At 72.1% G+C, this 57,480-nt stretch carries 43 protein-coding genes and 2 pseudogenes (1 of these 45 cut by a window edge); 20 read left to right on the top strand and 25 right to left on the bottom strand.

Annotation, left to right across the window (positions count from 1 at the left end; translation table 11 throughout):
* Positions 1–241 precede the first annotated feature (241 nt).
* Positions 242–1,066: a tetratricopeptide repeat protein gene (locus NQZ70_RS40190; RefSeq protein ID WP_272826548.1), complete on the top strand. Its 825-nt coding sequence runs from the start codon at positions 242–244 to the stop codon at positions 1,064–1,066.
* Positions 1,067–1,157: 91 nt separating this feature from the next.
* Here the strand turns inward: NQZ70_RS40190 and NQZ70_RS40185 are convergent, their stop codons facing one another.
* From NQZ70_RS40185 to NQZ70_RS40170, 4 genes are all read right to left on the bottom strand, one after another.
* Positions 1,158–2,414: a hypothetical protein gene (locus tag NQZ70_RS40185; RefSeq protein ID WP_129578945.1), complete on the bottom strand. Its 1,257-nt coding sequence runs from the start codon at positions 2,412–2,414 to the stop codon at positions 1,158–1,160.
* A 148-nt stretch (positions 2,415–2,562) separates the two neighbouring features.
* Positions 2,563–3,801: a cytochrome P450 gene (locus tag NQZ70_RS40180; protein WP_129581858.1), complete on the bottom strand. Its 1,239-nt coding sequence runs from the start codon at positions 3,799–3,801 to the stop codon at positions 2,563–2,565.
* 41 nt (positions 3,802–3,842) lie between these two features.
* Entirely contained in the window at positions 3,843–5,816 is a 1,974-nt protein-coding gene (locus NQZ70_RS40175) for a carbamoyltransferase C-terminal domain-containing protein (RefSeq protein ID WP_129578944.1), read from the bottom strand.
* Between the two features lie 44 nt (positions 5,817–5,860).
* Positions 5,861–13,438, bottom strand: coding sequence for a non-ribosomal peptide synthetase (locus tag NQZ70_RS40170; RefSeq protein ID WP_165374405.1), 7,578 nt, complete (start codon positions 13,436–13,438; stop codon positions 5,861–5,863).
* A gap of 560 nt (positions 13,439–13,998) precedes the next feature.
* Here NQZ70_RS40170 and NQZ70_RS40165 point away from each other — a divergent pair.
* Both NQZ70_RS40165 and NQZ70_RS40160 read left to right on the top strand, forming a co-directional pair.
* The gene (locus tag NQZ70_RS40165) at positions 13,999–15,450 is read left to right on the top strand and encodes an SUMF1/EgtB/PvdO family nonheme iron enzyme (protein ID WP_272826544.1); all 1,452 of its coding nucleotides are present in this window, start codon (positions 13,999–14,001) and stop codon (positions 15,448–15,450) included.
* A 20-nt stretch (positions 15,451–15,470) separates the two neighbouring features.
* Positions 15,471–18,452: a glycosyltransferase gene (locus NQZ70_RS40160; protein ID WP_129578942.1), complete on the top strand. Its 2,982-nt coding sequence runs from the start codon at positions 15,471–15,473 to the stop codon at positions 18,450–18,452.
* Between the two features lie 75 nt (positions 18,453–18,527).
* Here NQZ70_RS40160 and NQZ70_RS40155 read toward each other — a convergent pair whose 3' ends face one another.
* Both NQZ70_RS40155 and NQZ70_RS40150 read right to left on the bottom strand, forming a co-directional pair.
* A complete protein-coding gene (locus NQZ70_RS40155) occupies positions 18,528–20,180 on the bottom strand; it encodes a hypothetical protein (protein WP_129578941.1) in 1,653 nt (550 codons plus the stop codon).
* A gap of 454 nt (positions 20,181–20,634) precedes the next feature.
* Positions 20,635–21,615: a phosphotransferase family protein gene (locus NQZ70_RS40150; protein ID WP_165374404.1), complete on the bottom strand. Its 981-nt coding sequence runs from the start codon at positions 21,613–21,615 to the stop codon at positions 20,635–20,637.
* A 133-nt stretch (positions 21,616–21,748) separates the two neighbouring features.
* On the opposite strand from NQZ70_RS40150, the gene NQZ70_RS40145 reads away from it, so the two are divergent.
* Genes NQZ70_RS40145 through NQZ70_RS40135 form a run of 3 tightly spaced genes read left to right on the top strand, consistent with a single transcriptional unit; the run spans position 21,749 to position 24,373 of the window.
* Positions 21,749–22,738, top strand: coding sequence for an ATP-binding cassette domain-containing protein (locus tag NQZ70_RS40145; RefSeq protein ID WP_129578939.1), 990 nt, complete (start codon positions 21,749–21,751; stop codon positions 22,736–22,738).
* Positions 22,735–23,544: an ABC-2 family transporter protein gene (locus NQZ70_RS40140; RefSeq protein ID WP_129578938.1), complete on the top strand. Its 810-nt coding sequence runs from the start codon at positions 22,735–22,737 to the stop codon at positions 23,542–23,544. Before NQZ70_RS40145 ends, NQZ70_RS40140 begins: the two co-directional genes overlap by 4 nt.
* Before the next feature lie 22 nt (positions 23,545–23,566).
* Positions 23,567–24,373 carry an ABC transporter permease gene (locus tag NQZ70_RS40135; protein WP_129578937.1) on the top strand — a complete coding sequence of 269 codons (807 nt, stop codon included), beginning with the start codon at positions 23,567–23,569 and terminating at the stop codon, positions 24,371–24,373.
* A 67-nt stretch (positions 24,374–24,440) separates the two neighbouring features.
* Here the strand turns inward: NQZ70_RS40135 and NQZ70_RS40130 are convergent, their stop codons facing one another.
* Both NQZ70_RS40130 and NQZ70_RS40125 read right to left on the bottom strand, forming a co-directional pair.
* On the bottom strand, positions 24,441–25,352 hold the full coding sequence (locus NQZ70_RS40130; RefSeq protein ID WP_237244476.1) for a lipase family protein: 912 nt from the start codon (positions 25,350–25,352) through the stop codon (positions 24,441–24,443).
* A 312-nt stretch (positions 25,353–25,664) separates the two neighbouring features.
* Positions 25,665–26,810: a lipase family protein gene (locus NQZ70_RS40125; RefSeq protein WP_272826539.1), complete on the bottom strand. Its 1,146-nt coding sequence runs from the start codon at positions 26,808–26,810 to the stop codon at positions 25,665–25,667.
* Between the two features lie 182 nt (positions 26,811–26,992).
* On the opposite strand from NQZ70_RS40125, the pseudogene NQZ70_RS53580 reads away from it, so the two are divergent.
* Positions 26,993–27,085, top strand: a pseudogene (locus NQZ70_RS53580) (hypothetical protein); the annotation flags it as partial.
* Between the two features lie 123 nt (positions 27,086–27,208).
* On the opposite strand, the gene NQZ70_RS40120 reads toward NQZ70_RS53580, so the two are convergent.
* Entirely contained in the window at positions 27,209–28,717 is a 1,509-nt protein-coding gene (locus NQZ70_RS40120) for a serine/threonine-protein kinase (RefSeq protein WP_129578934.1), read from the bottom strand.
* A gap of 750 nt (positions 28,718–29,467) precedes the next feature.
* Positions 29,468–30,820: an IS1380 family transposase gene (locus NQZ70_RS40115; protein WP_237244475.1), complete on the bottom strand. Its 1,353-nt coding sequence runs from the start codon at positions 30,818–30,820 to the stop codon at positions 29,468–29,470.
* 686 nt (positions 30,821–31,506) lie between these two features.
* Between NQZ70_RS40115 and NQZ70_RS40110 the strand changes: the two genes are divergently transcribed.
* On the top strand, positions 31,507–32,448 hold the full coding sequence (locus NQZ70_RS40110; protein ID WP_129578933.1) for a hypothetical protein: 942 nt from the start codon (positions 31,507–31,509) through the stop codon (positions 32,446–32,448).
* Positions 32,449–32,470: 22 nt separating this feature from the next.
* Here NQZ70_RS40110 and NQZ70_RS40105 read toward each other — a convergent pair whose 3' ends face one another.
* The 7 genes from NQZ70_RS40105 to NQZ70_RS40075 all read right to left on the bottom strand — a co-directional run bounded on the left by NQZ70_RS40105 (position 32,471) and on the right by NQZ70_RS40075 (position 37,270).
* Positions 32,471–32,821, bottom strand: a complete 351-nt coding sequence (locus tag NQZ70_RS40105; protein WP_129578932.1) for a 4Fe-4S binding protein — start codon at positions 32,819–32,821, stop codon at positions 32,471–32,473.
* A gap of 38 nt (positions 32,822–32,859) precedes the next feature.
* Complete coding sequence (locus tag NQZ70_RS40100) at positions 32,860–33,450, bottom strand: hypothetical protein (protein WP_129578931.1); 591 nt, start codon at positions 33,448–33,450, stop codon at positions 32,860–32,862.
* A 190-nt stretch (positions 33,451–33,640) separates the two neighbouring features.
* The gene (locus NQZ70_RS40095; RefSeq protein WP_129578930.1) at positions 33,641–34,135 is read right to left on the bottom strand and encodes a cupin domain-containing protein; all 495 of its coding nucleotides are present in this window, start codon (positions 34,133–34,135) and stop codon (positions 33,641–33,643) included.
* Positions 34,136–34,312: 177 nt separating this feature from the next.
* The gene (locus NQZ70_RS40090; protein ID WP_237244474.1) at positions 34,313–35,392 is read right to left on the bottom strand and encodes an STAS domain-containing protein; all 1,080 of its coding nucleotides are present in this window, start codon (positions 35,390–35,392) and stop codon (positions 34,313–34,315) included.
* A gap of 645 nt (positions 35,393–36,037) precedes the next feature.
* Complete coding sequence (locus tag NQZ70_RS40085; RefSeq protein ID WP_272826535.1) at positions 36,038–36,247, bottom strand: hypothetical protein; 210 nt, start codon at positions 36,245–36,247, stop codon at positions 36,038–36,040.
* Positions 36,248–36,490: 243 nt separating this feature from the next.
* Positions 36,491–36,658 (bottom strand): hypothetical protein, encoded by a 168-nt coding sequence (locus NQZ70_RS40080; protein WP_272826533.1) that lies wholly within the window; start codon positions 36,656–36,658, stop codon positions 36,491–36,493.
* A 36-nt stretch (positions 36,659–36,694) separates the two neighbouring features.
* A complete protein-coding gene (locus NQZ70_RS40075) occupies positions 36,695–37,270 on the bottom strand; it encodes a hypothetical protein (protein WP_272826531.1) in 576 nt (191 codons plus the stop codon).
* A gap of 470 nt (positions 37,271–37,740) precedes the next feature.
* Here NQZ70_RS40075 and NQZ70_RS40070 point away from each other — a divergent pair, with 470 nt between their 5' ends.
* Positions 37,741–38,151: a hypothetical protein gene (locus tag NQZ70_RS40070; RefSeq protein ID WP_272826529.1), complete on the top strand. Its 411-nt coding sequence runs from the start codon at positions 37,741–37,743 to the stop codon at positions 38,149–38,151.
* 303 nt (positions 38,152–38,454) lie between these two features.
* On the opposite strand, the gene NQZ70_RS40065 is transcribed toward NQZ70_RS40070, so the two are convergent.
* A complete protein-coding gene (locus NQZ70_RS40065; protein WP_129578928.1) occupies positions 38,455–39,081 on the bottom strand; it encodes a Mut7-C RNAse domain-containing protein in 627 nt (208 codons plus the stop codon).
* Positions 39,082–39,202: 121 nt separating this feature from the next.
* On the opposite strand from NQZ70_RS40065, the gene NQZ70_RS40060 reads away from it, so the two are divergent.
* Positions 39,203–40,195 (top strand): matrixin family metalloprotease, encoded by a 993-nt coding sequence (locus NQZ70_RS40060; protein ID WP_129578927.1) that lies wholly within the window; start codon positions 39,203–39,205, stop codon positions 40,193–40,195.
* 21 nt (positions 40,196–40,216) lie between these two features.
* Here the strand turns inward: NQZ70_RS40060 and NQZ70_RS40055 are convergent, their stop codons facing one another.
* The 4 genes from NQZ70_RS40055 to NQZ70_RS40040 all read right to left on the bottom strand — a co-directional run bounded on the left by NQZ70_RS40055 (position 40,217) and on the right by NQZ70_RS40040 (position 45,541).
* Entirely contained in the window at positions 40,217–41,533 is a 1,317-nt protein-coding gene (locus NQZ70_RS40055) for a PAS domain-containing protein (protein WP_129578926.1), read from the bottom strand.
* Positions 41,534–41,548: 15 nt separating this feature from the next.
* Positions 41,549–42,376, bottom strand: a complete 828-nt coding sequence (locus tag NQZ70_RS40050) for a hypothetical protein (protein WP_129578925.1) — start codon at positions 42,374–42,376, stop codon at positions 41,549–41,551.
* Positions 42,377–42,569: 193 nt separating this feature from the next.
* Positions 42,570–44,453 (bottom strand): hypothetical protein, encoded by a 1,884-nt coding sequence (locus NQZ70_RS40045; RefSeq protein ID WP_129578924.1) that lies wholly within the window; start codon positions 44,451–44,453, stop codon positions 42,570–42,572.
* Positions 44,454–44,806: 353 nt separating this feature from the next.
* The gene (locus NQZ70_RS40040) at positions 44,807–45,541 is read right to left on the bottom strand and encodes a TVP38/TMEM64 family protein (protein ID WP_129578923.1); all 735 of its coding nucleotides are present in this window, start codon (positions 45,539–45,541) and stop codon (positions 44,807–44,809) included.
* Between the two features lie 176 nt (positions 45,542–45,717).
* Between NQZ70_RS40040 and NQZ70_RS40035 the strand changes: the two genes are divergently transcribed.
* From NQZ70_RS40035 to NQZ70_RS40025, 3 genes are all read left to right on the top strand, one after another.
* Positions 45,718–46,971, top strand: coding sequence for a cytochrome P450 (locus NQZ70_RS40035; RefSeq protein WP_129578922.1), 1,254 nt, complete (start codon positions 45,718–45,720; stop codon positions 46,969–46,971).
* 90 nt (positions 46,972–47,061) lie between these two features.
* Positions 47,062–47,724: a hypothetical protein gene (locus tag NQZ70_RS40030; protein WP_165374403.1), complete on the top strand. Its 663-nt coding sequence runs from the start codon at positions 47,062–47,064 to the stop codon at positions 47,722–47,724.
* A 50-nt stretch (positions 47,725–47,774) separates the two neighbouring features.
* On the top strand, positions 47,775–48,821 hold the full coding sequence (locus NQZ70_RS40025; RefSeq protein WP_129578921.1) for a kelch motif-containing protein: 1,047 nt from the start codon (positions 47,775–47,777) through the stop codon (positions 48,819–48,821).
* Between the two features lie 2 nt (positions 48,822–48,823).
* Here NQZ70_RS40025 and NQZ70_RS40020 read toward each other — a convergent pair whose 3' ends face one another.
* Both NQZ70_RS40020 and NQZ70_RS53575 read right to left on the bottom strand, forming a co-directional pair.
* Positions 48,824–49,897, bottom strand: coding sequence for an NAD-dependent epimerase/dehydratase family protein (locus NQZ70_RS40020; RefSeq protein WP_207217606.1), 1,074 nt, complete (start codon positions 49,895–49,897; stop codon positions 48,824–48,826).
* A 158-nt stretch (positions 49,898–50,055) separates the two neighbouring features.
* Positions 50,056–50,136 (bottom strand): annotated as a pseudogene (locus NQZ70_RS53575) (hypothetical protein); the annotation flags it as partial.
* A gap of 347 nt (positions 50,137–50,483) precedes the next feature.
* Between NQZ70_RS53575 and NQZ70_RS40010 the strand changes: the two are divergent.
* The 7 genes from NQZ70_RS40010 (at position 50,484) to NQZ70_RS39980 (ending at position 57,276) form a co-directional block, all read left to right on the top strand.
* Positions 50,484–51,713 carry an efflux RND transporter periplasmic adaptor subunit gene (locus NQZ70_RS40010; protein WP_129578920.1) on the top strand — a complete coding sequence of 410 codons (1,230 nt, stop codon included), beginning with the start codon at positions 50,484–50,486 and terminating at the stop codon, positions 51,711–51,713.
* Positions 51,710–52,408 (top strand): ABC transporter ATP-binding protein, encoded by a 699-nt coding sequence (locus tag NQZ70_RS40005; protein WP_129578919.1) that lies wholly within the window; start codon positions 51,710–51,712, stop codon positions 52,406–52,408. The genes NQZ70_RS40010 and NQZ70_RS40005 overlap by 4 nt, the downstream gene beginning before the upstream one ends.
* A complete protein-coding gene (locus NQZ70_RS40000; protein ID WP_129578918.1) occupies positions 52,405–53,571 on the top strand; it encodes an ABC transporter permease in 1,167 nt (388 codons plus the stop codon). Before NQZ70_RS40005 ends, NQZ70_RS40000 begins: the two co-directional genes overlap by 4 nt.
* A 52-nt stretch (positions 53,572–53,623) precedes the next feature.
* The gene (locus tag NQZ70_RS39995; RefSeq protein ID WP_129578917.1) at positions 53,624–54,790 is read left to right on the top strand and encodes an ABC transporter permease; all 1,167 of its coding nucleotides are present in this window, start codon (positions 53,624–53,626) and stop codon (positions 54,788–54,790) included.
* A gap of 247 nt (positions 54,791–55,037) precedes the next feature.
* The gene (locus NQZ70_RS39990) at positions 55,038–55,928 is read left to right on the top strand and encodes a putative glycoside hydrolase (protein ID WP_129578916.1); all 891 of its coding nucleotides are present in this window, start codon (positions 55,038–55,040) and stop codon (positions 55,926–55,928) included.
* Positions 55,929–56,392: 464 nt separating this feature from the next.
* Complete coding sequence (locus tag NQZ70_RS39985; RefSeq protein WP_129578915.1) at positions 56,393–56,836, top strand: helix-turn-helix transcriptional regulator; 444 nt, start codon at positions 56,393–56,395, stop codon at positions 56,834–56,836.
* Between the two features lie 53 nt (positions 56,837–56,889).
* On the top strand, positions 56,890–57,276 hold the full coding sequence (locus NQZ70_RS39980; RefSeq protein ID WP_129578914.1) for a VOC family protein: 387 nt from the start codon (positions 56,890–56,892) through the stop codon (positions 57,274–57,276).
* A gap of 67 nt (positions 57,277–57,343) precedes the next feature.
* Here NQZ70_RS39980 and NQZ70_RS39975 read toward each other — a convergent pair whose 3' ends face one another.
* Positions 57,344–57,480: the 3' portion of a hypothetical protein gene (locus tag NQZ70_RS39975; RefSeq protein WP_272826527.1), read on the bottom strand. 55 nt of this gene lie beyond the right edge of the window; 137 of the gene's 192 nt are visible here — the last part of the coding sequence; the start codon falls outside the window, past its right edge; it ends in the stop codon at positions 57,344–57,346.

The following is a 57,480-nucleotide window of genomic DNA, read 5'->3' as shown; positions in this document are numbered from 1 at the left end:
CGGCGCGCCGGTCCTGACCGCCGCGTCACGGCGCCGCGACGCCGCGGTGACCTCGCCGGGCCGGACCACCGGCGCGCCGGGATCCGCGCGGATCGCGGCCTGGACGTCCGTGTCATCGCTGGACGATGGCGCGCGGTTCCCCTTAATGTGTCCGCCGCGCCGGCGAGCTTCGTGGGCGGGCGCGCAGGGCCGCGCCGCGGGCAACCCGTGGGGCGTTCACTTCTGCTTCCGACGAATTCCGATGAAACGAACGACGATGCTCTCGACCTGTCTTCGCCGGTGCGCGTTCGCGGTGACGTTGCTGGCCGCGGCGCCGGCGCTCGCGGCGAAGCCGCCGGAGGGCGCCTCGGCCGAGGCGCAGCAGCTCGCCCGGACGAAGGCGCACGAGGGGCTCAAGCTCTACGGCGCGGACCGCTGGCAGGAGGCGTTCGAGGTCTTCAAGGAGGCGGACGGGCTCTATCATGCGCCGACGCTCGTGCTCTACATGGCGCGGTGCCAGCGCAAGCTCGGCCGGCTGGAGGATGCGCGCGGCCTGTACGAGCAGGTCCTCGCCGAGCCGCTCCCGGAGGACCCGCCGGCGGCGTTCCTCGACGCGCGGAGGGACGCGGAGACCGAGCTCGCGGCCGTGCGTGCGGCGCTGGAGGCGCCCGCGGCTCCGGCGCCGGCGCCGGCCGCGCCGGCCCCGGGCGGCGCGGAGGGGGGGCGCGGCTCGCTGCTGCCGGCGGGGCTCGCGTTCGGGCTCGGGGCGGTGGGTCTCGGCGTCGGCGCCGCGACCGGGCTCGTGTCGCTCTCGAAGGTGTCCGACATCGAGTCGCGCTGCGACGGCAAGCGCTGCCCGGCCGAGCTGAAGGGCGACGCCGACGCCGCGACCACGCTGGGCCATGTGTCCACCGTGAGCTTCATCGTGGGCGCCGCCTCGGCCGCGGCGGGGGTCGTGCTGCTCGTGGTCCGGCCCGGTGGCGACGCGGCGCCCGACGCCGCGGGCGCGGCGCCGCAAGCCCGGCGCGGCGTGGTCTGGCGCGCCGGGGTGGGCCTCGGGCGGGTCGAGATCCAGGGGACGTTCTGAGGAGCGGCGCCGCGGCGCAGGGCGGCGCCGAGGCACAGAGCAGCGCCGCGCGGCGGGCGAGAGCCGCCCCGCGGCGCCGCGCCCGTTCAGGTCAGTCGCACGTGGCGGCCTCGCAGGCCTCCATCTCGGGGGTGCACGCCGCGAGGATGCACGTGTTGCACACCTCCCTGTCCCCGCCGCGGCAATCCTCGTCGCACGCGCCGAAGGCCCCGCTGGTCTGGCAATTGAGCGTCTCCGAGAGCTGAGGCCCGACCTTCTCGCAGGTGTTCACGATGCAGCCATAGAACGCGGCATCGTCGCCGGCGCTGTTGATGCACGCGAACGCCTCGGCGCACGTGGACTTCCCGGAGCCGAACCACGTCGAGGCGTCGAAGCCCTCGCTGTTCCGGCAGTTCTCGTAGGCCTTGGACCGCGGGAAGTACGGCCCGATCAGCATGCACATCTCGTCCTTCGTGGTCAGGCCCTGCGCGATGTCGCGATCCTCGGTGTTCTTGAAATCGCAGCGGTAGTCCAGGGCCTCTCCCGCCTTGACCTCGAGGAACGGCGAGAACTCCTGCGACGGGACCCCCTCCCACCTGTCGTGGGCGTACAGCTCCGTCATCTCGCCGTCGAGGTCGACCTTGTTGGCGACGTAGCCGACGCCGCGGCGGTGCATGTGCGACTGGATCCTCACGACCGAGATGTCCTCATCGGTGGTGCAGCGCATCCGCGCCGAGGACTCCCCGTGCGACGGCACGCTGATGAACGGGTTGTAGTGGAAGAGCATGCCCGCCTCGACCTTCACCTCCTCGTCCGGGATCGTGTAGAGGTTGATGCGCGCGTCGGTCTCGAGCGGCGCGCTCGAGGCGTTCAGGTAATGGGTGTTCATGAGGAGCACCGTGCCCGGGGCGACCTTGAGCGCCACGCCCTCCGGGAGCTCGCCGAGGAAGGAGTTGCCGTCGGGGGACTGGGAGCCCGCGACAACGCCGGTGACGTCCCAGTCGGCCTGGGGGCCGTCGCTGCAGTCGTGGACCTGGGTCGCATCGAGGGTGACGCCGCGCTGCGTCTCGGTCGGGATCTCGGTGTACGGCGTTGCGTAGAGGAGGACGTGGTGGCTCCCGCGCGAGAACCGCACCACCTCCTTGTTGACGTTGAGCCCCTCCGGCGGCGCGACGAAGAGCTGGCAGCGCTCGACCTCCTGCCCCGGCTCGATCGTGGAGGTCATCCGATACTGCACGCCGGCGCCCTGGGCCGGCGGCTCCAGCATCTGGTCCTCCGGTGTCTCCTTCTCGGGGCCGGTTTCCGAGGAGGAACAGCCGAAGAGCGCGACGGCGCCGAGGAGAGCGATGAGCGAGGTACTTGTGCGCATGAGTCGATCCCTGCTGTGTGGTGGTCTCACATCCTGCGCGCGCAGGTGAACGAGCGCGCGCATTGTTCCCGGGTCGCGGCGGCGTCGCGCTCGCCCAGGGAAATCGGTCGACGCCGGCTGGCCGGCGCCGGAGTGTCCGCGTTCGCCCTCATGCACGGGCGGGGCGGAGGCGGACGGGTAACGAGGTCATCTTCCGGATCGAGGGGTGCGGAGCGAACACCGCCGGCCCCACGAGCTCCATCTCGGGGAAACGGCTGATGAGCGTCTCGATGGCGATCCGCCCCTCGAGGCGAGCCAGCGTCGCCCCGATGCAATAGTGGGCGCCGCCCCCGAAGGCAACTCCCGCGTCGGCGCCTCGCCGCAGATCGAACATCGAGGCGCGGGGATAGGCCGCCTCGTCGCGCAGCGCGCTGCTCAGCATGGCCATGACCATCTGTCCCTTCCGGATCCGCGCCCCCCGGAGATCGACGTCCTCGAGCGCATACCGCGGGATCCCCAGCTTGCCGAAGTTGTCGTACCGGAGCGTCTCCTCGACGACGTTCTTCACGAGCGTGGGCTCGCGCCTGACCGCGGCCAGCGCCTCGGGCGATCTCAGGAGGTCGTGCATCGCGAAGCAGATGAGGTGAACCGTGGTCTCCGTGCCGCCCACCAGCACCGCGGCGACCAGGGCGACCAGCTCGTCCTTGCTCAGCCGGTCGCCCTGCTCCTCGGCCTGGATCAGCAGCGTCAAAACGTCATTGTCCAGGGGCCTCCTCCGGCGCTCCTCGACGGTATCGCTCACCACCTCGATCCCTACGTCGAGCGCCGCCTCGAGCTTCCCAATTTCTTCCGGCGAGAGCTGCCCCGCCATCGACAGGCGATGAATCGCATCCGTGAAGCGGAGAAATGACGCGTCGTGTCGTCTCGGGATCTTGAACATCGAGGCGATCCCGCGGATCGGGATGGCCTCGGCGTAGTCGCGCGCCACGTCGAGGGGATCCCGGCCGCCGGCCGCGGCGAGGGTCTCGTCGACGATGCGCTGGATCTCGGGCGCGAGGCGATCGATCTCGCGGGACGTGAACGCCGGGCCGATCAGCTTGCGCATCCGCACGTGATCGTGCCGGGAGAGCGAGAACAGGCTGTGCTTGCTCAGCCGCTCGAACCTGCTGTTCAAGGAGAGGAGCGGGTCGCTCGCGGCGAATTCCCACGCTGCCCGATCGGTCGTGAATCGGCCATCGCGCAGCAAGGACACGACGTCCTCGTGCCGGAAGACGAGCCACGCGCGCCCTTGCTCCCAGTAGAAGACGGGGGCTTCCTCCCGGAAGCGCGCGAAGACGGGGTAGGGGTCCTCGTCGAACCCGGGGACGTACGGGTCGAACTCGAGGGCGGCGCCGCGCTGTTCTGCCATCGCAGGGTCCTGTTGCTCCTGTCGCACCGGGGCTCCTTCCTTCAGCCGGCCGTCAGCCGCACCACCCGCTGCGACCAGAGCTCGACGAGCTCTGCGACCACCGCCTCCCGCCGGGGTTCCCCGGAAAGCAGATCGCCGAGCCGCGTCCGGCCGTCCGCGCGCCAGAGGACATCGAACGCCTCGTCCGACAGCGCGTATGTCCGTTCGCTGTAGGTCGTGGCCAGGGCGCGCTCGACCGAGGCTCCGCCCGGCGCCGTGCCCTTCATCGCGAGCAGCTTGACGTACACCGGGAGCGCCGGGACGAGCGCTTCGTAGGCCGACGGCGCCACGGGCCTCTTCTGGACGAGGAAGTCGCCGACCACGAGGCTATTGAGCTGCGTCGTGAGGAAGCACGCCACGCAGTCCTCGACGGAGTCGACGATCGGCTCGGCGTTGTTGTTGAACGAGGTGTTGAGCACCACGGGGACGCCCGTGATGTCGCCGAACTCCCGGATGAGCCGCCAGAAACGCTCGTTCGTCCGCCGCGACACGGTCTGGACCCGCGCGCTCCCGTCCACGTGGGTGATCGCGCCGAGGAGCTGCCGCTTCGACTCGTGGACTGGCACCGTGAAGATCATGAACGGCATCGCCTCCGCCCCGCCGAGATCGAAATAGTCGCGGGCGGCCTCCTCGATGACGGACGGCGCGAAGGGCCGGAACTCCTCGCGCTTCTTCACCATGGCGTTGATGATGTCCTTGTTCTCCGCCGGCCGCGCGTCCGCGAGGATGCTGCGGTTGCCGAGCGCCCGGGGGCCGAACTCGGAGCGGCCCTGCGCCCACCCGATGACCTTGCCGGCCGCGAGCAGCTCGGCGGCGGTCCGGGGCGCGTCCTCGAGCTCCTCCACGGTCACGAGATCTCGCCACCCGTCGAGCGCCGCGCGGATGGCGTCGCGCTCGCCGATGTGCCGGCCCCAGTAGAGGTGCTGGATCGCCGCCGGACGGCGCTCCGGCGTCCTTTGCATGTGCACGGCCATGGCGGCGCCGAGCGCGCAGCCCGCGTCGTGCGCGGCCGGCTGGACGAACACCCGCTGGAACAGGCCCGAGCGCTGGATCTTGCCGTTCAGTGTGCAGTTGTGGGCGACGCCGCCCGCGTAGCAGAGGCTCTGCTGCCCTGTCATGCGCTGGTAATGGCGCAGGGCATGAAAGACGATCTCCTCGAGCGACTCCTGGAGCGCGGCGGCGACGTCCTTGTGCAGCTGCGTGACCGGCTCGTACGGCGCGCGGGCCGGGAGCGCGTCGGGGAGCCCGAAGATCCTGTCCTGATCGATGGTCCAGCCGCCCTCCGGGAGCAGCGTGTAGAGCGTCCTGAACAGCTCCCGGAACCGCCTTGGATCGCCGTAGGGGGCGAGCCCCATCACCTTGTATTCGTCGAACGCCCCGTAGCCGAGGAGCCGGATCGTGTTCAGGTAGAAGTGGCCGAGCGAGTCCCGCTCGGGGATCTCTCTCAGCAGCTTGAGCTTGCCGCGGGAGCCGAGCGAGACGGAGCCCGACTCGCCATCTCCGCAGCCGTCCAGCGTGAGCACCAGGCTGTCCTCGTATCCCGAGCCGGCCAGGGCGCTCGCCGCGTGGGCGACGTGGTGCTTGACGAACTGGATCCGCTCGGCGTCGAAATCGGCGCCGAACGCGGCGAAGAGGAGCTGCCTCACGACGTCCCGCGCCGTGCGCGTCTTCGGGCCGAAGGCGGGGAAGGCGCGCTTCACCTCGGCGTCGCACCACGCCTCGCTGGCGTAGTAACAGACGTAGTCGATGTCCTTGAGGCTGAGCCCGCGGCTCTCGAGGCAGAACCGCATGGCGTGCAGCGGGACCTTGTTGGAGTGCTTGATGCGGTTCAGGCGCTCCTGCTCGATGGCCGCGACGACCTCGCCGTCCTCGACGAGGACGGCCGCGCCGTCGTGCGCGGTGAGGTTGTTCATCGCCGGGCGCGGGAACCCCTGGTGATCCGCCTCGTATCCGCCGCTGAAACCGAGTGTTCGCATGAGCCTGTCTTTCGTCCTGAGCCCTTGAAGAGCGAGGCGCGCCCTCAGCGGCACGCGCTCGCGACGCCTTGCAGAAAACCGAGGAAATCGTCCGCGACCCGCCGCACGGTGCCGGGCGCGTGCACGTTCGCGCTGCTGCGCCACCGGAAGATCAGGCGCCCGCCGCTCCGGTGGACGTGGAGCTCGAACAGGTTGAACCGCAGGTTCGTCTCCGCCTCGTCGTACCCCGTGCTCTCCTCCGCGAAGCCGAGGAGCGCGCCCGCGCCCGGCGGCTCGACCTGACCCATGTAGTTGAACAGGATCCCCGGCCGCTTCCGGAGCCGGCCGAGAGCGGCGCTCAGCTCGGGATCGCCGCCGAGGTACCTGAGCAGGTTGTAGCCGTGGCCGCCGCGCGGGATCCGCTCGATCTGCCGGGCGATCTCCAGCAGCGCCGCCGCCGGCTCCTCGGCGCGCGGACGCTCCAATACGAGCAATCGCTCGGTGCTCAGCCAGCCGACCTCGCGCGAGACGTCGAGATCCGGGCGGTGGGGGAGCAGATCGCGCCCAGAGTGCAGCACCATGATGTCCTGCCATGCGCGGCCGGTCCACCGGCCGACGCTGACGTGGAGCGCGGCGACGAGCGCGCTCTCGGTGCTCACGCCGAGGCGCCCGGGCAGGTCGCGCAGCAGGATCTCGGTCTCCCGCTCGGGCAGCGACGCCGCGTGCTCCCGGATCGACGCGACCGTGTAGAGGTGGGCCGTCGAGGGGTGGTCCGCCGGGAGCAGGGCGATCTCGTCCCAGGGCAGACCGAGCCAGTACGCGCGCTCCTCCGGCGCGAGCTCGCCCTGCACCCACCGCTCGAGCTCGCGCGTCCAGCGGCCCAGGGACGTCCCGCGGGGCGGCAGCTCGGGCTCGGAGGTCGCGCCGAGCTGCTCGTAGAGCGAGTGGAGGTCCCGGCAGAGAATGAGCATCGACACCGCGTCGACGACGAGGTGATGCGCGTTGAGCCAGAGCCGGCCGCGCCCCAGCGCGTCCCAGCGGAAGTACACGATCTGGAACAGGCGCCCGCGCTCGAGCGCGTAGCCGTCCTGCAGGCGGTCGCACCGCCGCTCGAGCGCGTCCCGGCGCCGCTCCTCGGGGATGTCCGACAGGTCGACGGCCGCGAACGGCGCCTCGGCCCACGGCCCGTCGATCACCTGGCGGACCCCGCGCGGCGTCCGCTCGAACCGCGCGCGGAGCGCCTCGTGGTGGTTCGCGAGGAGCAGGGCGGCGCGCCGGAGCCGGTCGAGATCGAGCGGGGCGCTGACCTCGAGCAGCAGGTTCATGTTCCAGCGCGCGGGCCGGCTGCGGCGCTCGGCCTCCTCGAGGTACCACCGCTGGAGCAGCGCGAGGGGCCGCTCGCCGGGCGCGCGGTCGCCGTCCGACGGCGGCGCGACGGCGGGGGCGCACGCGGCGACGAGGCGGGCGACGGTCGGATGCTCGAACAGCTGCCGCGCCGTCACGTGGAACCCCTCGGCGCGCGCTCGCTCGACGAGGGTGATGCCGAGGAGCGAGTCGCCGCCGAGCGCGAAGAAGCTGTCGTCGACGCCCACGCGCTCGACCTTGAGGACCTCGGCCCAGAGGGCCGCCATCCGCTGCTCCGCCCCCGAGGAGGGCGGCCGGCGCCCCGGCGCGGCCGCGCCGCGCGGGCGCGCCCCCGGGTCGCGCAAGGCGCGGGCCTCCCCGCCGCGCCGCTCGCCGGGCGCCGCGCCCGGGAGGGGCAGCGGCTCGCGCGTCGCGAGCGCGACCATGGCGTGCAGCGAGGCCGACGCGCGGGCGAGCGCGTCGACCTCCGCGTCCGCCGGCGCGATCGCCCCGCCGAGGAGGCCGTGGAGGACCTCGTGGCGGTCGTCGAGCCGGAGCGGCGGGCTCACCCGCGCGGCGTCGAGCCCGCCCACCTGGCAGAGACCTAGCGCGTGGTCCGGCGCCGCCGATTCGAGCAGGTGCGCGATGATCCCCGCCTCCAGGAGGCAGAAATCCCGCGACCTGTCGCCGTACACCGGCTCGATCGCGCCGAGGTCGGCGACGAGGTAGACGCCGAACGCCGAGCTCTCGAACACCTGCTGGTTCGGGCCGGCGTGCGCCGCGCCGTCGATGCTCGCGCCGGGCTCGATCGGGACGAGGGCGCGCCGCTCGGGGTGGTAGTAATATGTGCCCCCGGGGAGCTGCTCGATCCGGCCCGGCTTCACGTGCAGGTAGACCTGCACCGGATAGAGGCTGCCGGCCGAGGCATAGAGGTGCTTCGGGATCGGATAGCCGGGCAGCTCCACCGGAGAGAGCAGCGACAGCAGGCTCGCCAGCCGCTCTAGCGGGATCGGCTCGCCGCGGAACTGGCGATGGCTGCGCCGCCGCGCGAACGCGCGCAGCCGCTCGTCGGACGGGCCCGCGGGGCCCAGGGGGATCGCTGCGCCGGCGAGATCGCGGCGGAGCGCCGGCTTGCTCAGCTTGAACCGCATTTTTTCGACCGGATCGAGCAGCAGCGGGGCGCCCGGAGCCGCCGCGCTCTCGCCGGCGAGCGCGGCGCCCTCGTCACCGGCCGCGCGCTCCACGGCGAGCCCGCTCACGCGCGCCGGATCGGCGAGCGCGCCGCGGTCGACCTTGCCGTTGCTCGTGAGCGGGAGGCAGGTCAGCGGGAGCAGCGCGCTCGGCACCATGTAGTCGGGCAGCTTCGACGCCACGAACGCCCGCAGCGCGGCCGCGTCGATCGCGCGCCCGGCGGCGGGGACCACGTAGCCGAGGAGCCGCTTGCCGCCGCTCGCCGTGCTCCCGACGGCGACCGCGGCGCTCGTCACCTCTGGGTGCTGGAGGAGCACCGACTCGACCTCCTCGAGCTCGATCCGGTACCCCTGCACCTTGACCTGGAGATCCTCGCGCCCGAGGAACTCGATGTTTCCGTCGGGCAGGAAGCGGCCCAGATCGCCGGTCCAGTAGAGCCGCTCGCCGGTCTCGGGGTGCGTGAGGAAGCGCTCCGCCGTCCTCGCCTCGTCGCGGAAGTACCCGCGCGCGAGCCCGACGCCGCCGATGTGGAGGCGCCCGGGCACCCAGTCGGGGCACGGATCGAGGCGCTCGTCGAGCACGTGAAAGCGCTGGTTCGCGAGCGGCTTGCCGTACGGGATGCTCTTCCAGCGCGGGTCGATGCGCCCGATCGGGTAGGCGATCGACCAGATCGACGCCTCGGTCGCGCCCCCGAGGCTCAGCACCGCCGCGCCCGGGAACGCCTCGCGGATCTGATCGGGCAGGCCGACCGGGATCCAGTCGCCGCTGAGGAGCGCCGCGCGCAGGGGCGGTCGCGGCGTTACGCGGCGGGCGCGGTGCGCGACGAGCATCTGCATGAGCGCCGGCACCGTGTTCCACAGCGTCACGCGGTGCCGCGCCATCATCTCGTCCCAGTGGGCCGGATCGCGCGCGAGCGCCGGATCGGGCAGGACGACCGCGCCGCCCGCCGCCCAGAGGCCGAACAGGTCGTAGACGGAGAGGTCGAACGACAGCGAGGAGAGCGACAGGACGCGGTCCGAGGCGCCCACGCCGAGCCGCTCGTTCACGTCGTCCAGGGTGTTGACCGCGCCCCGGTGGTCGATCGCGACCCCCTTGGGCTTGCCCGTGGAACCCGACGTGAAGATCACGTAGGCGAGGTCGTGGGGCGCCTGCGCGGCGTCGAGCGGCGCGTCGTCCCGGGACGAGGCGGAGGTCGCGTCCAGGGCCACGACGTCGACGCCCTCGGGCCAGCGGATCGCGCCCGCGAGCCGCGCCTGTGCGAGCGCGAGGGGCACGGCCGCCTGCTCCAGGATCCCGCGGATGCGCGCCTCCGGCCACGCGGGATCCAGGGGCAGGTACGCGGCCCCGGACTTCAGGATGCCGAGCGCCCCGAGCGCCTGCTCCCACCCCTTCTCGGCCAGGAGGGCGACCAGCGCGCCCGGGCGCGCGCCGCGCTCGCGCAGGGCTCGGCCGAGGGCGTTGCTCCTCCGATCGAGCTCGCCGTAGGTCACGATCGCGCCCGGCTCGACGACCGCGGGGGCCTCGGGCCGCGCCGCGGCGCTCCTGGAGAAGGCGTCGTGGAGCAGCCGGTTCGACGTCGGCCGCTCGGTCCGGTTCACCTGGGCGCGCGCCGCGCGCTGCGCGGCCGGCAGCGCGACCCGCGCCGCGGTCTGCCACGCCTCGCCGTCGCGCGAAAGGCGCGCGAGCAGCTCCGTATACGCCTCGAACATGGCGTCGACCATCCCCTCGGGGAAGAGCGCGTCCACGGCGTCCCAGGAGAACGCGAGGTCGCCGAGGTCCTCGGCCACCTGGTGATCGAGCCACACCTGCGGCGTCTGGCTGACGCAGAAGACCTCGTCCCCGAGCCACGCGAAGGGCGCCCGCTGCGCCGGCCCGCCCTGGCCGAGCGCGCTCGTGAACACCACCGGGACGCCGTGCCCCGCGCGCTCGCGCAGCGCGCGGAGGGCGCCGACGCGCCGGTGCTCGAGCGCGCGCAGGAGCTCCCCCTGCGCGGCGCGGGCCGCCTCGGCGAAGGCGGACCGCCGTGCTGCGCCGGCGCCGAGGCCGACGAGCGCTATCGTGGTGAAATCGCCCACGATCTGGTCGACGTCCTCGTGCAGCGGCGGCCGGTCGAACATCGTCACCGTGAGCGCGAAGTCGCGGCGGGCGCTCCACCGGCCGAGCACCTCCGCGAACGCCGCGAGCAGGGCGGCCGACGGCGTGAGCCCGTGCGACCGCGCGCGCTCCTTCAGCCGCTCCCAGTCGGGCCGGGCGAGGCGCCCGCTCCGCCGGCGGAACCGGGGCGCACCGATGTCCCGAGGGCTCTTCGCGAGCGGCAGCGCGGGCGGGGGCGGGAGCGAGGCGACGCGATCGCGCCAGTGCTCGAGGGAGCGCTCGGCGGCCGGCGTCCGGAGGTGGCGCTCGGCGGCGAGGACGCAGTCCCGGAAGGTCGCCCGCAGCGGGGGGAGCTCGATCTCCGGCTGCGCGTACAGCCGCTCTAGATCGCGCGAGAGGATCCCGAGGCTGTGGGCGTCGAGCGCCAGGAGATCGATGTTGAGGTGGATGCGGCGCTCGCCGCCCGGCAACAGCGACACGGCCACGTCGAAGAGCGGCCACTCCCCTGGCGCGAACACGCGGTGCGAGAGCCGGGCGCGGGTGTCCTCGAGCGCCCGCTGGGCCCCGGCGCGCGTCTCCCCGCGGAGATCCCACACCTTCACCCGGAACGGGGGGACCGACGCCTGCACGCGCTGCATGCCGTCCGCCGTGAAGACCGCCCGCAGCATGTCGTGCCGCTCGACGAGGCGGCGCCACGCCCGCTCGAAGCGCTCGAGATCGAGCTCGCCCCGCGCGATCTCGAGGTAGCCGTGACAGCCGACCCCGCCGAGGTCGAACGTGTCGCCCCGCCCGACCAGGTAGGCGCGCTGGACGTCGGTCGGAGGAAACGGCGCGTGCGGGTCGCCGGCGCCGGGCGGAGACGGCGCGCGCGGGTCGCCGGCGCCGGGCGCCGCGGCGAGGGCCGAGGCGCCGTCGCCGCTCGGCGGGGCGGGGCGAGCGAGCGCCTCCCGCAGCTCGCCCAGGGTCATGCCCTCGAACAGCCGCGCGAGCGAGATCGGCGCGCCGCCGAGCGCGGCGATGCGGTTCGCGAGCTGGACCGCCTTCACCGACTCCAGGCCGCAATCGACGAGCGGGACATCCCAGCGGAGCCGCTCGGGACCCACGTGGAGGACCTCGCTCGCGAGCTCGACGAGCCGCGAGGTCCAGTCCGGGCCGGGCGCCTGCGCCGCGCGCGGCGCCGGGGCCGCGGCGCGCTCCTCGGCGGGCGCGCCGCCCGGCGCGCGGTCCTCGTGGAACACGCCGAGCGCGTCGAGCTCGCCGCGCAGGAACGCCGCCTTGCACGCCCGCCGCTGGATCTTGCCGCTCGTCGTCTTCGGCAGGCGGCGCGGGCCGAGCAGGACGATCGCGTACACCGGCAGCCCGAACCGCTGCGCCACGGCCCGCCGCGCGGCGCGCGCGAGCTCCTCGAGATCGACGCCGCGCTGCCCGCGCCGGAGCTCCTGGCACACGACGAGCGACTCCGGCGCCTCGACGGGGGGGCTCACCGCGTCGCCCGCGCTCACGGAGAACACGGCGCCGGCGCCTCCGGCGAAGGCCTCGTGGGCCGACGAGACCGCGAGCTCGATGTCCTGAGGATAGTAGTTGCGGCCCCGGACGATGATGAGGTCCTTGAGCCTGCCGGTGACGAACAGCTCTCCGTCGAACAGGAACCCGAGGTCGCCGGTGCGCAGGTAGTTCACGTCGCCGCCGCCGCGCAGCCGCGCGCGGAACGACTCCTGGGTGGCCCGCTCGTCCTGCCAGTAGCCGCGCACGACCGTGTCGCCCGCGAGCCACACCTCGCCCACGCGCGACTCGCCGAGCGGCGCCCCGCTCTCCGGATCGACGATCGCGACGCGCGTGTCGAGCCAGGGCCGGCCGCAGCTCACGAGCTCCTGCCCGTCCGGATCGTCCGGGCGGCACGGGCGCGCCCGGCCGCGCCCGAGCTCCGCGGCGTTCACGCGGAGCACGCGCGGCGCGGGCCGGCGGGGGACGCCGGTCGCGGCCAGGGTCGCCTCCGCGAGGCCGTACCCGGGCCTCATGACGTCGGCCCGGAGGCCGCACGGGGCGAACGCCGCGAGGAAGCGGGCGATGCTCTCGGCGCGGATGGGCTCGGCCCCGTTGACGACCGTCTTCCAGGCGGAGAGATCGAGCCGCGCGCGCTGCTCCGGCGTCGTCGCCGCGACGCACAGATCGAAGGCGAAGTTGGGCGCCGCGCTGTGCTGGCCGCGGTACCGCGCGATCGCCTCGGGCCACCGCGCCGGGCGGAGCAGGAACGACGCCGGAGGCATCACGTAGCACCTCCCACCCATGAGCAGCGGCAGCATGACCCCGTGGATCAGCCCCATGTCGTGGAAGTGCGGCAGCCACGTGACGAAGGTGTCCCCCGGCGCGCACTCGAGCGCGGTCGCGAGGATGCGGGCGTTGTGGAGGACGTTGCGGTGGCTGACCATCACCCCCTTGGGGCTGGAGGTCGAGCCCGAGGTGTACTGGAGGTACGCGACCTCGTCGGGGTCTCGCCGCCCGCCGTCGCCGTGGCGCGCGGCGTCCTCCGAGGGGATCTCCGAGAGCGCGTGGACGGGCAGCTCGGCGTCGAGCGCCGGGCGGCCCCGCTCGCGCGGGCCGCTGCCGGCGGTGAGCGCGCAGGCCGGCGCGCAGTCCGCGGCGATGGCGTGATAAGGCGACTCCGCCTGGTTCGGCCGCGGCAGCGACGTGGGCACGGCGATCATGTCCGCGAGCAGACAGCCGAAGAACGCCTCGATGAACTCGAGCCCCGGCGGGAACAGGAGGAGGACACGGCTCCTCGGCGGGCAGCGCCGGCGCAGGAAGCCCGCGATCGCCTGCGCGCGCCTCCTCAGCGCGTCGAACGAGAGCGTCGCGGCCTCCGCCTCGCCTTCGAGCAGGTAGGTGAACGCCGGGGAGTCGCCGAGCTCGTCTGCGCGCCGGGCGAGCAGGCCGGGGAGAGACGAGATCTCGCGCTGTTCCAACAGCGATTCGCGGCGCGCGACGGGGCGCGCGTCATGGCCGTGAGACGTCATGCGCAGACCGATCCTTTCAAGGGCGCTCGCGATCCCGCGCGAGGCCCCTCGAGGCGCGTATCCGACAAGGAAAAGACCGCGTCCGGCGGCGCGCGGGCGCGGCGCGACGGCCCGCTGGACACGGGGCGATCGTAGTGAATCCGCGAAAGTGCCGCTCTGGCGGCTCCGCTGGGCCGAGCGTCGCGACGGCGCGCTGCGCTCGGCGAGCGGCCAACTTGATGCCACGCGGAGGAGCGCCTGTCGAGCCTCGAGCATCGACTTCGATGCTCCGTTCGATTCGTCGTCGTAGGCCAGGTTTCGAGGAATGTCTACGCTCGACGTGCCGAGTGAAGAACTGCAAAGATGTTTTGATTAACGTGATTGTGGGCGCTCGATGTGCGGAGTGAAGAACTGCAAAGATGTATTGATGAGCGTGATGTCGTCGGCGCCGCGCGAAGAGGTCAGTCGGCAGCGGCGGAATGTTTGTTGCATCGCCCGACCGAGGAGCGCGCGCCTCTCGGGCCCTCGGCTCACGCGGCTTCGTGGCGCTCGCCCCGGTCGCGCTCTGGTAGCCTGGGCCGGTGCAGCTCCGCTCCCGCTCCCGCGACCTCCCTCCTGCCTTCGCCCTCGCGGCGGCCGTCGCGCTCCTCGCCCCGGCCGCGGCGCAGGCGGCGGATCCGGCGCCCGCCCTCGCGATCGACCTCGGGGGGGCGCAGCTCGACCTCGTGCTGGTGAAGGAGGGCCGCTTCCGCCAGGGCTCGCCGCCCGCGGAGGCGGGCCGCGGCGACGACGAGGCGCTCCGGGAGGTGACCCTGAGCCGCGGCTTCTACCTGGGCAAATTCCCGGTCACGGTCGGGCAGTTCAAGCGCTTCGTCGAGCAGACCGGCTACCGCACCGAGGCCGAGGTCGGCGCCTCCGGCGGGTTCGGCTTCGACGGCAAGGGCCTGTCGCAGCGCAAGGAGTTCACCTGGAGGGCTCCCGGCTTCCCGCAGACCGACCAGCACCCGGTGACGCTGGTGACGTTCAAGGACGCGGGCGAGTTCGCCCGGTGGCTGACGCAGAGGACCGGCCGCGCCTTCGATCTGCCGACCGAGGCGCAGTGGGAGTACGCCCACCGCGCCGGGACCCAGACGCGGTTCTACGCGGGGAACGACGACGCGGCCGCCGCCGCCATCGGGTGGTTCAAGGGCAACGCCGGGAGCGGCACCCGGCCCGTCGGGCAGAAGCAGCCGAACGCCCTTGGCCTGCACGACATGAGCGGCAATGTCTACGAGTGGTGCCGCGACTGGTACGGTCCCTACGCGCCCGGCCCCGCGGTGGACCCCGAGCAGACCTCGGCGCCGGGCGGCGACAAGCCCCGGCGCGTGCTGCGCGGCGGCTCGTGGCTCAAGGACGCGAGGCACCTGCGCGCCGCGGCGCGGTACCGCAACGACCCCGGCAGCCGCAACGCGGACAACGGCTTCCGCGTGGTCGCCGCGCTGGAGGCGAGCGCCCCCGCGGCGGCCGCGCCGTCGCCGGCCGCGCCGGCGGGGGCCGCGCGCGCGCCGCGCTCGAGCTCGTGGTCGACCGCGGCGACGGTGGCGTTCGTCGGCGGAGGCCTCGTCCTGGCGAGCGCCGTCATCGGCCTCATCGGCGTGCTCGTGCACCGCGCGACCCGCCGCAGGCCCATGCCCGGGGCGCCGCCCGGCGTGACGTTCCAGCCGCAGGGCGACGGCTTCTGGCTGCACGCGCCCCGGCACCTGCACCGGTCGGTGCTCCACTACCGCTGCTTCGTGAAGGGCGCGATGCGGCGCGCGTCGGTCCCGATCGAGCCGAGCCCGCGCGGGCAGTTCGTCTACACGGGCGGCGTCCCGTCGGCGGTGGAGGCGGAGCAGATCGGCGCGGCCGCGTGGGCGGCGGGGCCCTCGGCCGCGCCGCCCGCGGCGCGCGCTGCCGCGCCGCGCGCCGCCAGGGGCGGCCATCGCTCGCGGGAGCGCATCTCCAGCGCGCCGGACGTCGCCACGCCCTTCCGCGGCTACCCCTCGGCCTACTGAGCCGCGCCGCTCGCGCCCGCATGCGCCCTCCGATCTGCGCCGTCTTCGCCGAAGCGCCCGAGCACCGCGCCCGCGCCGGCCGCACGCTGCGCGCGCTCCGGCTCGCCGGGCTCGCGCCGCTCGACCTCACGCCCGCGCCGCCCGCGGCCGCGGCGGACGCGATCGCGGCGGGGCCGGTGTGGCTCGTCCGCGGGGGCGCCTGGCCCGCGCCGTCCGCGGCGCTCGAGCCGGACCCGTTCCCGCCGCCGAGCGACACCGGGCTGCCGGTCTGCGCGCTCGGCGCCGTGCTCGCGCCGCTCGACCTCGATGCGGCGCCGGCGCCGGCCGCGACCTGGGCGCCGCCCGCGCGCTCGGCGCCCTCCCGCGCGGCGCCCTCCGCGGCCGCGTCGCCGGCGTCCGACGCCGCGGCGTGGGCCGAGCTGCTGCGGGCGACGGGCGGCGAGCTGAGCCGGGCCGCGCGCCGCGCGCCGGGGTTGCCCCGCGCGGCGAGCGTGTACCTCGACGCGGCGCTCGCCGCGGGCGTCGCGGCGCGCCTCCGCGCGGGCGATCCGCTCGACGCCGCGCTCCAGGGCGAGCTCGGGGCGCGGCGGGCGCGCGTGGTGCGGCACGCGCCGCTCGACGTGTGCGACGACGCGGCGCTGCGGGTCGCGCAGGTCGTGACCAGCCTGCAGCAGGGCGGCGCCGAGCGGATCGCGATCGACCTCGCGACCGAGCTGCCGCGCCGCGGCGTGCGCTCGCGCATCTACGCGGTGTACCGGCCGACCCGCCCCACGTTCGGCGCGCCGCCGGGGACGCTCGACCTGTCCGGGGCGCGCGGCGATCGCGAGGCGCGCTTCGACGCGCTCGCCCGCGGGCTCGCCGCGTGGGGCGCGGATCTCGCGCACGCGCACCTGTTCGACGCCGAGGACCTCGGCCGGCTCTCCGCGCGCGGGTACCGGCCGCTCGTGACGGTGCACAACGTGGCCGCGGGCTGGCCGGCGGGGCTCGACCGCCTCGGTCCGGACGGCGCGGCGCTGCTCGTGGCGTGCGCGCGCGCGGTCGAGGCGGAGCTCTCCGCGCGCGGGCTGCCGGTCCCGCGGCGCACGGTGTGGAACGGGATCGATGTGGGGCCGGCGGAGGCGGCGCGCCGCGCGGGGCCGGCGGAGCCCGGCGGCGGGGCGGAGCCCGGCGGCGCCCGGTCGGCGGCGGCCGCGGCGTGGCGGCGGCGCCTCGAGATCGGGCCGGGCGATCTCGTCCTGCTCGCCGTGGCGAACCCGCGGCCGCAGAAGCGGCTGCACCTCCTGCCCGCGATCCTCGCGGCCGCGCGGCCTGCGCTCGCCGCGGCCGGCGATTCGCGGCCGGCGCGGCTCGTCATCGCCGGGAGCGCCTCGCCCGGCAGCGAGCCGGCGCTTGCCGCGGAGGCGGAGATCCGGCGCGAGGTCGACCGGCTCGGCCTGCGCGCCGAGGTGCGCTTCGCCGGCGCGGTCGCCGACGTGGCCGGCCTGCTCGCGGCGGCGGACGTGCTCGTGTCGCCGAGCGCCCACGAGGGGCTGAGCCTCGCCCACCTCGAGGCGCTCGCCGCGGGCCTCCCGGTCGTCGCGACCGGCGCCGGCGGCACGGCGGAGATCGCGGCCGAGACCCCGGCGCTGGTCCACCTGCCGCTCGACGCCGCGCCGGAGCGGTTCGCCGAGGCGATCGCGGCGGCGGCGCGCGGCGCGCCGCCGGGCGGCCGGGAGGTCGTGGCGCGGCACTTCAGCGTCGCGCGCATGGCCGAGGGGTACGCGCGGCTCTACCCGCGGGCGATCGCCCGGAACCGCGGCCCGCGCCGGGGGGACGGGCTGCTGCTCGTGACGAACAACTTCTCGACCGGCGGCGCCCAGTCGAGCGCGCGGCGGCTGCTGCTCGGCCTCGCCGCGGCGGGCGTGCGCGGCCGGGCGGCCGTGATCGAGGAGCAGCCGGAGTACCCGACGCCGGGACGGCGGGCGCTCGTCGCCGCGGGCATCCCGGTGATGGCGGTGCCGCCGCCGGCCGATATCGAGCCGGCCGAGGCGGTGGAGCGCCTGCTCCGCGCGATCGAGGACGACCCGCCCGAGGCCGTCGTGATGTGGAACGTCATCGCGGAGCACAAGGTGCTCCTCGCCGACGGGCTGCTCGACGTGCCGCTCTTCGACGTCAGCCCGGGCGAGATGTACTTCGCCTCGCTGCGCCGCTATTTCGCGTCGCCGCGCCGCGGGCTGCCGTACCGCGCGCCGCGCGACTACGGCGCCCGCCTCGCCGGGGTGATCGTCAAGTACGGGGCCGAGGCGGCGCTGGCCGCCGAGGTGCTCGGGGCGCCGGCGCACGTGGTGCCGAACGGCGTCGCGCTCGGCCCGCGCCCGTCGCGAGACGCGCGCTCGCCGCGGTCGCGCGCCTCCGGCGGCGAGCGCGCGGCTCGCGACGGGCGCGCGCGGCTCGCGATCGGGACGGCGGCGCGCGTCCACCCGCACAAGAAGCTCGACGAGCTCCTCGCCGCGCTGCGCCTCGCGGCGCCGCGGCTGCCGCCGCACGTGCTGCGCATCGCGGGCGGCGTCGAGCGCGGCGCCGAGGCGCACGCCGAGGCGCTGCGGCGGATGGCGGCGGGGCTCTCGGTCGAGTGGGTCGGCGAGCTCGCCGACACGCGCGCTTTCCTGAGCGATCTCGACGTGTTCGCGCTGATCGCCGAGCCCGCGGGGTGCCCGAACGCGTCGCTGGAGGCGATGGCCGAGGGGCTGCCGGTGGTGGCGACGGCGGTCGGCGGCATGGCCGAGCAGGTCGTCGACGGCGTGACGGGCCGGCTGGTCCCGCCGGGCGACGCCGAGGCGCTCGCGGGGGCGCTGGTGGAGCTGGCCGAGGATCCGGCGCGGCGGGGGCGCATGGGGGCGGCGGGGTGGGAGCGCGCGCGGGAGCGGTTCTCGCTGGAGCGGATGGTCGCCGACTACGCGCGCGTGTGCCTGGGCGGGCGGGAGGGGCGGGGAGGCGAGGGGAGCGGGGTGGGAGCCGGGTGAGCGCCGTTGCAGCCGGACGTCTGGCGGTGCGTGGCCAGACGCCTGGCTGGGGGATTCACGCTGCCCGGCGCGCCCTCAGTGGGTCGTCGAGCCGCCGAGCGTGGGGACCTGCTCCGCGCCGTCCAGGAGAGCCTCATCGGCGCTGGCCGCGATCGAAGCGGCGCTGGCGACGTTCGAGGAGCAGGCCGCCGTGCACGCTTTGTCCTCGATGAAGGACTTGAGGACCTGCGCGCGGTGGGGGAGGAACGTCCACTGGAGCGGCGCCGAGATCTCGCCCGCCTCGTTGACGTGCACGAACGTGCCCGGCGCGGTGATCGGGAAATGCGCCGGCCACACGTGCACGCCGCCGACGTTCTCGTCGTCGCGGCTGCTCAGCTCGTGGCACCCGGCGCACGACTGGGTGGTGGCGCGATCGGCGGCGTTGTCCGCCGTGACCATGCCAGACGGGAGGCCGCGGCTCACGAGGATCGGCCCGAGCGCCGTGGTGATGTCGGCGGCAAACGCGGTGTTCCCCTGCATGCGCGCCCGATAGTTGTTGTTGTTGGCGGCCCCGTCCGTGGGATCCATGATGCTCTCGCCCGAGTTGAAGAGGCCCTGGTTCGGCAGCGTGCGCAGCGAAATGTCGTTCTCGTCGTCGCCGGGCGGCACGAGCTCGTCGAGGGCGTCGGGGAAGCTGCTCTGGAACGCGGCCCCGCGGGGGTCGCTGGCGAAGCTGGCGTTGAACAGGCCGGGGAACGGGTTCTCCTTCACCGTGACCGGCTTGAAGAAGAGCCTGGGCGAGCTGCCGTTGTCCAGCTCGAGCTTGAACTCGCGGAGCACCCAGGGCTGGAATCCTCGGCTCGACGCCATGAACTGGTTCGTGCGGATCTGGCCGGTGCCGGCCATGAAGTGGGACGCCTTGATGACCGGCTCGAAGTCGGGCAGCTCGGGCCGGCCGTAGAAATAGAACCCCTCGAGCGCGGCCTGGCGCTGGGTCGCGGTCATGTTCGGGTCCGAGAGGTTCGCCCAGAACTCGGCGACCGGGAGACAGGCCGCGATGCCGCACTCGGGGTGCGGGTTCGGGAGCTGGGCCTCGAAGATGATGAAGTTGCGGTCAGTGGCGCCGGCCGACTTCTTGGCGTAGATGATCCGGTACTCGCCGCAATGCGAGCCGTCCTTCGCCGCGAGGTCGAACCGGTTCACGAGCGCGACCGGCTCCATGAAGTGGTTCCCCGCGGGATTGAACGGGCTGCTCAGGCCGGGATCGGACGGGTTGGTCTGGGCGAGCACGCCCTCGTTCCTGGGGCACGTGTACGGGTACCCGTTGAGCGTTGGATTGCCGTTGCTGTCGGTCTCGTCGTCGCAGTGGATGGCGTCGGCGTCCGTGAAGACGGCGTTGGCGGCATCGTTCTGCGTGTCCCACCAGCGCTTGTAGACCTCCTCGGGATCCTGGCTGGAGCCGACGCTCGCAAGGAGCCGATTGAGGACGAAGCTGAGCGAGAACTCGGTAAAGAGGTCGGGGTCCGTCTCCTTCGTGACGATGAGGGACTTCCGCAGGTCGATGACCGGCACGGACGCGGGGCACGTCAGCGCCTCCGCGCCCTCCGCCGTGACCTCCTGGGCCTCGCCGGCGGCGACGACGTCGTCGTCCACCGGATCGGCGCCGCCGCAGGCGCCCAGGGAGACCGACGCCGCGGCGCCCACGACCGCTGCGATGAAGGGGAACTTGGAGACATAACGAAGATGCATGATCGCTCCTGTGGAGTAAGGCGGACCCGGGTCGCTCCGAAGCGGCTCGCGCTCCTGCGCCTGCTCCGCCTCGCGCTGTACCTGCTCGGCGTGCCTCGTCGGGGAATGCCCCGGCCGCGACGGCCCGGCTGGGAGCGCGCTATCGCAACCGGTATGCCGCCCCGCGGCGTGACGGCCCCTCCGACGAGATCGGGCCGCGCGACGCGCCGAGCGCCGGCGCAGGAGCGGTTGTCGCTTCATCGAGCTCGCCCGCGGGTCCAGCTTGCGCGTGGCAAGCCTTGCCGTCATGGCAAAGATTGCCGTCCATGAAAGACACGGGCATGGCAAGGATTGCCATCGCGCCGCGCGCTCGTTCGACGGACACACCAATAGCACCTTTTCGACGCTTCGCCGGCACGGGGGCTCCTTGCTCGAGCCGGCCCGCGACCGATCGTCGCGACGTCTCGCCCCGAGATCAGCGGACCGAGAACGGCCAGATCAGCTGTTCCAGCTCGGAGAGCGAGGAGGCCTGGGACTCCCAGCCTTCGATCCTGATCTGGTAGCCGAGGTTGCTGTACCGGTGCAGGAGCGCGAGCGCCATCAGCTTGCGGCTCAGCGCCGGGGTCAGGTCGGCGATCCCGGTTCCGCAGGCGACGAGAAAGGCGCGCTGGAGCTCCGCGCTGCCGGCGGCGAGGAAGAGGCACGGGCCCAGGAGGTCGTATTCGGCCGGCCCGAGGCACGCGTCCGCGAAGTCGATCATGCCGGTGACGCGCCCCGCCCCGCCCGTCTGGGTCACGAGCAGATTTTCGGGCGTGTATTCTCCCGTCAGGAGGACGGGAATCACGGACGTCGGCAGGAGAGGGCGGGCCGAGGCCAGGTACGCCGGGATCTGAGCGACCAGGCGCTCGGGCAAGCGCATTCGCCGGTGGCGGCCCTCGCAACCGGCGATCTGGCGCTCCACGAACGCGTCCCAGCCGAGATCGAGGCTCTCCAGCCCGCCGGTGGGCAGCGCGTGGGCGGCCGTCATGATCTCGCCGATGCGGGCGAGCGCCTCGGCGCGCTCCGCCCCGCCGAGCGCGGGCCAGACCTCTTCCAGGGTGCGCCCCGGGAGGCGCGACATCACGAGATACGGCCACCCGTCGAGCTCCCCTTCCCGGAGGATCTCCGGCGTGGCCACGGGGACGTTCCCGTGGACCCGCCCGAGCGCGAGGCGCTCGGCCTCGAACTGGTGCCTCAGGAACGGCGGAAACAGCTTGATGATCTGGCCCGCGTCGTTCGAAACAACGACGTTGGTCCCGCGCTCGAACGCAGCGAGGCCGCTCGCCGCGAGGCCGTGGCGCTCGCACACCGCGCGGATCGCCGGGAGAAAGGCGCCGAGATCGGCGCGGATCCGGTCGAAGCCGGCGGGGTCGTCGAACGGCGGAAACAGGGCCTGGTCGATCGGATCGGCGGTCATCGGATCGGCGGCCAGGGTAACCCGCGCGGGGCCTGCGGGGGAGAGGAAGGCAGACCTGACGACGCCGCGGCGCTGGCCATCCGAGCGACGTCCTGTATTCTCCCGCGCCGCCCGTGGGATCCTCGCCGCCGCCATGCCGCTGATCGTCGTCGAGGACCTGCGCAAGGCATACCGGGTCGCCGAGCGCCGCCCCGGCGCGTGGGGCGCGCTGGCCGGGCTCGTGCGCCCGCGCTACCGCGCCGTCGACGCGCTCGCGGGCGTCTCGTTCGCGATCGAGCGGGGCGAGCTCGTCGGGTACATCGGGCCGAACGGCGCCGGCAAGTCCACCACGGTGAAGGTCCTCGCCGGCATCCTCGTGCCGGACTCGGGGCGCTGCGAGGTGGACGGCCGCGTCCCGTGGCGCGAGCGCGTCGCGCACGTGCGGCGGCTCGGCGTCGTGTTCGGCCAGCGCACCCAGCTCCTCTGGGACCTGCCGGTGATCGACTCGTTCGAGCTCCTCCGGGACATCTACCGCGTCGGCGCGGCCGACCACGCCCGCGCGCGCGACGAGCTCGTCGCGATGCTCGATCTCGCGCCGCTGCTCGACACGCCGGTGCGCCAGCTCAGCCTCGGCCAGCGCATGCGCTGCGATCTCGCGGCCGCGCTGCTCCACGCGCCCGACCTGCTCTTCCTCGACGAGCCCACGATCGGCCTCGACGCCGTCTCGAAGCTCGCGGTGCGGCGCTTCGTCCAGCGGCTCAACCGCGAGCGCGGCGTCACCGTGATCCTGACGACGCACGACATGGACGACATCGAGGCCCTGTGCTCGCGCGTCGTCCTCATCGCCGGCGGCCGGGTGCTCTCGGACGGCTCGCTCGAGGCGCTCCGCGCGCAGGTCACCGCCGAGCGCTGGCTCATCGTCGACCTGACCGACCCCGCGGCCGAGATCGCCGAGCCGCACGCCGAGGTGATCCGCCGCGAGGGCGACCGCGTGACGCTGCGCTTCGATCCCGCGGCGATCTCGACCGCGGAGCTCGTCGGGCGCGTCACGGCCCGCTATCCCGTGCGCGATCTCCTGGTGCAGAACCCGCCCATCGACGAGATCGTGGCGCGGCTCTACGGCGAGGCGGGCGGCCGGCCGTGAGCGCTCTCCTCGCCTACTGGGCCGTCTTCCGCGCGCGCTTCCGCGCGCTCTTGCAGTACCGCGCCGCGGCCGCCGCCGGGTTCGGCACGCAGCTGTTCTGGGGGCTCATCAAGGTGATGGTGCTCGAGGCGTTCTACGCGAACGCGCCGGGCGCGCGTCCGCCGATGGCCCTCGGCCAGGCCGTCACGTACACCTGGCTCGGGCAGGCGTTCTTCCAGCTGATGCCGTTCTCGACGAACCCCGACCCCGAGGTGCGCGAGCTGATCCGCACCGGCGCGGTCGGCTACGAGCTCTCGCGCCCGCTCGATCTCCACACCCTCTGGCTCGCCCGCGCGCTCGCCGCGCGCGTCGCGCCGACGGTCCTGCGCGCGGTCCCGATGTTCGCGGTCGCGGTGCCGCTGCTCGGCATGTCGCTGCCGCCGTCGCTCGCGGCCGCGGGCGCGTGGGCGGCGGCCATGGTCTTCGCGGCGGCGCTCGTCGCCGCGTTCGCGACGGCGGTGACGTCGACGATGCTGTGGACCACGTCCGGCGACGGCATCGCGCGGATCGTGCCCTCGCTCGTCCTCATCGCCTCGGGCATGGTCGTGCCGCTGCCGCTGTTCCCGTCGTGGATGCAGCCCTGGCTCGACGCGCTGCCGTTCCGCGGCATGGTCGACGCCCCGTTCCGGCTCTACCTCGGCCACCTGCCGGCCCGGGCGCTCCCGGGCGTCTTGCTGCACCAGGCGCTGTGGACCGCGGCGTTCGTGGCGCTCGGCCGCGCGATGGTGGCGCGCGGCCTGCGGCGGCTCGTGGTGCAGGGCGGCTGAGGGGGCGAGAGGAGCAGGCGAGATGTGGCGCGACGCGACGACGCTCTACCTCCGGCTCGCCGCCGCGTCGCTGCGGGCGCAGATGCAGTATCGCGCCTCGTTCGCGATGTGGTCGGTGGGCCAGTTCGTCATGGTGGGCATCGAGCTGCTCGGCGTGTGGGCGCTGTTCGACCGGTTCGGCGCGGTCCGGGGCTGGCGCTTCGCGGAGGTGGCGCTCCTGTTCGGGCTGGTCAACGTCTCCTTCGCGCTCGCCGAGTCGTTCGGCCGAGGGTTCGACGCCTTCTCGACGGCGGTGCGGTCCGGCGATTTCGACCGGATGCTCCTGCGCCCGCGCTCGACGGCGTTCCAGGTCGCGACGAGCGAGTTCCAGTTCCTGCGCGCCGGGCGGCTCGCCGTCGGCCTCGTGATGCTCCTGTGGGCCGGCGCCGCGCTCGACGTCGGGTGGACGGCGGCCAAGCTCGGGCTGCTCGCCGGCGCCATGGTCGGCGGCGCCTGCGTGTTTTACGGGCTCCTCGTGCTCCAGGCGACGCTGTGCTTCTGGACGGTCGAGTCGCTCGAGATCATGAACACGTTGACCTACGGCGGCACGGAGGCGGCGCAGTACCCGCTGACCCTGTACCGCGACTGGTTCCGGCGCTTCTTCACGTTCGTCGTGCCGCTGGCCTTCGTGAGCTACATCCCCGCGGGCGCGCTGCTCGAGCGCCCCACCGTCCCGGCGCTGCCCGAGGCCGCGCGCTGGGCGTCGCCGCTCGTCGGCCTCGGGTTCCTGCTCGTGTCGCTGCGCATCTGGCGCTTCGGCGAGCGGCGATACCAGTCCACGGGGTCGTAGCGGGAGGGGCTCCAAGACGCCCGGCCCCCGTGGAGGGGGCTCGTCGCGCGGGGCGGCCGTCCTCGGCTCACACGAACTCCGTGGCGGCGGCGACCTCCTGGGACGCACGGAGGTAGTTGAGCGGCGCATGATCGGCGATGGAGAAGCGCAGCGGAATGCGATCGAGGATGGGGAGGTCGACCAGCATCTCTTGCTGGGCCCCCGCCAGGATAGCGCGGCCGACGGTTCCCAGCAGCGTGAGGCCCTGCCTCGTCGCAGCTCGGCCCGGCATCCATTCTCCGCCTTCCGAGGTGTACAGCGAGCCGAAGTGCACGAAACGACCCATGGTTCGCGCCGGCAGGCTCGGTACCACATCATTCCGATAGACATGCCTGAACAGCATCGTTCCGAGATCTCGCTCGAACCTGTCCTTGAAATCCTGGAGGCCGATCAACGGCTGTCCATAGGTGTATACGCCGCGCAGCTTGCTTCGGAATCGGGCGAGCCAAGGAGCCTCGAGGATGAGCGCTGCCGTGATGACGGCGAGCGCGCCGCCGAGGCTGTGACCGGTGAGGTAAAGCGCCTCCAGCACATCCGGGCCGTCCCTCCTGGGCGGTCGGGCCACCCAGCGCGGCGTGTCCGGTGTGGCCCCGGCGCGGTGTCGATCCTCCTCGCTGCGCCGCGGGTGCTCCCGGGCGCAGTCGGCCCACATGGCTTTTTCTCGCGCTGCCGCCTCACAGATGGACCCGCCTTTGCGGGCGCTGTCGAGCAAGATCCCCAGGGTGGTAGCCATCGCCATGGCGCTGCGGAGGAAGCCGCCGTGGACACGCCCTGCGGAGAGGAACGGGGTCACGCGGGAGCTGCCGTTCGACAACCAGTTGATGATGTTCAGGGGCCCCGTGCCCCGGAAGCAGAGAATGCACAGCCTCCGGTCCTCGCTCTGGACGAGATACGCCGTCGTCTCGGTGAGGAGCGCAGGGTTGCTCTCCGTGAGCGCCACGGTCTCGTTCCAGGGGATGCCGGCGCGGAGATGCATCACCTTCGCCATGGTGTCCGCATCGGAGTACGCCCACGACGACGCCGCGCTGAGGGCAAACGCGAGGTATCGATCGTAGCTCCCCACCTCCGCCTGGATCATGTCGTCAACCTTGTCGACATGATCGAGCGCGGCTCCCGCGGGGAAGCTCGTCGCAGCAGGTCCATCCTTCTTTGCTGCCGCATCATCCCGGGATCTCCTGGTCACGCGGATCGCATTCAACTTCATGCGTCGACCTCGCTCGGGTCACAGGTCACAGCTCGGGATGCAGCCGGTCTACGGGGTGAACGCCTCGCCGGTGACCGTCGCCTCGGAGGTGCGCAGATAATTGATCGGCAGGTGGTCGGCAAACGAGATGCGGAGCGGAATGCGATGGATGATCGGGAGGTCGACCAGCATTTCCTGCAGGACCCACGACGCGATCCCCGTGAGCATGGCGCTGAGGTTCGTGTACGCCTGCCCCGCCACCGCTCGACTCGGCACCCATCCTTCACCTTCCTTCGAGGTGTGCAGCGAGCCGAAGTGCACGAAGGCGCCCGAGGTCCGCGCCGGCAGGCGCGGTATGGAGTCACTGCGATAAACATGTCTGAAGAGTAATCTCCCGAGGTCTCGTTCGAACCTCTCCTTGAAGTCCTGGTGACCGACCATCGGTTGCCCATACGTGTACACGCCGCGCAGCTTGTCGCGGACGCAGGCGAACTGAGGATCCTCGAGCAGGAGCGCCGCCGTGATGACGGCGAGCGCGCCGCCCATGCTGTGCCCGGTGATATAGAGCGCCTCCAGCACATCCGGGCCGTCCTGCCTGGGCGGCCGGAGCGCTCCGTGCGAGGTGCCCGAGCTTCCCTCGACGCCGCGCGCACCATCCTCCCTGTCCCACGGGTGTTCCTCGCCGCAGCGACTCCATATGGCTCTCTCCCGCGCGACGGCCTCGCAGATGGACCCACCCTTGCGGGCGCTCTCGAGCAAGACCCCCAGGGTGGTCGCGAGCATCCTGGCGCCGCGGAGGAAGCCGCCATGGACATGCCCTGAGGAAAAGAAGGGTTCCGGTCTGGAGCTGGCATTGGTGAACCACTGGATCACATTCCGGATGTCCGCGCTGGGGAAGCACACGATGCACAGCCTCCGGTCCTCGCTCTGGACGAGATAGGCGGTCGTGTCCGTGAGGAGCGCCGGGTTGCTCGACGTGAGCCGCACCGTCTCGTTCCAGGTAATGCCGATGCGACGATGCATCACCTTTGCGACGGTGTCCGCATCGGAAGAAGACCATATTGACGCTATGCCGAAGACGGAGGCGAGGACGCTGTCATGCTCTCCCGGTTTTGCCTGGACCATGTAGTCGACCGATGCGAGGCGCTCCACCGAAGGCTCCGCGGCGGATTCCTCCTCCCCTGTGCCGGCGCCATGCTGGTAGACCTTTCTCACCCGAATGGCTTCTAATTTCATGGCACACCGTCACCGTATCTCAGGTCACAAGCGACCTCTCGTTCTTGTAGCTCGCTGGCATCACGGCGCCAGGCATGGGCTCGGCGGCACCGCCCAGGTGCAGCGTAGGGCATGGAGACATTCCCAGTTCTAGAGCAGTTTTCGCTCGGGTTCATGCCGACGTCTTCCGTCTTCCGTCTTCCGTCTTCCGTCTTCCGTCTTCCGTCTTCCGTCTTCCGTCTTCCGTCTTCCGTCTTCCGTCTTCCGTCTTCCGTGCTCGTCCTTCGTGCGCGTGCGCGTGCGCGATTGATTCCCCGGAGTCAACGCGCACGCGCACGCGCACGGAAGACCGGGACGAGAGACGGACGACGGCGTCTCGGTCCCAGCTGAAAACCGCTCTAGAAGGGCACTTCCGGGATCGGGGCGCGATCCGGCTCCGGTGCTGTCGGCTCTGGCACGGGAGGCCTCTGGGCGGAATTGGGGATCACCGCGGGCGGTGCTTTGGGCCTGGCCGTCGGCGACGGCCGCCGTGCTCCCGCGGTCGACGGCGGCGTCGCTGTCCGCGCCGTCGTGCCTCCGGAAGCGCCCGCCCCCGACGGCGCCGGGGCGGAGGTCGGCTCGTCAGGGGTCGTCAGCGTGTCGGGCGAGGGCGGCGTTCCGGGGAACACGCTCGGCGGCGCCTCGGGCGTCATCGGCGGCTCCGTGGGCGTCCAGGCGGCGTTTTGCTCCGGCGCCGGCGCGGCCGCCGAGGCGACCTCCGCGCCCGCCTCGCCCCCGCCGCGCGGGCTGCCCTCTCTCAGGGCGACCGTGACGCCGACGCCGAGGAGCGCCGTCGCGACGCCGAGCGCCAGCATCGCGCGCGTGGGCTTCTGCGGCCTTGCCTCTTGCGCCGTCGCCCCCGCGCCGGTCAGGGTCCCGGGCGTCGCCGCCCGGGGCGCCGCAGGCGGGACGCGGAGCTCCGCCGACCGCAGCGGTATCGTCCCGCTCCGCCTCGGCCGAGACGAGATCGGTATGCCGGAGCAGGGCGGTTGCAGATCCGGGATCGACGGCGACGCCATGCCCGCGAGCCGGCGGAGCTCGCCGATCATCTCTCCAATCGACTGGAAGCGCTGCGCCCGTTCGCGGGCCAGCGCCCGCGCGAAAAAGGCATCCATCGCCGGCGGCAGGTCGGGCGCGAGCTTGGAGGCGCTCGGCACGGGCGCGACAAGGATGTTGGCGATCACGGCGCCGAGCTGATCCCCCTGGAACGGCAGCTCGCCCGTGACGGCGCAGAAGAGGATGACCCCGAGCGACCAGAGATCGCTGCGCGGGTCCACGTCCTTTTCGCCCCGGACTTGCTCCGGGCTCATGTAGTGAGGGGAGCCGAGCAGCTCGCCGGTGCGCGTCACCTCCTCCGTGAGATGAACGCCGGTCTCCTTGACGATGCCGAAGTCGAGGACCTTCACGACCTCTTCCTGCTCCTCCTCCGCGCGCGCGAGGAACAGGTTGGCCGGCTTGAGATCGCGGTGAACGAGGCCGGCCTCGTGCGCGCGGCGGATCGCCTTGCCGGCCTGGATGAGGATGAGCGTGGCGTCCGCGAGCGAGAGCCGGCCGACGCGCTCGAGCCGCGTGCCCAGGTCCTCGCCCTGGAGCAGCTCCATCACGAGGTACGGGGTGTCGTCGTCGACGCCGTAGTCCTGGACATAGACCACGTGCGGGCTCTTCAGGCTCGCGGCGATCCTGGCTTCGCGCTCGAAGCGGGCCAGGAACGTGGACGACGTCGCAAACGTCGGTGCCATGAACTTGACCGCGACGGGAGATCCCAAGTTGATGTGACGCGCCGCCCACACCGAGCCCATCCCGCCGGCCGAGAGCGGTCGCTCAAGACGGTACTTCCCACCTACGACGGAATCTGGGGCGTAATGCATGCGATGGCGTCCTCCTGGCTGCCGAGGGAGGTGAGATGAGCCTACAGGATAGGAAAGGTGCCGGCCACGATGGGCCGGGAGATGGCGGAACGATCGTGCTTGCGCGCGCCACGTTCCGGGCGACTCCACGCTTCCCATCACCGTGGGTGGCTGGCGATCGCCGGATGTCCCGCCGGGCCGCCCGAGGCGGCCGCCTCGACGGCACGCACCCCCGCGACAGGCCCGGAGCGAGATCTGGCGCGCGTCAGTCCCTAACGGTCCATCCTTGCTGGTGAAATTCAGCAATATCTGGCGCAGCGAACGTGCTCTGTCGAGCGCCGGAGCGCGATTGTCCCGCGAGCGCGGGCTGGCCGCCGCCCGCTTCCTTCGCGGACGTGCGCGCCTCGTCGCGATCCCTGCGCTGGCCCGACGGCCCGAGGCGGCGGCGCAGGCGCAGGCGGCTGTCGCGCAGAGGCCGCGCTGGCGCAGCGCAGCACGGCGGGCGCGCTCCCCGGTGCGCCACCGCCGCGGTGGAGATCGCGGCGACCGATCCCGGCGCGCCAGCACGAGGACGCCTGCGATGGTCGTTGCGCTCCCCCGGACGACGTCTAATCATCGATTTCGCGCCCACGGGGCACGAGTGGGCCGACGGCGACGCGCGAGCGGCGTTCCGCCGACGAATGCGGCGTCGATTACAATTGAACGCGCTCAGCGCGTCGCGAAGGCACACGCCCCCCTTACCCCCCGCCGTGATGTCAGCTGGTTCCGGGCTCAATTCAGCCAGCGGGCGAGCTGCGAGCGCTCCGGCACATGCAGCTTTGTGCCCCGGCTCGACCGGGCCAATCTTCCCGGGACGAGGATCAGCGCGCGGCGCAGCCACGGCGTTCGCCAGCTCGCCAGGTGCGGAACGTGCTCCAGCACATAGCGGCGCATCAGGTTGGCCGTCAGCAGCTTCAGCAGCAGCGCGGCATGGTTGGCGTTGAAGCTGTGGCTCGGCACCCGACCGCATCCCCAGCCGTGCTTCACATCGCCGATGAGCGGCTCGATGCCCGCGCGCAGGTCGTACCGAGCCGCGACGTCTTCCGGCGCTTCGACCGGCTCGTTGGTCAAGAAGACCTGCACCGTGTAGTCGAGGCCCTCCCAGAGATAGATCTGCTTGCCGTTCTCCCGGTCGCGTGTGCGTACGGCGATCACTCGCACCCCATCCGGCCAATCGCTGCGCCGGAAGGGGACCTCGGTCACCTGCCGCCGAGGACGACCGTCGGCATCCCGGTCGATGGTACGCCATCCGGTGGCGTGCGCGACCATGCCGACCAGATCGGGGCTCATCCGCGCCTTGGTCAAGAAAAAGCATCCCTTCACGGCGACGGCGTGCATCAAGGCGCTGCAATCCCCCGCGCCATCGATCCGCACGTAGATGACCGCGCTCGGCGCTGCGGCGCGCGCCCGGTCGATGCACTCCTCGACGAAAGGCACATCGGCTTCGCCGAAGCTCGTGTCGCCCGGTCGCAGCTTGGCTCCGACGATCGCGTCGGCCTCGGCAATGCGCGCCAGGATCGGATGATAGCTCGGCCGACCATGGTAGCGCGGATTCGGGCCCGGAAGCGCTCCCTCCTGCGTCCCGAAGAGCGGCTCCACGGTCGTGTCCACGTCGATGTGCACGAACCGGTGCTTTCGGCGAGCAACGAGGGCGAGCCCGTGGTCGACGACCATGCGGTGCAGCGCTTCGAGCGACTCCTCATCAAAGCGGCACAGGTCCCGGTAGACGGTATCGATGCTGGGGACGACCCCGCCTGCGAGGCGCACGAAGAGCGGATCGACGGCGAGCGCCTCGATGCCGAAAACGCGCTCCTCGCCGGCGAGCGCGCTGTCCATCAGCAGGCGCATCTGCGCGGCCATCGGGTAGACGACCGAGCGGCCCGTCTTCAGCCGGGAAAAGCTGCGGCTCAGGGCCGCGTCGACGCCGAGCTCGCGGATGAAGGCGCCAAACGGGGCCAGCCCTGCGACGCCCGTCAGGTTCTTCTCCGTGGGCTCGATGTGAATCCTGCAAGGGTCTGGCCGCCGGATTCGCTCCTGGTGCCGCCCGTCGCCTTTCCTCTTGAACCCGAGCTCGCGCCGGCGCACCTTGGAGGTGCTCGGCGTGTGCCTTCGTTTGGTCATCGCAACCCGGACGGGTCGCCACGCCGAGCCTTTCTTTCAAGGCGTTCCGTTTACGGCGTCGGATTTCTCACGCCTCGGACCGGCATCGTAGGCGCGAAATCCACGCTAATTCCTGCCGGGAGCGCGGGAAGATCCTTTATGACCTCGAGGACCTCGACGCCCACGTTGGCGGCGAGCGGCACACCGCGGTCGTGGACGGCGTCGAGATCCCGATGCAGCACCCGCATTTCGACGTGGAGGCGTCCGGCAACGCGGAGTACGAGCACACCCACACGACGCAGGACGGCTGCGAGATCAAGGCCATGGCCTTCTGACGCATGATGGCCGAGATCGAGGGGTGCGCGCAGTAGCGCCCGGGCCTCGCGCGCGGGCGCGCGACGCCGGCCGGCCCCGGTGAGCCGCGCTGTCGTGCGCCCGTCGCGCCGGGCTGCCGAGCCGCCAAGAAGGAGGCGCTCGGCGGCGGCGATCACCTCGCGAGCCTCTGTCTTTCCTGTCGGTGAAGTCCCGGTTTCCGGAGGACGACTCTGCTGGATCGCGTCGCTCGCGCCTTGCGGGCGGCCTCGCGCCCATGCTAATCGCATCTCCCACGGGCACGCATCCCCGCGCCTCCGGCGCAGGGGCGACGCCTGGCAGCCGATCGGAGGCGGGCCATGGACAGCGCGATACCGCTCGGGAAGAAGCAGATCATCGACGGCCAGCTGCGGGTCTACTATTACGGCTACTGGATCAAGGCGTACGAGGCGCCGGCCGATACGCTGCTCGCGAAGAAGCGCCTCATCGAGGCGCTGACGCGGCGCCTGTTCAACCATGTCGAGCACGGCATCAACGTGCCGGGAAAGCGGCTGGACGAGGCGCGGCGCGCCTTCGAGTCCGAGGCCGACCCGCAGCGCAAGCGCGTCAAAGGCGCCATGCTCGCCGGCGCGATCTTCAATCGCGCGGCGGACATCTTCACCAAGCTGGTCGAGATCCAGGAGCTCGGCGTCACCATCGAGCCCGACAACGCCCTCATGCGCGAGTGCGGAGAGCACCTCCTCGAGGCGCTGACGCTCGGAAAGATGGTGCTCCACCGCAGCGGGGAGGAGGGGCTCGACGAGCTGTGGGGCGAGCCGTTCAAGGCGTTCTCCTTCCCGGTCGAGGCGTTCTACAACAGCCGGTACGTGAAGATCGCCCAGAGCATGAAGGCCATCGACGGCATCCGCGACGCGATGATCGACACCTTCGGGGGCCTGCCGATGTTCGCCGGGCTCGACCGCCTGGCCTGCGAGCTCGCGCACGCGGCCAAGGTCAAGTGCGAGACGCTGCGCACCGACGCCGAGATCTTCGAGGTCTGGACGTCGTTCGTCGTGTCGGCGGAGCGGCTCGCCGCCTTCCAGCCGCTGCTCGGCGCGGACGCGCCGCCCGCCGAGCGGGAGCAAGCGACCCGCGGCGTCGAGCTGATCGTCCGCGGCAAGAACGTGATCTCGTACATCGCGCGCGCCCGCGTGCCGATGCCCAAGACCACGAGCGAGCTCCTCGACCGGTACGAGCGCTACCGCGCCGCCTACGGGTACGGCGCCGCGCCCGCGTCCGGGCCCGCGCGCAGCGTCGCCTGAGCCCGGCCGGGGCGCGGACGGCTCAGCCCGTCCCGGCCGCCGGGACGAGCTGGATCGCCTTCTCCGGGCAGGCGACGACGCATAGGCCGCACGCCTGGCATTGCGCCGCGTTCGGCGTGAGCGCGGTCTTCCGACCGTGGACGAGCGACTTGAGCTTGCCGAGGGGCGAGAGCGCCTCGAAATCGGCGCGCTCGATGCGGGCGATCTCGAAGACCTGGTAGGGGCACACCTCGACGCAATCGCCCTTCGCCTCGCACCGGTTCCGGTTCACCACGGGCCGGAAGGCGCCTGGCTCGGCCCGGCATTGCTCGCCCGGCCGGTCCCGGTGCGAGGCCGCGCGCCGCGCCTTCTCCTTGTTCAACGATCCTGCCATGTTCGTGCCTCGACTCGACTCGCCTCGCCGCGCGGCGCTCAAAAGCAGCTCGATCGGGCCTCGAAGCGCGCGGCGTAGTTCGCTCCGAGGTTGCTGTCCCAGAGGCCGTGGGACTCGGCGGCCACCTCGATGTCCCAGGCGTTCATGCGGCCGTACGGATCGTAGGCCCAGAAGAAGAGGGCCTCCTCGACGGCGGTCGGCTCGTTGCAGACCCAGGTGCCGCTCGACGTGGGCGGGAGCGGCGCGCCGCCGCAGAGGCGCTGGCCCGCGCCGTCGGGCGGCGGCGAGCACCACGCGCAGTCGCGGGGCGCGTTGCTGACGAGGACGTAGGCGTCGCCGTGCGCGCCCGCGCTCGCCGGGAGGAAGGCGTCGCTGCCGTTCAGCCGGACATAGAGGTTGATCTCGTGATCGGGATAATAGGCGCGCAGGTAGCCGCGGTAGGCCACCGTCAGCTTGGCGGCGTCGGTCCGCACCGGATCCTGGATGAGCTCGAACGGGCCGGTGTGCACCGTCGTCGTGGGCCCGCAATAATCGTAGCTCGGCGGGTAGTTCGAGGCGGCGCCCTCGCGGGGGACGGCGGAGAGCGCGAGCGCGAGCGGGAGAGCAGCGGCGAGCGTCTTGCGGAACATGCGTGGACCTCCGAGGGCGTGTCGGCGCCGCGGCGGCGCGCAGCGCGGGCGCGCGGCCCCGCCGACGGGGCTACCAGCTCCACCCACGCCGGTCAATGCGCCGCGGCCGGCTGGCCGCCGTCGCCGCCGAGCTCGCCGATGGCGAGAGGCCCGAGTCGCCCAGGGACATATCGATTGGACGGGAGCGCGCTCATCGGCGCGCCGCGTCCCATTCGGGGCTGCTCAGGAAATACGTATCGTAGAGCTCCTGCACGTCGCGCAAGGTCTCGGGCGGCTCCTCGCCATGGGCGATACGCGTGAGCTTGCGGAAGTAGTCGAAGCGCTCGACGCCTGGGGTGATGACGATCAAGAGCTCGGCGCTCTTGCCGCGGGCGGCAGCGAACGCGTGGGCGACCCGGGGCGGGACCACGAGGAGGTCGCCCTTGTCGGCCGTCACGATGTCGCTCCCCGAGAGGACCTGCACGGCGCCGTCGAGCACGTAGAACATCTCGGCCGAGCCGTCGTGGCGGTGGGGCCGCGCGCCGTCGGCGTCCTTCGCGAGCGTCACACGCACGGTGGAGAGGGCTCCGCCCGTCGCGCTGCTGTCCGCGAGGAGCTGGATCCTCGCGGTGGGGGCGCCGACGACCTCGGCGTCGGGGCCACGGACGACGACCGAGCGATCGAAGCCACGCTGGATGATCGACATGCCGCCCAGTGAAGCACCCCGGGAGGGAGCGTTCACCTGGAAAGAAGACGCGCGGAGCGCTCCAGCGGGCTGCGGCGTGGAGGGGGCCCTCCGACGATCGACGTGGGATGAAGCAGGTCGTTCAGGAGATGGACGGGTCGCGCGGGGGAGCGCCTGTCCCCCGGGACGAGCGGCGCTTCACGGGGCGCTCGGGCCGGGCGCGGCGCCGTTTCCTGCGGCCATGCACGCCTTGAGGCCCTCCTGCAGGTTGCGCAGCGTGACGATCCGCTCGAGGTCCATGCCGAGCGACACGACGGTCTGCGCCACCGCGGGGCGGATGCCGGTCACCACCACGCGGGCGCCGAGGAGCTCCACCGCGCGCACGATGCGGATCAGGTGGTCGGCGGTGCCCGTATCCACGGCGTCGACCGCGGTCAGGTCCAGGATGACGTGGCGCGTCTGGCTGTCGACGATCGCGCCGAGCAGCCGCTCCATCAGCGCGGACGCGCGCTGGCTGTCGAGACCTCCCATGACGGGCACGGTGAGCACGCCGTCCCACACCTGGATGATCGGCGCGACCATCGTGGAGAGCGCCGTCTCCTGCTGCTCGATGAGCTGCAGCTTCTCGCGCAGCGCGAGCTCGGTCCGCTCCCGCTCGGCGACCTCCTTCTTGAGCGTGGCCAGCGCGACCGCGAGATCCGAGCTCGTGGCCCGATCGGTCTCGAGGAGCGCTGCGAGGCGGGCCTCGACGGTCTGGTCGGTCGGACGGACGACGAACTCGTCGTACTCGGCGCCCTTCGTCACGAACACGGTCTGCTCGGCCCAGCAAGGGACCCCGAACAGGCGCTCGCTGATGCCGGCCAGCTTGCCGGCCGTCATCGAGCTCCCCCAGACGACCCCGAGCGCGCGCTGGTAGATCGACTCCCAGTTGTTGAAGGTGCGATACCGGGCCTCACGGCGCTCGCGGTCGAGAGCGACGAGCTCCCATCGGCCCCAGCCGGCCGGGCTGCAGATCTCGCTGAGCCGACAGAAGCCCTCCTCGAACGTCGGTTGCGTGTTGATGATGGACCAGTCGCCATCGACGCTCTGCCGTCCCCCGCGCTGGAGACACAGATTGAAGCGCTCGACCCCCACCATCGCCACCATGCCCGACATCAGGCCGGCCACCGAGCTCGGGATCCACATGCTCAGGGTGGGCATTCCGGCCCACAGGTTGATGCCGTCTTTCAGGTTCCATTCGATGTCGAAGCCGGCGATCGTGATTCGGGGATTTGTCATAGGCTCGCGGTCAGCGTGATGGGGCGCGGAGCCGAGGCGCCGCGTGCGCTGCGGCCCCACCCGCCGGTGCTCCTTGCCTCAAGCGCGCCGGAGCGGCAAGCCCGAGCGCAACCGCGCATCGCGTCGGTTCCGGGGCCGTTCCGAGCGCGCGCAGATGTCCTGCCCGGCGCGGGCGGTGCCCTGCGGAGGCGCGGGACCTCGCGGGACCTCAACCCGGGTCGGGGCGGGGGACCGCAGGCCCAGGGGACCGCAACCCGGGTCGGGGCGGGGGACCGCAACCCGGGTCGGGGCGGGGAACCGCAACCCGGGTCGGGCCGAGGAACCGCAACCCGCGCGCGGGTACCCCAACCTGCGCCGAAACGCGCCTCACGCGGAGAGCGCCGACGGCGCGGCGTTGTGCGCAGGCCCCCGACACGTCGTTGTCTGCTGTCGTGGAATGTTTCCGTTGACGCTGAGGTGCGCGTCTCTGTATCACCGCACCATGAAGTACGCTTCGATTCTCTTGGCGACTCTCTCTCTCGGCCTCTCGCCGCTCTCCGCCAGCGCGCTGATCACGCAGCCGAACGGCACCATCATGCCGCGAGACTCGGAGAATGGCGAGGTCCAGCTCTATACGCTGTTCGAACGCCGGGGCGAGGCGATCGACTACCAGGCTGATGGGAACACCGCGCCGTCCACCTTCTCGCCGCTCTGCGGCTTCACGGCGGAGCTCGTGCTCACCCAGACCGGGGCACGCCTCGGGGTCGGCTGGTACAACGTCGACCCCGCCGCCACGGCGCCGCCGTCGCTCGACGACATCCACCCGATCGTCCCCGCCGGCGCCCCCGTCGGCACCATCGTCACCGCCGCGGACATCCGGAGCGATCCCGCCTACGCGGGCGGCCAGATCGGCTTTGCGCTCATCGGCGCGCAGACGCACTACTCCGAGCAGCGGTGGAATCAGGTGTGCACGGGCTGCACCCCGCCCGGCCCCTGGGTCACGGCCGTCATCTACACCTCGATGGTCACGCCGAACGCGTTCTACGTCGCCTTCGAGGACGGCAGCGTCGGCCCGGACCCCGACGACTTCAACAACGACGGCGACTACAACGACTACGTCTACTTCTTCAGCGGCCTCACCTGCACCGGCGGCGGCGAGCCGTGCGACACCGGGCTGCCCGGCGTGTGCGCGCCAGGGGTGACCCAGTGCGCGGCGGACGGGCTCACCTGCCAGGGGCTCGTGCCCTCGTCGCAGGAGACCTGCGACGGGCTCGACAACGACTGCAACGGCACCGCCGACGAGGGCGATCTCTGCCCCGCGGATCACGTCTGTGATCGGGGCGTGTGCGTGCAGGCGTGCGGCAGGGGCGAGTTCGTGTGCCCGCCGGAGAAGGAGTGCAACGCCGCGGGGTTCTGCGTCGATCCGGCCTGCGCCGACGTCGTCTGCGACGCGGGGCAGGTGTGCGCCGGCGGGCAGTGCCGCGCGGCCTGCGATGGAGTGCAGTGCCCCTTCCCGACGGTGTGCCGGGTCGGCGTCTGTGTCGACCCGTGCAGCAACGTGACCTGCGAGGAAGGCACGGTCTGCGACGGCGGCGTGTGCAAGCCGAGCTGTCCGTGCACGCCGTGCCCGAGCGGGCGCGCGTGCGAGGAGGAGAGCGGGCTTTGCAGGGAGTCGGCCTGCGTCGGCGTCGCGTGCCCGTCCGGCCAGCGCTGCGACGCCGGGGCGTGCGTGGACGCGTGCGCTGGAGCGGTGTGCCCGAGCGGGCAGATCTGCGCCGGCGGCGCCTGCGTGGACGACGCGAGCGCGACCGCGACCAGCGGGCCCACCGGCTCGACGGGCGCGAGCCTGGACTCCGGCGCGGGCGGCGGGGTCGCGGATCCGGCCGGCAGCGGCGGCACGGGCGGCGCCGGCGGCGCCGGGGCGCCGGGGGCGCCGGCGGGGCCGGCTCGGATGGCGCCGGCGCGGACGGCGGCTGTGGCTGCCTCGTGGCCGGCGCGCAGGGCTCGCGCGGGGCGCCGCTCGCGGCGATCGCGCTGGTGCTGGCCGGCGCGCTCCGCCGGCGGCGCGGCAACGCCTCCGCGAAGGCCGGGCTCGTCCGCCTGTGAACCGCGCGGGCGGCGCGGGCGGCGCGGACGCAAGCTCGACCGGGGGTGGCGGAGGCGGCGCGCCGATCGCCTGCGGAGGGAGCGCGGGCGCGACGTGCGGCGAGACGGAATACTGCGAGACGCCCGACGATGCGTGCCCCGGAGAGGCGCAGGGCGTGTGCGCCCCCCGGCCGAGCCGCTGGGACTGTCCCGAGGAATGCGCGGGGGGCTGCGGGTGCGATCAGCGCGTTTATTGCAATGCGTGCACGGCGCACGCGGCCGGGATGAACGTGTCGGCGGACACGTCCTGCGCCAGCGGGGATTACGAGATCGTCTCGCGCGATCGGGTTTATGTGCACCACGCCGATCTGGCGGCGAACCGGCGCCTGACGCTCTATCTCACCTGGCCGACCCAGAGCGATCCGCGCTATGCCGGGGTCGAGCTCCCGGAGCTCTGGGCCTTGCTGGACGTGGCGCTCACCGGCGATATGCGCGATTGCACGGAGCCGCGCACGCCGGGCGCGGAGGGGCGTTATCCCGTGACCGGCGCCACCGGCATCATGTCGTGGGAGACCGAGCCGAACACCGGCATCCCGTGCGTCATCGACATGGACATCGCCGTCACGCTCGACGGGGAGCCCGCGACCGAGCGCTTCCAGGCGAAAGGCGTGGTCGTCGACAACACGTGCCTGTAGCGTGCGCCGGGTCGGTCCGCCGGGCCGCTGGCGGGGGAGCGAGGCCGCCACCGCCTGGCCCGGCGCGGGTGTCGCTACTCCGAGATGTCCTGGCTGATGACGACGACCGGCGAGGGCGCCATCGTGTACTCGTCCCCCTCGGCGCTGATGACCAGATCGAAGCTCGTCCTGGAGACGTAAAATTTTACAGCACAGGAGCAGCCCTTGCGAATACCCGCGCGGGCCGCGCAGAGACCCGTCAGCGATGGCGGATCGCGGTGCTCGGGACGCCGACGCTGCCGCTGCCGGCAGGAGCCGCCCCGGTCACGGCGCGGGCTTGCGGCCTCCCGTCGGCGCAGCAGGGGCCTCGGCGCCCGCGCCTGCCTCGGCGCCCGCGCCTATCTCGGCCCCCGCGCCGGCTGCGGCCGTCGCGACGCCGGCGGCGATGCCCTCCCAGTGGCTGCCCTTCCACAGGACCTTGCCGCAGCGCTCGCAGCGCCAGAACTCGTCGTAGCGATCCGCCACCACCCCGGGCACCGCGCCGCGCACCGTGTCCTTCGGCGCGGCCGCGAGCGCGCCGCCGCACGCCATGCACCGCGGATCCCGCACGGGCAGCCCGAGCTCGCGCAGCACGAAGCCCGCCTGCTCCATCGGCCGCAGCCCGCGGGGCACGTAGAGCCCGCGCACGGCCGCGGTGCGCAGGGGGCGCCGCTCGAACACCCCCGCGTCGGAGCTCAGCAGCACCCGGCCGGTCTGCTGCGCCAGCCGCACGAGATCGCCGTCGTCGATTCCGTGCTCGAACGTCGCGTCGTACCCCGCGCCGCGCAGCCAGCGCGACAGGCCGCCGAGCATCGCGTCGCACAGGAAGCTCGGCGCCGGCGCCCCGCCCGGAGCCGGCTCCGCGCCCCCCGGGGCCGCATTCGCCCCGCCGCCCGCCTCACCCACGAGCACGCCCCATGTGCTCAGGATGGCGCCGGGCCCGCGGCCGGCAAGGGCGCCGGCCGCGAAATCCCCACGCCCCCCTCGCGCGCTGGTACCGTCGCGGTACGGTCAAGCGATCGTGGAGGAGTCGATGTCGACGAAGAGTGCGAGGTGGCTCGGCGCGGCTGCCGCGCTCGCCGCGCTGGCCAGCGCGCAGCAGGCCTCGGCCTACTGCCGCTCGAACACCTGCAAGGTCTCGGAGCTCTGCCTGCAGGACGACCTGCCGGTCGGCTATTGCAGGCCGCTCCGCTGGACGAGCAGCTGCATCGGATTCAACGTCCAGAAGGACGCGTCGAGCGAGATCTCCTACCAGCAGATCTCCGACGTGCTCGATGCCGCGTTCAGGACATGGCAGGAGGCGCCCTGCGACGGGGGGAGACCCCCCGGCATCCGCGTGCAGAACCTCGGGCCCGCGAGCTGCGGCGCGGTGGAGCTGAACGCGCGGGACGGCAAGACCAGGGTCGTCGACGGGCTCGTGCCGGGCAACGCCAACGTGGTCGTCTTCCGCGACATGGACTGGCTCGCGACCGCCGGGCACAGGTCCGAGATGCTCGCGCTCACGACGGTGCAGTTCGACAAGAACACCGGTGATCTCTGGGGCGCCGACATGGAGATCAACACAAATCTCTACGACTTCACCGTCGAGGACGACTCCGCGGCGCCGAGGGAGGATCTCCTCGCCATCGTCACGCACGAGGCCGGGCATTTCCTGGGCCTCGACCACACCCTGGCCGGTCCGGAGGCGACCATGCACGAACGGTACGACAGGTCGGATCCGATGAACTTCCGGACGCTGCACGCGGACGACATCGCGGGCATCTGCCAGATCTACCCCCCTCGGGATCTCTCCACGGCGGAGTGCAACCCCATCCCTCCTCACGGGTTCTCGCCGGAGTGCGCGGACGACCAGCTGGTCGCCTGCGGCGTGGCGCCGCCCGGCGCCGGCGGCTCGGGGTGGAGCGTCCCGCTCGGCGCCGCCGCGCTCGGCGCCGCCGCCTGGCTCCGCGCCGGCGCGCGCGGCCGGCGCGGGCGGCCCCAGCGGGGGCGCCGCGCCGGCGAGCGACGCGCGTCGGCCATCCGCTGACGGGCTCTCGGGCGCGCGGCGCTAACCCGACGTGCCGCCGGGGCTGCGGCGGGAGAGCGCGTAGGCGACGCCCCGCTCCAGCGTCCCCTTCGTGACGATCCCCCCGAGATCCGTCGCGGTGCCGACGAGCGCCTGGGCCACGCTCGGCCGGATCCCGGTGATCACGATCTCGGCGCCGAGGAGCCGCACGCTCCGGGCGGCCCGGACCAGCGCGTCGATCACCTCCGCCCCCGCCTCGGGCATGCCGGTGACGTCGAGGAGCGCGATCCTGGCCTGCTGGGCCGAGATCCCGTGGAGGAGCACCTCGATCACCCGATCGGCCCGCTCGCGGGTCATCGTGCCGACGAGCGGCATGACGAGCACGCCGGCGGCGATGGGCAGGAGCGGCGTGGCGATGGACTGGAGCGTCTCCTCGCGGACGCGGAACATCTGCTCCTGGAGCATCAGGCTCTGCTGCTCGGCCCGCACCCGCTCGGTGATGTCCGCCGAGATGCCGCAGACGCCCGTGGCCTTGCCGTCCTCGTCGCGGAGCGCGAACTTCGTGGTGAGGTACACGCGCATGCCGTCGGGCCGCTCCACCTGGTCCTCGAGGGTCATCGGCGCGCTGGCGACGAGCGCCTCGCGGTCCTGCGCCTCGAACTGGTCGGCGATCTCCCGGGGCACGAGATCGTGCGAGCGGAGCCCCAGGACCCCGCCCCGGGGCATGCCGAGCGCCGCCTCGAGCTGGCGGTTCGCGACGATGTAGCGGCCCTCGGTGTCGCGCGCGTAGATGAGCAGGGGGGCGTTGTCGATGACGGCCTCCAGCAGCGCGGCGCTCCGGCGCTGCTGCGCCTCGGCCTCCTTGTGCGCCGTGACGTCGCGGGTCAGCGAAACGACGTACCTGACCCCGGCCTCGTCCCGGAGCGGCAGGTACGTCACCTCGAGCCAGCACCGGCGGCTCGCCCCCCCGTCGCCGCTCTCGCCCATCTCGTAGGGGGTCGCCGGGAGCGTGGTCACCTCGCCGGCGACCGCGCGCCGGAACGGCTCGGTGAACCCCCGCGTGACGGCCTCGGGGTCCTGGAGCAGGTTGAACCTGTCCACCACGTGCTCCCGCTGGACCTTGAACCACGCGCAGCAGGCCTCGTTGATCGCGGCCAGCAGCCCGTCGGTGCGGTAGACGAAGACGGGCATCGGCAGCAGCTCGAAGAGCGCCTCGAACGGCACGCGGGGCCCGCTCGCGGACGCCTGCGCGTCGGGCGGCGGCGCGGCGGCGCCGAGCCGGCGCTCCAGCTCCTCGATGCGGGCGCGCAGGCGCGCGTTCTCGGCCCTCATCCCCTCGTCTTTCCCCTCCGTGACCATGGTCGTCTCCTTGCCCTACGCTGCCCTGGGGCGCTCCACGCGGAGCTCGGTCCAGGGGGAAGTCAGCTCGGCCAGGGTGCGGTAGGCGAGCGCGGCGGCGCCGACGAAGAACAGCGCGAGCGCCGCCGGGCCGACGCCGATGCCGCCGGCGGGGTCGATGCCGATGCCGTCGGCGAGGCCGAGGTCGCCGAGGACGCTCGCGTGGAACCCGCGGAAGAGGCCGAGGTGCAGCGCCGCGAGCGACGCGCCGAGCGCGAGCGCCCAGGCGCGGTGGAAGCGCGCGCGCCGCGCGTGGTGGGCGATGACCGTCTCCGAGGAGACGGAGAGGTTGCCGTACGTGGGCGCCCGGAGCACCCAGGCCCGCGCGGCGTCGCGGTACCCCTTGCCGGCGGCGCTCGGGTCGATCTCGCGGCGCACCGAGCCGGCGATGTAGATGGCGTCGCCCGGGCGGACCTCGGACACGTAGACGGGCACGCCGTCGCGGCTCGTCGGGACGAAGGTCGTGTCGAGGTTCAGCCGGCCGCACACCGGCTCGACGCGCACCGCGGCGCCCGAGGGGAGCCGGAGCGAGAACGCGCGCGCCCGGGTGCGCCACGCGCCCGGCGCGATCTCGACCGCGATCACCGCATCGTTCAGCGCGGCGTCCTCGGCGCCGACCTCGCCGCGGAGCAGCGCGAACCCCTCGCGCATCGCCTCGGGCGGGGCCGAAGGGCTCCGCGCGTACGCGGCGACCTGCGAGCGGCGCTGGTGGTGCAGGCTGCGCCGGATGGCGATCGCGACCGCGGCGCCCAGCGCCACCCCGGCGACGCCGTAGACGATGAGGAGACTGGCGATGAACCCCATCGCGTGAGAGTAGACGCGCGGCCCGAGGGCGTCGAGGTGGGCTGTTCGCTGCGCCGGGCGGGCCGCCGAGGCGGGCTGCTCGCTGAAGCGAGCTCCGCCGGTCGGAAGCGCGGCTCGCTGGCATTCTCCGTTTCGAGGCGGAGCGGCTCACGGCGGCTCCGCGCCGCGTCGGAGCGCGGAGCCGCCGCCAGCGTCACGGCACGCGGTAGCCGTGGCGCAGGACGGGGAAGAAGCCGAGGTAGAGGTCCGAGCTCCCCGAGACCGCCCCGATGGCCGGCCACTGGATGTCGGTCCGCATGCCGCCGAGCTCGGCGACCTGGCCGCGCAGGAGGTGGCGATAGAAGTGCACGAAATTCACCTCGCCGTTGGAGCCGTCGTAATAGCCGTGCTGATGGCCGCCGTGCAGGCCGTCGATGCCGTTGTAGAAGTGCAGCGCGTTTTGGTTGTAATCCTCGTAGTTGTGCATCACCTCGTGAAGGAACTCGGCGTTCAGGAGGTCCGGCTTCCCTGCGGTGTAGCTGGTCGAGAACCCGACGTTCGTGCCGTCGAACGCCCACACGATGTTGCACACGTCATCGACCCAGGAGCCGTCGGCCCGGTGCTGCGAGAAGAAATACACGATCATGTCGTACTGGCTGGCCAGGTGCGCGGTCCCGGCCTCCGCCACGAAGCGCGTGGTGTCCCACCCGTCGTGTCTCTGCTCGTAGATCGGCACGTCCTCGATGGTGGGCAGGACCTCGAACTCCCAGGTCGCGAGCCCGTAGGACAGCGGCCGAAACCATTGATCGTTGGTCGCCTCGGCCTGCGCCACGAGATCATCGACGTCCTCGTCGAAGAGCACGCCCGTGTTCGACGCGTCCGGCCCGCCCAGGGAGGAGACGTAGTTGATGCTGTTCCGGATGGGCAGGATCGCGATGCGCGTCACCTCCTGGATCCCGAGCGGCGCGCTCGCCGTGGCGTTGACGTTCACGGGCGAGGAGCCGACGGTCACGTCCTGCTCGTAGAACGAGCCGGTGTAGTCGGCCGGCGGCAGCTCGCTGCCAATCCCGACGCCGATCGTGTAATCGCCCGGCGGGAGCGAGAGGGTGGTGGGCGTGGTCCGACCGGTGAAGACGTCGTTCACGTACACCTCGCCGGGCGTCGCGCCTTGAGCCGTCACGGTGACGGGCTGGAACGCGGGCCGGTTCGGGGTGCTCACAGAGAACGTCCGATCCCACACGATCCCCTGCCACACGTCCGACCCGTTGCACAGCGTCGCCGGGCACGACTCGCTCACGACGAGCGCGTCGTCCACCCAGAGCTCGACGCCGGCGCTCGCCGGGCCTCCGGTGTTGAGCAGCTGAACGCGGAGCTCGTTGGCGCCGCTCCCGAACCAGTCGCTCACGTCGATGCGCTGGCCAAGGTCCGACTCGCCGAAGTGGAACATCCTCCGCTGGATGCCGCCGACCGAGACGGCGATCCGATCGTCGGCGTCCGAGAGGCGCAGCTCCACCTTCGAGGGACCGCCAGACGTGCCGCCCACGAAGCGCAGGTTGTCAATCAGGTAGTCGACGGTCGTGTGCGGGACGTTCAGGGCGATCTTGAACGTCAGATCGCTGTAGGTCTGTTGCAGGGCGGTGACGACGTTCGCCGGTACGCTGAACGAGAGCGGTGCGTACGTGCCCGCGGCGAGCCCGGCGAGGCTCACCTGGCCCAGGTAGGCGCTGTGGACGCCGCCGGACGGGATATCGATATAGAGCTGCGCGGTGCCGAAGGCGGGCGAGACCGGCGGCTTCAGGTCGAAGGCGAGGGTCGATGTCACGCCCGACACGGTCGAGAGCGGCGCGGACCGGAGCTCCGCGAAGTTGAAGCTCCGCAGCGCGAGCGCGGAGGCGCCCTGCGAGCTGTCGGCGCTCGCGCTCTTCGTGGCGCCGGTCACCGTCCAGTCGGCGGGGCTCTCGAACCCGAGCACCGACGCCGGGGTCGTGAGGGCCTGCCCCACCTGATCGATGAGCTGCTCGTCCGCGTCGGGCGCCTGCGCGCAGGCGCCGAGCACGAGGGCGCATGAGGTCGTTATCATGAAGCTTACACGTCGCATGAAATGATCTCCTTCGTGGGATTGACGGACCGCCGCTCGCCTCCGCCATCTCTGGAGACGGCGAGCCGGACAGCCCCTCGCTGAGTCGCGGGCGATGCGTGGATACATCGCGGGAGCGCGTGCGATGCTTGGCGCGGGAGCCAAGCATCGCACGCGCCCGCCGCGGCGAGCCGCGTGGCAGCGATCGTTACTCCAACGCGCCACGTAGACCGGAGCGGCCGCGGGCGGCCGCATGGCGTCCGCCTCAGCCTGCGATGGCCCGTGGCGCGTCGTTCGATGCTGCTACGCGGTGCGCGCTGGACGGTTTCGCGACCCTCTCACGCGGCTGCGCGATCGCGGCCACGTGGGCCACGCTACCCGGACGCGCCGCGCCTCTGCGCCGCCCTCCGCCGCCACTCCGGCAAGCGGACGACCAAGAGCGCGATCCCCGGGAGCAGCACGATCCCCGCGAAGAGCAGCAGCACCGACGTGAACCGCGCGGCGGACGCCCCCATCGCCGCGTAGGTGGCCGAGATGCCCAGGTTGGCCAGGGCCGTCACCGTGAAGAACGCGCGGAGCGGCATGCGGCCCGCGCCCGCGAAGACGACCGACGCCTCCGAGAGCACCGGTACGCCGCGGAACAGGAGCAGGAACCAGGGCCCGTGCCGCTCGGCGGCGCGCGTGAGCCGCGCCAGCTCCGACGCCCCCACCATCCGCTGCAAGGCCGGCGCCCCCGCCCGCGCGCCGAGCACGTAGCCGAGCCCCGCGCCCGCCATCATGCCCGCCCACGACACGGCCGTTCCGCGCCAGAACCCGAGCAGGCCGCCCGCCGCCGTGCTCACGAAGCTGGATGGCACCGGCAAGACCACATCGCTCGCCAAGAGCCCCCCGAGCACCAGCGCCGCGGCGACGCCGGAGGGCGGCGACGCGAGGAGCGCTCGCGCCGCCGCCTCGATGCGGTCCGCGAAGAAGAAGAAGGGCACGAGGATGGCCAGGAGGAGCACGCAGGAAAAACCGGCCCACCCCAGCCAGGAGCGCCGCGAGCGCGCCGGAGCGCCGGGGAGGTGGGTGCCCCCGGGAGGCGGGGTCGATGCGGGGGAAGGTGGCATGCGGGCTCGGATCCGGTGAGGGGTCGGCGCGCCGCGAGGGGCTGGCCGGCCTGCGGCCGAGTATAGGCCTCTGGACCCGAGCGGCATAAGCTCCATGACGCCCGCGGACCGGGGCTCCCCGGCGCCGGGCGATCGCGCTGTTTCGCGCGATCTCGACAGAGCAGGAGGAACTTAGCATGACCGCCCCTGACGACCTGCGCGCCGCCGTCGGCGCCCATGACCTCTACCACCCAAGCCACGCCGCCGATCCGTACCCGTTCTATGCGCAGGCCCGGCGCGGCGCCCCCGTCTTCTTCAATGCGTCGGCGAACAGCTGGTTCGTCACGCGCCCCGAGGACGTCCTGACGGCGCTCCGCGACACGGAGCGCTTCTCGTCGGAGCACATGATGAAGCCGAGGACCCCGCTGGCGCCCGAAGTGGTCGCCCTGCTCGGGGACCCGAACGCCCGGCTGCCGACGATGCTCACCACCGATCCGCCCGATCATACGCGGCTGCGGGGCCTCGTCAGCAAGGGGTTCACGCCTCAGCGGGTCGCCGCGATGGAGCCGCAGCTCCGCGCCATCGCCGACGAGCTGATCGGCGGGTTCGCCGCCGAGGGCCGCGCGGATCTGATCCAGCGGTTCGCGTTCCCGTTCACCGCGTTCGTGATCGGCGACATGCTCGGCATGCCGCGCGCCGACATCGCCCGGCTCAAGCGCTGGTCCGACGACTGGATCCGGCTGGTCTGGAACGCGGAGCCGACGGAGCGGATGGTCGAGGCGGCGAAGGGGCTGCTCGCGTTCCAGCGCTATTTCGCCGAGGTGATCGCGGAGCGCCGGCGGAGCCCGGGCGACGATCTGCTCTCGGCGGTGATCCGGGCGCACCTCGACGACGGCGCGCAGCTCAGCGAGGAGGAGCTGATCGCCCTGCCCATGCAGCTGATCATGGCCGGGCACGAGACGACGCTCCACCTCATCGGCAACGTGCTGGTGCTGCTGCTGGAGCGCCCAGCGCACCTCACCGCCGTGCGCGAGGATCCGGCGCGGATCGGCGATGTCATCGAGGAGACGCTGCGGCTCGACGGGCCGCTCCTCTGGGTCGGGCGGCACACGACGACGGAGGTCGAGCTGGGCGGGGTGAAGCTGCCGGCGGGCGCGATCGTCCAGCTCGCGGTCTGCTCGGCCAACCACGACGAGGGCCTCTTCAGCGAGCCGACGGCCTTCAACCCCTGCCGGGCGAACGCCGATCGGCACTTCAGCTTCGGCCGGGGCGCCCACTTCTGCCTGGGCGCGCCGCTCGCGCGGCTGGAGGGCCGCGTCGCGCTCGAGCAGCTGCTCGCGCGGCTGCCGAACCTGCGCCTCGATCCGGATCACCCGCCGGTGCGGGCCGCGGCGATCGGGTTCCGGGGCTTCGATCACCTGGCGGCGCGCTGGGACGCAACGCCCGTCTGAGAGCCGTTTTCCGTCTCGACGGCGGTGACGCGGTCCACCTCGAGCTCTGGTATGCACCGATCGCCGGCGCCACCCCCGGCGATCCTCCGTATGCAGCTCGCCAGCTCGCAAGCCCTCCAGCACGATCCGCGCGCCGCGGCCGGCCATCCGTCGCGGGGCGCCCGGCTCGGCCATCTCCTCGCGCTCGCGGTCGCGCTCGCCTCCGCCTGCGGCGAGCGCGCCGCGCCCGGCGCCGCGGGCGGCCGTGACGGAGGAGAGGGCGGGAGCGCAGGGGGCGGAGGGCAGGGCGGGAGCGCGGGAGGAGGAGGGCAGGGCGGAGGGTCCTGCTACGACTACGAGGCGTTCGAGCCGGGGGCGCCCGTGGATTTCAGGGCGGAGGTGCTGCCGCTGCTGCAGCGCTCGTGCGCGACCGGAGCCGCGTGCCACGCGAGCAAGAACGGCTCGTCGCTCCAGCCCTACCTCGGTCCGACCGCGGACACGCCGCCCGACCAGGTCGGCGACGCAGAGCTCGCCGCCCTCCGGGAACAGAACGTGAACGCCGACTCCGGCGGCGCCCTCGGGATGAAGCGCGTGGCGCCGGGAGACCCGGAGCACAGCTTCCTCATGCACAAGATCGACGGCACACTGGCGTGCGAGATCCTCACGTGCCGCGAGACTTGCGGCCTCGCCATGCCGCCGACGCTCAAGCCGCTCTCCGCCGGCGAGAGAGACACCATCCGCCGCTGGATCGCGCACGGCGCCGCGATCGAGTGAGGGATGCCGTCATCCATCGAATCGTTCTTGACCCAAGGAGAACCGTCACGATGTCGCACGGGAATCGATCGCAGCGTTTCACGTATCTGGCGCTCGCCGCGGCGAGCGCGCTGATGGCCCTGGGCTGCGGCGACGACGGGGTGCAGCCGGGCGAACTCGACAGGCAGCCCGAGACGCCGGAGGTGAAGACGGCGCGCGATTACCCCGATCTCGTCGAGGCGGTCAGCTCGTTCGGCGCCGTCCTCGTCGACGAGACGCTGTATACCTACGGGGGGAAGCTCGGCGACGGAGACTTCGCGGCCGAGAACCAGTCGAGCGCGTTCCGGCGCCTCTCGCTCTTGCCCGGCGGCGCCTGGGAAGAGCTCGGGACCGTCGAGCACCTGGAGAGCACGGCGCTCGCGGTGGTCGACGGTCGCGTCATCCGGGTCGGCGGGCTCCGTGCCGACAACGCCGTCGGCGAGCCGGAAGCGCTCACCTCGGTGGCGACCGTCGAGCGCTACGATCCGGAGGCCGGGACGTGGCAGGCGCTGCCGGACATGCCCGAGGGGCGCTCGGGGCACGGGATCGTGGTCGTGGGCGATCGCCTCTATGTCGTGGCGGGCTGGGAGCTCAAGGGGTCGGGAGAGTTCCGGACCGGAGGGTTCATGATCGACCTGGCCACGCCGGGCGCAACGTGGGTCCCCATGCCGGAGCCGCCGTTCAAGCTCCGCTCGCTGGGCGTCGCGAGGCGCGGCGACGTGATCTACGCCGTCGGGGGCGTCGGCGAGGCGCAGTCGTTCTCGGGCGCGGTCTACGCGTTCGACACGAAGACCGAGACGTGGGCCGAAGGCCCCGAGCTCCCCTCGGAGATCCCGATCAAGGGATTCGGCGCGACCGCGTGCAACGACGAAGAAGACCTCTACGTCAACTACGCCGACGGCCTCTTCCGGCTCAACGACGCCGGCGACGGCTGGGAGCCCGCGGGAGAGCTCGCGTTCACCCGCTACTTCAGCCCCCTGATCTGCCCGGGCGACGGCGAGGTGATCCTCGTCGGCGGGCGCTCCGCGGCGGACAACGAGCTCACGGCCTCCGTCGAGTCCATCGACGTGGCGCGGTGACCTCAGCCGCTCGGCCGGTCGGCGCTCCGGAGGAGCCGGTACCAGGCGAGCATCCGGGGGAGGCCCTGCTCGAGCGAGGTCGTCGGCGCGTACCCGAGCTCCCTCGACGCCTTGGTGATGTCCGGGCAGCGGCGGTTCGGGTCGCCCACCGGATACCCCTCCGGATAGCCCGCGAGCGCGATGTCGAGCGGCTCGCCGACGGCCCGCTCGACCTTCTTCGCCAGCTCGCGCATGGTGATCTCCTCGGCGTCGGACCCGATGTTGTAGACCTCGCCGGGGCGGCCGAGCAGCAGCACCCGCAGGAAGCCGTTCACCGCGTCGGTCGCATAGCAGAACGTGCGCGTCTGCGCCCCGCCGCGGTGGATCTCGATGGGCCGCCGGTCGAGCGCGGCGTTCAGGAAGCTCGGCAGCACGCGGGAGTCGTCGCGCCGCATCCCCGGGCCGTAGACGTTGAAGGGGCGAACGACCGTGACCGGGACGCCGAACTGGCGGTGATAGACCATCGCGAGGGTCTCGCCGAGGCGCTTCGACTCGTCGTAGCAGGCGCGGAGCCCCGTGGGCGAGACGCGCCCGGGGTAGTCCTCCGGCGTGGGGATGAACGCGGGATCGGGATCGCCGTAGATCTCGCTCGAGCTGAAATACAGCACCGCCTCGGGGCGCGCGCGGCGCGCGAGATCGAGGACGTTGCGGATGCCGTCGACCGCCACCGTGATGGTCTCGAGCGGGTACCGGGCGTAGTACACCGGAGACGCGATGCCGGCGCCGTGAAGGATGAAGTCGGGCCTGATGTCGCGCAGGTACGGTTTCGTCACGTCGTGCGTCTCGAAGACGAGGTTCGGGTCGCCGAGGTCGAAGAAGCCGTTCTCCTTCGTCCCGGTGATGAGGTTGTCGAGCGCGACGATCTGCGCGGGCCGGCGGAACCGGCCGCGGTTGAGCTCCTGGAGGACGCCGACGATGTAGCTCCCGATGAACCCGGCCGCGCCGGTGATGAGCACCGTCTTCCCCTCGAACCGGAGCGCGATGTCGCCGAGCATGCCCGAGAGGCTCCGCAGCTCGTCCTCGATGAGCGGATCCATGTCGCTCGCTCCCTTACCCGATGACGGTCGGAGTTGGAACCGGGACGATGAGCTCGCCGCCGCTTTCCGCGAACGCGCGCTGGCTCTCCATCACGGGCCGCGCGAAGCTCCAGCTGCACGAACCCGCAGCCGGCGCAGCGCGCGACCGAGAGCGGAGAGCGGCGCTCGGCGGCGAACGCCTCCTCGCGGAGGAACGCATCCGCCGGCGGCTGCTCGCCGAGATCGAGGAACGGCTCCAGGTGAGCGCCCTTGCAGAGGCGACAGCCGTGCTTTCCGTCAACATGAGCCCTTCATGGTGCCACGGTCGATAGTTAGGTAGCCACACTAACCAGCGTTGCGGCGCCCCGGCGCGCACGGCGTCCGGCGGCGACTTGACGTACCTCGCGCCCCCTCGCGTCGGGCGCCGCGCGAGGCATTGTAGTCGGGACGTGCAGATTGCCACGGCGCAGGGCGCCGGCCCGCGAGGAAAGTGCCGACCCTGCCGAGGCGTGGCGCCGCGGGCGCGTGTCGGGCGTGTCCGGCGCCGCGTCTCAGGAATTAACGTTAGAATATAAACGCCACACCCGAAGCGTGATAAGGAGGCGCCGTGTCCGACCAGCTCAGCTCGGATCTCGCATCGCTCCGGATCCAGCGGGACGTCGATCCCGATCGGCGGAGCCCGCTCCGCACCGCCCTCGTCGCCGTGCTCGCGCTCGCGGCGGTCGCCGGCGCCGCCGTGTTCGTCGCGCCGAGGGCGCAGAGCGCGATCTTCAAGACCGAGGTCGCCACCACCGAGGTCGCGCTGGTCTCGCCGGCGCAGGCCTCGATCTCGGTGACGTCGACCGGGTATGTGGTCCCGCAGGTCGTCTCCCGGGTCGGGGTCAGGATCCCGGGCCGCATCGCCCGGGTGTTCGTGAAGGAAGGCGACGTGGTGAAGGCGGGCGATCCGCTCGTGGAGCTCGAGGACGCCGACCAGCGGAGCCTCGTCGCCGCGGCCCAGGCCAAGGTCGCCGCGGCGCGGGCGCGCGCCGCCGCCTCCCGGGCGAGCATCGCCGAGGTGGAGCAGCAGGTCGCTCGGGAGCGGGCGCTGGTCGAGCGCCAGGTGACCGGCCGCGCCTCGATGGAGGACCTGACCGCGCGCATGAACGCCCTCGCGCAGTCGGCGGCGGCGGCCGACGCCGAGGTCAAGGCCGCCGCGGCCGACGTCGAGAGCCTCCGGGTCACGCTCGCCGAGCGGAAGATCGTCGCGCCGATCAGCGGCACGATCATGACGAAGCCGCCGGAGGTCGGGGAGGTCGTCGGCCTGGAGCTGCCGCGCCTCGTCGAGATCGCCGATTTCACGTCGCTCGTCGTCGAGACCGACGTCCCGGAGACGCGCCTTTACCTCATCGAGCCCGGCAAGCCGTGCGAGGTCGTCCTCGATGCTTATCCGTCGAAGCGCCACCGGTGCACCACGCTGGAGATCGGCAAGCGGGTGAACCGCGCCAAGGCGACCATCCCGGTCAAGGTGAAGTTCGTCGGGGAGGCGAAGGAGGCGCTGCCGGAGATGAGCGCGCGGGTGAGCTTCCTCGCGGAGGCGCTGTCCGAAGAGGCGATGAAGGAGCCGCCGAAGCGGGTCGTCCCGGAGGCCGCGGTGGTCGAGCGGGCCGGCGCCAAGGTGGTGTTCGTGGTCGACCAGGGCCAGACGCGGATGGTGCCGATCCAGGTGGGTGGGCCGGCGCCCGGGGGGCTGGAGCTGCTCGACGGCCCGGCCCCGGGGGCGCGCCTCGTGGTCAGGCCGCCCGCCGACCTCGCGGACGGCCAGAAGATCAAGGAGAAGGGAAAGGGGAGCGAATGACCGAGGGGTATCGCGACGGGAAGCCGAAGCCCATTGTCGAGCTGCAAGGGGTCGGCAAGACCTATTTCCGCGACAAGGAGCCGATCGTGGTGCTCGACGACATCACGCTCGATATCCCGGAGGGGTCGTACGAGGCGCTGATGGGTCCCTCGGGCTCGGGCAAGTCGACGCTCCTGAACCTCATCGCCGGGCTCGATCGCCCGACGCGCGGCACGGCGCGCGTGGCGGGGCAGGAGCTCACGCGGATGAGCGACGGCGAGCTGGCGCGCTTCCGGTCGAGGACGATGGGGTTCATCTTTCAGGCCTACAACCTGATGCCGGTCCTCACCGCGGCCGAGAACGTCGAGCTGCCGCTCCTGCTCACGGGCCTGTCGGCGTCCGAGCGGCGGAAGCGCGCGCAGACGGCGCTGCGCGTGGTCGGGCTGGAGGAGCGGATGGGCCATTATCCGCGGCAGCTCTCCGGCGGCCAGGAGCAGCGGGTGGCGATCGCGCGGGCGATCGTGAACGACCCGACGATCATCGTGGCGGACGAGCCGACCGGCGATCTCGATCGGAAGAGCGCCGACGAGATCCTGACGCTCCTGGAGAAGCTCAACAAGGAGTTCAAGAAGACCATCCTGATGGTCACGCACGATCCGCAGGCCGCCGAGCGCGCCACGGTGACGCGCCGGCTCGACAAGGGGAACCTGTCATGAACCTCGTCTCCGTCGCCGCCAGGAACGTCCTCCGGAACAAGTTCAGGACGCTGCTGACCGTGATCGGCGCGGCGGTGGCGGTGCTCGCGTTCGTGCTCCTGCGGACGGTGCTGACGGCGTGGAACGTCGCCGCCGACTACGCCGCGAAGGACCGGATCGCGACGCGGCACAAGATCTCGTTCATCCTCCCGCTGCCGAAGCGCTACATGACCACGCTCCGCGAGGTCCCCGGCGTGACGGAGGGGACGTTCATGAACTGGTTCGGCGGCAAGGATCCGCGCGACGCGAGCAATTTCTTCGGCTCGATGGCGGTCGAGTCGGCGACCTTCTTCAAGGTCTACGACGAGATGGCGGTCTCGCCCGCGGACATGGAGCGGTGGCAGGGCGATCGCAAGGGCGCCATCGTGGGCGACGTCCTCGCGACGCGGCTCGGCGTGAAGGTGGGCGACACGGTGACGCTGGAGGGGACGATCTACCCCGGGCCGTGGCAGTTCAACATCTCGGGGGTCTACACGACGTCGCGCAGGTCGATGGACCGGTCGCAGTTCATCTTCCATTACGATTATCTGAACGAGTCGATCCCCGAGCGGGATCGCGACCAGATCGGCTGGATGGCCGCGCGGATCGACGATCCGTCGCGGAGCGCGGAGATCAGCGCGGCGATCGACAAGGTCTTCGATGAGAAGGACATCCAGACGGCGACGATGAGCGAGCGGGCGATGAACCTGTCGTTCATGGCGATGATGTCGGCCGTGCTGACGGCGCTGAACGTGGTGTCCGTCATCATCCTCCTCATCATGATGATGATCCTCGGCAACACGATCGCGACGGGCGTCCGGGAGCGGACGCGGGAGTACGGCGTGCTGCGCGCGCTCGGGTTCGAGCCGAAGCACGTGCGGATCTTCATCGTCGGGGAGGCGGCGACCATCGGGCTGCTGGCGGGGCTCGTGGGGCTCGCGATCGCCTATCCGCTCATCGAGCTCGGGATGGGCCGGTGGCTGGAGGAGAACATGGGCGGCATGTTCCCTTATTTCCGGATCGATCCTCTGACGATGGTGATGGCGGTGCTGCTCTCGATGGGGCTGTCGCTGGTCGCGTCGCTCCTGCCGGCGCACCAAGCCTCGAAGCTCTCGGTCACCGACGCGCTCCGGCGCGTGGCGTGAGCGAGCGGCGTCGGAGCCTGTCCAGGACACCTGAAAGCGGGAGAGAGCGCTGATGATCCCCGTCGCTTACAACGTTCGGAATCTGGTGGTGCGCAAGACGACGACCGTCGCGACGGCGGCGGGGCTCGGCCTCGTTGTGTTCGTGTTCGCCTCGGTGCTCATGCTCGCGAACAGCGTGGAGCGCACGCTCGGGCGCACGGCGCGGAGCGACGTCGCGATCGTGATCCGGAAGGGGTCGGACGTCGAGATGGCGAGCAGCGTCGAGGAGCAGCAGATCGGCTTGATCCTGGCGAGCGCCGAGGTGGCGAAGCGGCAGGACGGCAAGCCGGACGGGGCGGCGGAGGTCGTGGCGGTGATCCTCCTCGACAAGCTCGGCACGGACGGCGTCTCGAACGTCCAGGTGCGCGGCGTGCCCGATGACGTGCTCGCGTTCCGCTCGCAGGTGAAGATCGTCGAGGGCCGGCCGGCGCAGCCGGGCACGGACGAGGTGATCGTGGGGCAGGCGATCTACCGCCGCTTCAAGGGCCTGTCGATCGGCGAGTCGTTCGACCTCCGCAAGAACCGGCCGGTGAAGGTGGTGGGGGTGTTCTCGGACGGCGGCTCCTCGTCGGAGTCCGAGGTCTGGGCCGATCTGCACACGGCGCGAGCGGCGTTCGGCCGGGAGGGGAGCGTGTCGTCGGTGCGCGCGCGGCTCGCCTCGGAGAGCAAGTTCGACGCCTTCGAGGCGTCGATCGAGCAGAACCGGAATCTCGGGCTCGAGGTGATGCGCGAGAGCGAGTATTACGAGAAGCAGTCCGAGGGGACGAGCATGTTCATCAAGGGGATGGGCGTGCTCATCGCGGTGTTCTTCTCGATCGGCGCGATGATCGGCGCGATGATCACGATGCACGCGTCGATCGCCAACCGGCAGCGCGAGATAGGCACGCTGCGGGCGCTCGGCTTCTCCCGGCTGAGCATCCTCACGTCGTTCCTGATCGAGTCGGTCCTCCTCGCGCTGATCGGCGGGGCGCTCGGCGTGCTCGCCGCGCTCGGGATGAGGTTCGTGCGGTTCTCGACGATCAATTTCGCGAGCTTCTCGGAGATCGTGTTCACGTTCGAGCCGACGCCGGGGATCCTGATCGCGTCGGTGCTGCTCGCCGTGATGATGGGCGTGCTCGGCGGCTTCTTCCCGGCGCTGCGCGCGGCGCGGATCAGCCCGATCCAGGCGATGCGGGGGTAGATCGGGCGCGACCCGGGCGGCGGGGCGGCCGGGTTTCCAGGCCGCGAGACGATCCTGGCGTACATGCAGGAGCACCCTTTCCTGGCGACCTGAGCGCGGGCGCGTTGCGAGGAGGGGAGGGGAGAGCGGGAGAGGGCCGAAGGGGGCGGCAAGGGCGATGTGTGTCGGCCGGGAACGGTGTCCTGGCCGAGGGGGCTCGTGCGCGGGTGGCCGGCGGCGTGCTCTACGTTCGCCCGGGGGGAACGGCATGCCCACGGTCACCAAGGCGATTTACGTGAACTTCGCGGCGGGGAGGAGCGCGGACCGGATGAATCGGCTCTCCTCCCTGGTCCAGCGGACGGAGCTGAACTCCCTGGTCATCGATGTCCGGTCGGATGGAGGAGCGCTCCTCCTGGATCGCGACGATGCCACCAGGGCGAGGCTGGGAGCCCTTCGCGACGCCGGGATCTACCTCATCGCCCGGCTCGTCGCGTTCAAGGGAGGCCCGCGGGGCTGGTACGATCCAGGCTCGGAGGAGCGATGGCGAGAGATCGCGGAGATCTCGCTCCGTGCGTTCACGGTCGGTTTCGACGAGGTGAATTACGATTATGTGCGCTATGGCGCGGCGCGCGAGCCGCGGTCGCGGACGCCGATCGAGGAGAGGGCGCCGACGATCCGCGCCTTCTTCGAGTTCCTTCGCGCGGAGGTCGGCGACGCGGCGTCGCGGCCGATCTCGGCGGATCTGTTCGGGATTACGCTCCTCGGGCCGCAGGACGTCGTGGGCCAGCGGCTGGAGGATGCGGTGGAGCTCTTCGATTACGTGATGCCGATGCCGTACCCATCGCACTGGGGGCCCGGCAGCTTCGGGCTCGCGAACCCTGCCCATCACCCGTACGAGACCGTCCACGCGTCGCTGTCGGCCGGCTGGCGCAGGGTGGCAGATCTGCCGGGGCGGATCGCGCTGCTGCGCAGCTGGGTGCAGGCGTTCGACCTGGACAGCTCGCGTCCGATGCGGCGGTACAAATATACGCCATGGCATGTTCGGGAGCAGATCCGGGCGATCGAGGACGCCGGCTGCGCTGGATATGCGGCGTGGAATCCCCGCAGCGCGTACGAGGAGAGCGCGTTCCTGCCAGGGGGGCAGCCCGACCCGGGTTGAGGCGAGGGGTGCGGGGGCAGCCCGACCCGGGTTGGGCGAGGCGACCAGCGACCCGATCCGGGTTGAGGCGGAGCGACCGGTTGAGGCGGAGCGACCCGGAGCGACCCGCGACCCGGATTGAGGTAGCCGGAGCGACCCGACCCGGGTTGAGGTAGCCCGGGTTGAGGTAGCCCGGGTTGAGGTAGCCCGGGTTGAGGTAGCCCGAGGTAGCCGCGGCCGCGCATCAAATTGGCAAGTATGCTCCGCTGAAGTAATCAAGATAACAACCACAACAGCGGACGCGGCGGACACCTGGCGGTCGCTACCCCCCGCCACCCCCGCCACCTACAGAGCGTGCGAAGTTGTGGTGTGGCGACCCCATTCAGCTTGCACAGGCCGACCCAGGGGGGCTCTCGCTGCGGCAGCCCGGGTCGGGTTGCACGGCTTGTGCCCGCCGCCGCCGCAGCCTATCGTGGACGCCGGCGATGCTGCTGGGACAGGACGCACTGAGGAATCTCTGTCGGGCACGCGACCTGCTTTCCGAGGTGCACGACGCGAAGCTGTCGATCGAAGACGTGGCCCGCGAGGTGGCGATCTCTCCCTATCACTTCATCCGGCAGTTCGAGGCCGTGTTCGGCGTGACCCCGCACCAGTATCGCATCCGGCAGCGCCTCGACCTGGCCAAGCAGCTCCTGGCCGCTGGGCGGCACTCCGTGACCGACGTGTGCATGGAGGTAGGATTCTCCAGCCTCGGCAGCTTCAGCGCTCTGTTCGCGCAACGCATCGGCATGCCGCCGTCGGCGTACCAGCGGCGGCTGCGCGCGATGGTCCAGGTGCCGGGGAAGCTCCCGTGGGAGCTCGTCCCGGGGTGCCTCAGCCTGATGGGTCGCCTGCCGCCGGAGGCGTTTCGCAGTTTTCGAGAAGCCTGAGCCGGCCGGCCCTGGCAGAGTGGCCCAGAACCGTCAGCTCAGCGAGGCGAACGATGAAGATCAAGCTCAACAGCATCATGGTCGAGGACCAGGACCGAGCGCTGAAGTTCTACACGGAGGTGCTCGGCTTCAAGAAGAAGAACGACTTCCCCGTCGGAGAGTATCGATGGATCACCGTGGTCTCGCCGGAGGGCCCCGACGACGTCGAGCTCGTGCTGGAGCCGAACGCCAACCCGGCGGCGAAGACATTTCAGCAGGCGATGTTCGCCCAGGGCATCCCGCTCACCGCGTTCGAGGTGACCGACCTCCGTGCCGAGTTCGCGCGCCTCAAGGAGCGTCAGGTTGCGTTCACGCAGGAGCCCACGCCGATGGGCCCAGTCATGGTGGCGGTGTTCTCGGACACTTGCGGGAACCTGATCCAGCTCTATCAGCCGCTCTAGCTAACGCCGCTCTCCGGGCGTTCCAGCAGCAGAGCTCGCGGTCCGCCGCCGCTGCCTGGAGCGCGGTTCACGAGGCTCCGTACCCCTGCGCGGGGTTGCGCAGCGCGCCGTAGATCCCTCCGAGCGCCTCTCCCACCCGCGGTGTCCACCCGAGGCGGCGCAACTCGGCCGCATCGAGGGCGGCGTTCATGGCCAGGAAGCCCG

The organism is Sorangium sp. So ce836 (genome assembly GCF_028553905.1).
In the GTDB taxonomy this organism is placed as follows: Bacteria; Myxococcota_A; Polyangia; order Polyangiales; family Polyangiaceae; genus Sorangium; species Sorangium cellulosum_D.
The sequence above is the reverse complement of the archived record's forward strand: the minus strand, read 5'-3'. Positions and strand labels throughout refer to the sequence as shown.

Bases quoted from the DNA above. Each gene is read 5' to 3' on its own strand.
- NQZ70_RS40190 (WP_272826548.1), top strand. From the start codon at position 242: ATGAAACGAACGACGATGCTCTCGACCTGTCTTCGCCGGTGCGCGTTC.
- NQZ70_RS40185 (WP_129578945.1), bottom strand. From the start codon at position 2,414: ATGCGCACAAGTACCTCGCTCATCGCTCTCCTCGGCGCCGTCGCGCTC.
- NQZ70_RS40180 (WP_129581858.1), bottom strand. From the start codon at position 3,801: ATGGCAGAACAGCGCGGCGCCGCCCTCGAGTTCGACCCGTACGTCCCC.
- NQZ70_RS40175 (WP_129578944.1), bottom strand. From the start codon at position 5,816: ATGCGAACACTCGGTTTCAGCGGCGGATACGAGGCGGATCACCAGGGG.
- NQZ70_RS40170 (WP_165374405.1), bottom strand. From the start codon at position 13,438: ATGACGTCTCACGGCCATGACGCGCGCCCCGTCGCGCGCCGCGAATCG.
- NQZ70_RS40160 (WP_129578942.1), top strand. From the start codon at position 15,471: ATGCGCCCTCCGATCTGCGCCGTCTTCGCCGAAGCGCCCGAGCACCGC.
- NQZ70_RS40155 (WP_129578941.1), bottom strand. From the start codon at position 20,180: ATGCATCTTCGTTATGTCTCCAAGTTCCCCTTCATCGCAGCGGTCGTG.
- NQZ70_RS40150 (WP_165374404.1), bottom strand. From the start codon at position 21,615: ATGACCGCCGATCCGATCGACCAGGCCCTGTTTCCGCCGTTCGACGAC.
- NQZ70_RS40145 (WP_129578939.1), top strand. From the start codon at position 21,749: ATGCCGCTGATCGTCGTCGAGGACCTGCGCAAGGCATACCGGGTCGCC.
- NQZ70_RS40135 (WP_129578937.1), top strand. From the start codon at position 23,567: ATGTGGCGCGACGCGACGACGCTCTACCTCCGGCTCGCCGCCGCGTCG.
- NQZ70_RS40120 (WP_129578934.1), bottom strand. From the start codon at position 28,717: ATGCATTACGCCCCAGATTCCGTCGTAGGTGGGAAGTACCGTCTTGAG.
- NQZ70_RS40110 (WP_129578933.1), top strand. From the start codon at position 31,507: ATGGACAGCGCGATACCGCTCGGGAAGAAGCAGATCATCGACGGCCAG.
- NQZ70_RS40105 (WP_129578932.1), bottom strand. From the start codon at position 32,821: ATGGCAGGATCGTTGAACAAGGAGAAGGCGCGGCGCGCGGCCTCGCAC.
- NQZ70_RS40100 (WP_129578931.1), bottom strand. From the start codon at position 33,450: ATGTTCCGCAAGACGCTCGCCGCTGCTCTCCCGCTCGCGCTCGCGCTC.
- NQZ70_RS40095 (WP_129578930.1), bottom strand. From the start codon at position 34,135: ATGTCGATCATCCAGCGTGGCTTCGATCGCTCGGTCGTCGTCCGTGGC.
- NQZ70_RS40090 (WP_237244474.1), bottom strand. From the start codon at position 35,392: ATGACAAATCCCCGAATCACGATCGCCGGCTTCGACATCGAATGGAAC.
- NQZ70_RS40085 (WP_272826535.1), bottom strand. From the start codon at position 36,247: ATGTCCGCGGCGGTGACGATGGTGCCGACGGGGGCGCCGGCGGGGACG.
- NQZ70_RS40070 (WP_272826529.1), top strand. From the start codon at position 37,741: ATGAACGTGTCGGCGGACACGTCCTGCGCCAGCGGGGATTACGAGATC.
- NQZ70_RS40060 (WP_129578927.1), top strand. From the start codon at position 39,203: ATGTCGACGAAGAGTGCGAGGTGGCTCGGCGCGGCTGCCGCGCTCGCC.
- NQZ70_RS40055 (WP_129578926.1), bottom strand. From the start codon at position 41,533: ATGGTCACGGAGGGGAAAGACGAGGGGATGAGGGCCGAGAACGCGCGC.
- NQZ70_RS40050 (WP_129578925.1), bottom strand. From the start codon at position 42,376: ATGGGGTTCATCGCCAGTCTCCTCATCGTCTACGGCGTCGCCGGGGTG.
- NQZ70_RS40045 (WP_129578924.1), bottom strand. From the start codon at position 44,453: ATGCGACGTGTAAGCTTCATGATAACGACCTCATGCGCCCTCGTGCTC.
- NQZ70_RS40040 (WP_129578923.1), bottom strand. From the start codon at position 45,541: ATGCCACCTTCCCCCGCATCGACCCCGCCTCCCGGGGGCACCCACCTC.
- NQZ70_RS40035 (WP_129578922.1), top strand. From the start codon at position 45,718: ATGACCGCCCCTGACGACCTGCGCGCCGCCGTCGGCGCCCATGACCTC.
- NQZ70_RS40030 (WP_165374403.1), top strand. From the start codon at position 47,062: ATGCAGCTCGCCAGCTCGCAAGCCCTCCAGCACGATCCGCGCGCCGCG.
- NQZ70_RS40025 (WP_129578921.1), top strand. From the start codon at position 47,775: ATGTCGCACGGGAATCGATCGCAGCGTTTCACGTATCTGGCGCTCGCC.
- NQZ70_RS40020 (WP_207217606.1), bottom strand. From the start codon at position 49,897: ATGGATCCGCTCATCGAGGACGAGCTGCGGAGCCTCTCGGGCATGCTC.
- NQZ70_RS40005 (WP_129578919.1), top strand. From the start codon at position 51,710: ATGACCGAGGGGTATCGCGACGGGAAGCCGAAGCCCATTGTCGAGCTG.
- NQZ70_RS40000 (WP_129578918.1), top strand. From the start codon at position 52,405: ATGAACCTCGTCTCCGTCGCCGCCAGGAACGTCCTCCGGAACAAGTTC.
- NQZ70_RS39995 (WP_129578917.1), top strand. From the start codon at position 53,624: ATGATCCCCGTCGCTTACAACGTTCGGAATCTGGTGGTGCGCAAGACG.
- NQZ70_RS39990 (WP_129578916.1), top strand. From the start codon at position 55,038: ATGCCCACGGTCACCAAGGCGATTTACGTGAACTTCGCGGCGGGGAGG.
- NQZ70_RS39985 (WP_129578915.1), top strand. From the start codon at position 56,393: ATGCTGCTGGGACAGGACGCACTGAGGAATCTCTGTCGGGCACGCGAC.
- NQZ70_RS39980 (WP_129578914.1), top strand. From the start codon at position 56,890: ATGAAGATCAAGCTCAACAGCATCATGGTCGAGGACCAGGACCGAGCG.